Origin of the sequence: Bradyrhizobium sp. i1.15.2, from assembly GCF_040548425.1 — a bacterium.
In the GTDB taxonomy this organism is placed as follows: domain Bacteria; phylum Pseudomonadota; class Alphaproteobacteria; order Rhizobiales; family Xanthobacteraceae; genus Bradyrhizobium; species Bradyrhizobium canariense.
Genome location: NZ_JBEPRQ010000008.1, coordinates 220,933 through 275,651, shown reverse-complemented (window position 1 = coordinate 275,651; position 54,719 = coordinate 220,933). Strand labels below are relative to the sequence as shown.

The following is a 54,719-nucleotide window of genomic DNA, read 5'->3' as shown; positions in this document are numbered from 1 at the left end:
TTGGCGATGTCGTCGAGCCGCGTGGCGGCAAAGCCGCGCGCGATGAATTCCTCCATCGCGGCGTCCACGATCGCCGCACGCCGTTCCGCCGCACGCGTGGCGCGGCTCGACGCGGGCACCGCATCGTTGCCAGCGTGCGCAGAGTCCTTTGCGTTGGCGCGAACTGCGGGCGGCGTGGCGGCTTTGGTGGGCTTTCTGGCCATCTACACGATATGACTGACCGGTCAGTCATAGTCAAGACAACACGGCAGACCCAATCTGACCAACAAATTAGTCTTGACTAATTCATTAGCATGCACTAATCTAACACTCATGATTGAAGCCGCCCCAAATCCCATGACCACCGTGATGCGCGCCCTTGCCGATCCGACCCGCCGCGCCGTGTTCGAGCGCGTGTTCGAGAGCAAGGAGATCAGCGTCGCCGAGCTCACGCGGGGAAGCGGCGTGACGCAAGGCGCGATCTCGCAACATTTGAAGTCCCTCAAGCAGGCCGGCCTCGTCGCCGAGCGTGCCGAGGGCCGCAACGTCTATTACCGTGCCGCGCCGCAAGGCCTCGAACCGCTGGTCTCCTGGATGGACCATTACGGCGTGTTCTGGCGCGAGCGCTTCCAGAACCTGCGTGACCTCTTGAAGGAGATCGATCCGTGAGTGCTGCCGAATTGAAAGCCGAAATAAAGGACATCGTCATCGACGAGGTGCTCCCACACGCGCCGGAGACGATCTGGAAGGCGCTGACCAGCGCCCAACTGATCGCGCGCTGGCTGATGCCGCCGAGCGGTTTCGAGGCTGTCGAAGGCAACACCTTCACCTATCAGACCACGCCGGGCGGCGCCTGGGATGGCGTCATCCATTGCCGCGTCCTTGAAGTCATGCCGAACCGGCGCCTCGTCTACGCCTGGAAGGGCGGGAATGAGCGCAACACCGGCTACGGTGCGCCGCTCGACACTGTCGTGACGTGGTCCCTCACCCCGGTCGAGGCCGGCACGCGGATCCGCCTGGTCCATGCGGGCTTCGTCATACCCAGGAACGAATCCGCCTACACGGGCATGAGCGGCGGCTGGAAGAAGGTCGTCCGCCAGCTCGACGAGATCAGCGGCGAAGACAGGTAAGGAGTTATCGCAATGACCAAACCGTTTACCGGCGGCTGCGCCTGCGGCGCAATCCGCTATTCGATCGCCAGTGAGCCCCTGTTCAGCAATCACTGCCAATGCCGGGACTGCCAGCGCGAAAGCGGCAGCGGCCACGGCTCGTACATGACGTTCGCGCGCGCCGGCGTCACCGTGACGGGCGAAGCGAAGCATTGGGACATGGTTGGCGACAGCGGCCATTTGAAGACGCGCGGTTTCTGCGCCCAGTGCGGCTTGCCTGTTTACCTGACCTTCGCGGCCATGCCCGACATCTTCACCATCCGCGCCGCAAGCCTCGACGAACCCGCCCGCTACGAGCCGCAAGTGGTGACTTATGCCGCGCGCGGACATGCCTGGGATCGCCTCGATCCCGACCTGCCGAAGTTCGCAGGCATGCCGCTGGGGGGATAGCTGCCGCGCAAACGGTGCGCTCCCTCCCCCCGCTTGCGGGGGAGGGTTGGGGAGAGGGTGCCACCGCAACGGGACAATCCCCAAGCGGAGAGAGCCCTCACCCGCGCCTTTGGCGCGACCTCTCCCGCAAGCGGGAGAGGTGAAACAACAAGCACCCGCCTCAACTATGAAACCTCAGCCCATCGACGATCTTGTCGATCACCTTGCGCTCGGCGCGCACGGCGAGACCGACGAGGTTGAGATCGGTCCGCGCCACCGCCCTCACCGCTTCGCGGTTGGCAGCATCGTGCGTGGTCTTAAACATGTCCTCGGTATAGACCGCCGGCTTGACGCTGCGCGTCAGCGCCCGATCGAGCGCACGCGTCAATGCGGGACCGTCGGCGCCATAGATCAGGATCGGCTGACCGATCAGCGCGTGATATTTCGTACCCGACGCGTCCTCATAGGGCTCGCCGATGCATTCCGGAAAGGCCGCGGCAATGCCGCTGGTAAGGAAGGCCGCGACGTTGAGCTTCTGCCAGGCCTGAAGATCGGTGCGGATCACGACGGCGATCTTGGTATCGAACTGCATGCAACTCCTCGACTGTCATTCCGGATTCGACGCTACGCACCATCGGAATGACGGCAACAGGAATCAACCCTTCGCGTCGCAGGCCCAGGCGCGGATCACGCATTCCTTGCCGCCGTATTTGTAGCATTCGCGCGTGGCGGCATTGAGCGTGGCCGAGATCTTCGGCTTGACGGCATAGCCATAGGCGCCGCAGGGATTGGAAAGATCGACCGACATCGCGGCGCAGGCGCGCTTCATCGTCACGGTCGTGCAATCGCCCTTGCACTGCTTCTGCGCCGCCGCACGCGCATCGTGCTCGGCGCCATAATCAAAGGCCTGGCCATAGGCGCCGCACTTGCCGACCGCAAATGCTCCGGCGGCGTGCGCATCCGTGATATGGCGAGCGCCCGCGACGCAGACGGACAGCGCAAAGAAAAACATCGCGCAACGGCGCGCGACGACGTTCGAAGCCATGAAAAACCCCTCCCCCAAGGCAGGCGAAGGCGACTCTAAGCGTCGGTCGTTTCCACTTGGTGAACGCGTGGTTGAAAAGCCGCGCCGGAATAGCGGCATGAATATGCACTTTATAGTTGTGTTTTTCAATCGCGTTATTTAAGGTCGTGAAGCTCAGAGAGCCGGAGGAAGCGACCATGCGCCACATCAATGCAATGCTGTTCGGAATGCTCGCGTCGGCCTGTCTCGTCGGACCCTTGCCCGCATATGCGCAGTCGGTGAACTGGACCTGGACCAACCAGTATGGCTCGACCCTGGCCATCACCAACGTCAACACGACGACAGGTGCCATCACGGGGACCTATACCAACAATGCTGCGAACAGCTGCGACGAAGGCAAGCCGCAAGGCGTGACGGGTTGGCTGGCCTACGGTAGCACTGGCACCGCGATCAGTTTCTCGGTGAACTTCCTTGGCTGCGGATCGACCACCGTGTGGACCGGACAATTGAACAATTCATCGGGATTCCAGGGATTGTGGTATCTGTCCATCGCAGAAGCCGTCGCGTGGAACGGCATCAGCGCGGGCGCCGACACGTTTACGTTCAACACCGGCGACAAGACCCTGTTGACGAAGAGCGGTGTCGAGCTGAAGGCCGGGGTCGAGAAGCTATCGAATACGAAGAAGTAGGCGAGCCGCGGACATCGGCGCTGTGCGCCTTTGCCCACTTCTACGGCAGCGTCAGCCCCGCCGTGCCGCTTCCAATGCCTGCGGCGTGTCGATGTCGAGAAAGGCGCTCTCGCCGTCGACCGGCACTTCGGCGACCGCCTCGGTGTGCTTCGCGATCAGGTGACGCGCGCCGACATCGCCGTCGAGCGTCATCAACTCCTTGAAGAAGCGGCGCGACCACAGCACGGGATTGCCGCGGCGGCCCTCGCTGACGGGCACGACGATGAGATTGCCGCGGTCGGGTGCGAACGCGTCGATGAGACGGTCGATCAGACCGGCATCGATCAGCGGCATGTCGCCGAGGCAGACCACAGCGCCGTCGCAAGCTTCGGGAACGGCCGCGATGCCCGCCTTGACCGAGCTTGCGATGCCGCCGGCGAAATCCGGATTCTTGACGATACGCACCTTCAGACCTTGCAAGGCTTGCTCGATCAGCTCGGTCTGATGGCCGGTGACGACGATGACCTCCGATGCTTTCGAGGCCAGCGCCTGCTCGGTCGCAATCCGCACCAGCTTCTTGCCGTCGAGCTCGGCCAGTAGCTTGTTCGGCCCACCCATCCGGGTCGAACGGCCCGCTGCGAGCACGATGACCGCGACGTGGTTGTTGCCCTCGATCTCCGGTTTTGCGCGCGGCTGCGGGCGCGTGACGATCTCCATGAGGAGGCCACCGACGCCCATGCCCATCAGCTCGGACCGCGTCACCTTGATGCCGGCCAGCAGCCGCATCAGTACCCAATCGAACCCGTTCTCGACCGGCGAGCGCGCGCAGCCGGGCGCGCCCAGCACCGGCACGGTGCCGGCCCGGGCAATCAGCAGCAGATTGCCGGGATCGACCGGCATGCCGAAATGCTCGATCTCGCCGCCGATTTCGGTCACGGCCGCAGGGATCACGTCGCGGCGGTCGGCGATCGCAGATGCCCCGAACACGATCACGAGCTCGGCGCCAAGTCCCAGTAATTCCTTGATCGCAGCCGAAAGCGCCTGCTCCTCATGCGGGACCCGCCGCTCGGCGATGATGCCGGCGCCGGCCGGCGCCAGCCGCTCGGCGGTGACGCGCAACGTCTTGTCGATCACCTTGGAGGACAGGCCGGGCAGCAGCGTCGAGACCACGCCGACACGCTTGATGACGTAAGGCGCGATCTTCAGAACGTCGCGACCCGCGGCCTTTACCGCGGCATCACGCAAGTTTCCTTCGACGCCGAACGGGATGATCTTGACGGTGCCGACCATCTCGCCCTCGACCACCGGCTTGAAGGCCGAGAGCGTGGCAAAGGTAATGGCCTCGTCGATATTGTTGATGCGATCCACCGCGGCGCGATCGATCACCAGCACGCCCGGGCGCGCGGCGAACAGATTGGCGCGACCGGTGAAGGCCCGCTCGACATGAATGCCATCACCACCGACGGCGAGCGCGATGCTGGCAGCCGCGATGTCCTCGGAGACATCGCCCTCCTCCATCCGCACCACCACGATTTCCTGGATGCCGGCGCGCTCCAGCGCCTCGACCTCGGTGGGCCCGATCGTCGTGCCCTTCTTCAGCACCAGCGGTCCCTGGCGCAGGGTGTGGACGGTCACCCCGCCGATCGCATCCCTGGGGCTCGCTGGGCCGAACTTCATGCGGCTTCTTCTTTTTCCTTGGGCGGCAGCCGAAGCACCGCCGTGATCTCGGCCATGATCGACACCGCGATCTCGGACGGCGAGACCGCGCCGATCGCAAGCCCGATCGGCGCGTGGATGCGCGCGATGTCGCTCTCCTTGGCGCCCTGCGCCCGCAGCCGGTCGCCGCGCTTGGCGTGCGTCTTTCGCGAGCCGAGTGCGCCGATATAGAAGCAGTTGCGCTCGAAGGCGTGCAGCAACGCGGGGTCGTCGATCTTGGGATCGTGCGTCACCGCGACGAATGCCGTGTAGGCATCCACATTGAGCGGCGGCAGCGCCGTGTCGGGCCATTCCGCGACCAGTGGAACGTCGGGGAAGCGCTCGGGGCTCGCAAAGGCCGTGCGCGGATCGACCACGGTGACGTCGTAGCCGAGCGAGCGCGCCAGCGGTGCCAGGGCCTGGCTGATATGGACGGCGCCGACGATGACGAGCTTCGCGGTCGGGGCATAGACGTTGAGGAAGAGCTTCTTGCCGCCGGCTTCGGCGCTGGCGCTTTTGCCCATGCGAAGCTGCTTGTCGAGTTCGGCGCGCAGGGGATCCTTACTGAAGTCCTCGGCCTTCACCAGGCGCTGCTCGCCGCTTTCGGTGTCGGTCACCAGGATCACCGGGCGGCGGGCGGCGCGCTCGGCATTGAGTTCGTGCAGGATTGCGAGCTTCACGGCTAGCCGACTTTCTCGACGAAGACGCGGATGGTGCCGCCGCAGGACAGCCCGACATTCCAGGCAGTCTCGTCGGCAACGCCAAACTCCAGCATCCTGGGCTTGCCGCTCTGGATCACATCCATGGCCTCGGTGACCACGGCGCCCTCGACGCAGCCGCCGGAGACGGACCCCAGGAACGTGCCCTCGTCATTGATGACGAGGCTCGAGCCCGCCGGACGCGGTGCCGAGCCCCAGGTCTCCACCACGGTGGCGAGCGCGACGCCACGACCGGCCTTCTGCCAGTCCTCCGCCGCCTTCAGAATATCCTCGTCGCGATCGAGCATGGCTACCTCTCAGGCTGCGGAGCGGATCAGGCTGCGGTGATGCGGCGGCAGCGGCCCGGAGAGTGTGATGATCAGCTCCTGGATCGAGCTCAAATTATGTACCGGACGGAATTCGTCAACGTGCGGGAGCATCATTTTGATGCCCTGCGCCTTGGCCTCGAAGCCGCCGAACCGCAGCAGCGGGTTGAGCCAGATCAGCCGCCGGCAGGAGCGGTGCAGCCGGTCCATCTCGAAGGCCAGCTTGGAATCGGCCTCCCGCTCGAGCCCGTCGGAGATCAGCAGCACGATGGCGCCCTGGCTCAGCACGCGCCGGGCCCACAATTTGTTGAAATTGTGCAGGGACGCCGAGATCCGGGTGCCGCCGGCCCAGTCCTCGACGGAGGCCGAGCAGCTCGCCAGCGCCTCGTCGGGGTCGCGCTGGCGCAGCGCCCGGGTCACGTTGGTGAGGCGAGTGCCGAACAGGAACACCGAGACACGTTTTCGCGCGTCCCCTATGGCATGCAGGAAATGCAGGAACAGTCGGGTGTACTCGCTCATCGAGCCCGAGATGTCGAGCAGCGCCACGATCGGCGCCGGTTTCTCGATCCGCCCGAGGCGATGGATGTCGATGATGTCGCCGCCAGTGCGCAACGAGGCACGCAGCGTGCGGCGGAGATCGAGGCGCAGGCCGCGGGGATCGGGCCGGTGCCGACGCGTCAGAAGCTCGGCCTGCGGCAACCGCATTCGCTCGACGGCGCGGAGCGCTTCGATGATCTCGGCCGCGCTCATCTGCGCAAAATCCTTTTTCTGAAGGATTTCCTTGTCCGAAACCGACAGGCGCAAATCCTGCTCCTGGTGCTGTGGCGTCTCCGTCATGCGCGGCTGCGACATCGCTTCCTGCACACGGCGCGAGCCTGCCTGCGGCTTCTTCTTGGCCTGCTCCGGCAACGGCACCGAATCCAGCATGTGCTTCCACTCTTCCGAGGCGCGGAAGAATAGGTTGAAGGCCTGCTTGAAAATCAGCGCATGCTCGTGGCGCTTGACGAAGATCGCCTCAAGCGTGGTGAAGACGTCGGCGCGGTTGCCGATGTCGATCACCTCAAGCGCGCTCATGGCATCGATGACCGCACCCGGCCCGACCGGCATGCCGGCCGAACGCAGCGCGCGGGCGAAGCCCACGATGTTGTCGGCGAACTGCTCGGTCTGCTCAGGCGCCAGGTGATTGATGGCCATAGTCTGCTGTCTCTGCCGTCATTCCGGGGCACGCGAAGCGTGAACCCGGAATCCATTTATCCATAATCCCCGCCGCACAATGGATTCCGGGCTCGCAACTTCGTCGCACCCGGAATGACAAGTTAGTCGCTCGTCGCTTCCTTCAGCACCTTCTGCAAGGTGTCGCCCTGCATCCGCGTGATGTCGTCCTGGTATTTGAGCAGCGCGCCCAGCGTGTCGCCGACCACTTGCGGGGTCAGCGAGCGGGCGTCGAGCTCCGACAGTGCGGTGGCCCAGTCGATGGTCTCGGCGACGCCCGGCGATTTGTAGAAATCCTGATTGCGTAGTGCCTGGACGAAGCGCACGACCTGCTGCGACAATTTTGCGGAGATGCCCGGCACGCGCGACTTGACGATCGCGAGCTCGCGATCGGCGTCGGGATAATCGACCCAGTGATAGAGACAGCGCCGCTTCAGCGCGTCGTGGATCTCGCGGGTGCGGTTGGAGGTGATGATGACAATCGGCGGGCTCGGCGCCTTCACGGTGCCGAATTCGGGAATCGTCACCTGGAAGTCGCTGAGGATTTCGAGCAGATACGCCTCGAACGCCTCGTCGGCGCGGTCGAGCTCGTCGATCAGAAGGACCGGCGGCCCGGCGACGTCAGGCTCAAGCGCCTGGAGCAGCGGTCGCTTGATCATGTAGCGATCGGCGAAGATGTCGGACGACAATTGATCGCGATCGGTGTCGCCGGCGGCCTCGGCCATCCGGATCGCGATCATCTGCGCGGCGCTATTCCACTCGTAGACCGCCGAGGAGACGTCGAGGCCTTCGTAACACTGCAGGCGGATCAGCTTCCGCCCCAGTGCCGCCGACAGCACTTTTGCGATCTCGGTCTTGCCGACGCCGGCCTCGCCTTCCAGAAACAGCGGCCGACCCATGCGCAGCGACAGATAGGTCACCGTGGCCAGCGATCGCTCGGCGAGATAGCCGCGCGACGTCAGGAGTTCGAGCATCGAATCGACCGATGCCGGCAAGGCACCGGACGTGTTGGCCACTGAGGTCATGAAAAAGCCAGTCTCGCTACGCCCTCACCGGGACAAGTTTGGGCCGAGGCGTGAGGATCACTCACTCCTTGGCGTTGGCGGCGTCGAGGGCACGCCGCGTCAGCACGCCGATGAGGTGCGCGCGGTATTCGGCGCTGCCATGGATGTCGCTGTTGAGGCCGTCCGCCGGCACCTCGATGCCGTCAAGCGCTTTCGCGGCGAAGCGCTTTTTCAGGGCTTCCTCGAACGCGGTGACACGGAACACGCCTTCGGAGCCGGCGCCGGTGACCGCGACGCGCACGTCGGAGGGACGCCGCGCCACGAACACGCCGACCAGCGCGTAACGCGAGGCCTGGTTGCGGAACTTGATATAGGCCGCCTTCTTCGGCAGCGGGAACATCACCTTGGTGATGATCTCGTCGGCTTCGAGCGCCGTCGTGAACAGGCCTTGGAAATACTCCTCTGCCTTGAGGCGGCGCTTGTTGGTGACGATGGTGGCGCCCAGCGCCAACACGGCAGCCGGATAGTCGGCAGTCGGATCGTTGTTGGCGAGCGAGCCGCCGATCGTGCCCTTGTGGCGCACGGCGGGATCGCCGATCTGGCCGGCAAGGTTCGCGAGCGCCGGGATCGCCTCGCCGACGATAGCCGAGGTTGCGACCTCGGCATGCCTGGCGGTGGCACCGATCACGAGCGCGCGGCCCTTCATCTCGATCGTGTTGAGCCCATCGATATGGGAGAGGTCGACCAGATGCGGCGGGCTGGCGAGGCGCTGCTTCATGACGGGAATCAGCGTGTGGCCGCCGGCGATCACCTTGGCGTCTTCGTTCTTCACCAGGAGGTTGGCGGCCTGCCGAACTGTCCCGGGGCGATGGTATTTGAAGTCGTACATCTGAATGTCCTGATCGCAGAGTGCGCGCGCGGTTTACGCGAGATCGGATTTCGCCATCGCCTTGGCGCCGGCGGAGATCGAGGTGACGATGTTCTGGTAGCCGGTGCAGCGGCAGAGATTGCCTTCCAGCTCCTCGCGGATGGTGTGGTCGTCGAGCTCGTTGCCCTTGCGATGGACGATGTCGATCGCGGTCATGATCATGCCGGGCGTGCAGAAGCCGCACTGCAGTCCATGGTGTTCGCGGAAGGCCTCCTGCATCGGATGCAGCGGCGCGCCGTCGGCGGCCAACCCCTCGATCGTCTTGACCTCGTGGCCATCGGCCATCACGGCGAGCGTGGTGCAGGACTTCACGGCCTTGCCGTCCAGATGCACGACGCAGGCGCCGCACTGCGAGGTGTCGCAGCCGACATGGGTGCCGGTGAGCCGCAGATTCTCGCGCAGGAACTGCACCAGCAGGGTGCGGGGATCGACGTTGGCCGTGACAGGATTGCCGTTCACGATGAGGGAGATTTTTGCCATAAGCACTCTCTATCAGCGCCCCGACGGGTCCCGTCGAAGCGGTTCTTATAATTATTCCGACCCATCATATGGGCCATTATGCCCCGGGGCAACATCACCGGGAATGCAAGGCGCCATGACAAAACGCGATATGCCGGAAGGCGCAATGCTTGAGGCATCGGCCCTCAGCCCTGTACCGCCTTGGCGAAGTTCGCGAAAAATTCGTCGGCCAGTTTCTTGGCGGCGCCGTTGATCAGGCGCTGGCCGAGCTGCGCCAACTTGCCGCCGATCTGCGCCTCGACCTCGTAGGACAAAAGCGTACCGCCGTCCTTCTCCGCAAGCTTGACCACGGCGCCTCCCTTGGCGAACCCAGCCACCCCGCCCTCTCCTTCGCCGGAGATCTTGTAGCCGTTCGGCGGATCGAGATCGGACAGCGTGACCTTGCCCTTGAAGCGCGCCGACACCGGGCCGACCTTCATTTTCGCCGTCGCACGAAAGCCGCCATCCTCGGTCTTCTCCAGCTCCTCGCAGCCGGGGATGCAGGCCTTTAGCACCTCGGCATCGTTGAGCTTGGCCCACACGGCCTCGCGCGGCGCCGCAAGCTGGACTTCGCCGTTCATCGTCATGGCCATTGGGTGCCTCCCGGGATGGATCGCGCAACTAAACTATAAGGCAGCTCAAGTACCGCACGGAGGCGGCAAAAGAAAGGGTGGCCTCGGTCACGTGCAATGCATATTCGCAACTGCAAAAAGCTTGCGCCGCCGGTTTGGGATTGGCACAGGCGGGCCATGGTGGTTAGGTCCCGCACAATATGAGCACATCCCTCTCCCCCCTGCTCGCGCCGATGCTGTCGAGCGTGGCCATGCGTACGGTCTGCGACGACCGGTCGACCCTCCAGAACATGCTCGATTTCGAGGCAGCACTGGCCCGAGCCGAGGCGGCCACGGGTGTGATTCCCACGTCCGCGGTGGGCCCGATCGAAACCGCGTGCAAGGCCGATGTCTTTGACATGGCCGCGCTGGCCGAGGCCGCCACTCGATCCGGCAATCTCGCGATCCCCCTGGTCAAGATTCTGACCGCCAATGTCGGCAGGGCCGACGCAGAGGCCGCCCGCTACGTGCATTGGGGCGCGACCAGCCAGGACGTCATCGACACCGCGACCATGCTCACGCTTCGCGCCGGCATCGATGCATTGGACGCCGATCTCAGCCGCGCCATCAAGGGCTTTGCCGCACTGGCGCGGGCCCACCGCAACACGGCAATGGTGGCGCGAACCTGGCTCCAGCACGCCCTGCCGATGCCGTTCGGCCTGAAGGCCGCCGAATATGCCGCAAGCCTCGCCCGCGCCCGCTGCCGCCTCAGGCGGCTCTCCCGCGAGGGCCTCGCACTGCAATTCGGCGGTGCGGCCGGCACGCTTGCAGCCCTTGGCGACAAGGGGCTTGTCGTTTCCGAACGGCTCGCGCAAGAGCTGAACCTGCCGCTGCCCGAAGCCCCCTGGCACACCCACCGCGACCGCATCGCGGAAGTCGCATCAGCCTTTGCGATTCTCGCCGGCAGCTGCGGCAAGATTGCGCGCGACGTCTCGCTGCTGATGCAGACCGACGTTGCCGAGGCGTTCGAGCCGGCAGGGGAAGGCCGCGGCGGCTCCTCGACCATGCCGCACAAGCGCAACCCGGTCGCGGCCGCAAGTGCGCTCGGCTGCGCAACCATGGCGCCGCAGCTCGCCGCGACGATTTTCGCGGCCCAGGTGCAGGACCATGAGCGCAGCGCTGGCCCGTGGCACGCGGAATGGCCGACGCTGCCGCAATTGATGCTGGTCACCTCCGGTGCCCTCGCAGCCATAGTCGACATCGCGGAAGGACTCGATGTCGATGCAGCGCGCATGCGCAGCAATCTCGATGCGACCCACGGCCTGATCATGGCGGAAGCGGTCACCTTCGCCCTGGCCGAGACGATCGGCAAGAGCGATGCGCATCATCTCGTCGAAGCCGCGAGCAAGCGCGCGGTCGTCGAGAAGAAGCATCTGCGCGAGGTGCTCGCAGCCGATTCGCAGGTCACTGCGCATCTTTCGCCGGAAAAAATTGCGGCGTTGTTCGAGCCGATGGCCTATCAAGGCGCTTCCCAAGCCCTGATCGACCGTCTGCTCGACAGCCTCGAACGCGAATAAAACAGTCCTGAGCGCAAATAAACGGAGACGCCCGCATGCCCATGATCGATGCCGACGGTTGCCTGATCAACGTCTCCGTCGAGGGCCGCGACGGCGGGCCGACGCTGATGCTGTCAAACTCGCTCGGCTGCACGCTGCAGATGTGGGAGCCGCAGATGAAGGCACTGACGCAGATATTCCGCGTCATCCGCTACGACCGCCGCGGCCACGGCAAGTCCAACGTTCCGCCTGGCCCCTATACGATGGAGCGCTTCGGCCGCGACGTGCTGGCCATCCTCGACGACCTCAATATCGAGAAAGTGCACTGGTGCGGCCTGTCGATGGGCGGCATGGTCGGGCAATGGCTGGGCGCGAACGCGCCGGAGCGCTTCGGCAAGCTCATCCTCGCCAACACCTCCTGCTACTATGCCGAGCCAACCAAATGGCTCGAGCGCATCGACGCCGTGAAGAAGGGCGGCATCGCTTCCGTCGCCGATGCCGTTATCGCCGGCTGGCTCACCCAGGATTTCCGCGAGCGCGCGCCCGACATCACCGCCAGGATGAAGGCGATGCTGCTGGCCTCGCCGGTCGAAGGCTATCTCGCCTGCTGCGAGGCGCTGTCGACGCTCGACCAGCGCGCGCTGCTGCCGAAGATCAAGAGCCCGACACTGGTGATCGCCGGCCGCCACGACATGGCGACGCCGATTTCGGCGGGTGAATTGATCCGCTCAAGCATTCCCGGCGCGAGCATGACCATCATCGACGCCGCCCACATTTCCAATGTCGAGCAGCCGCACGCGTTCACCGACGCGGTGGTGGGCTTTTTGACGCAACGTTAGTCACAACCGTGATTGCGAGCGCAGCGAAGCAATCCAGAAATCCCTCCGCGGTGACAGACTGGATTGCTTCGCTACCTCGCAATGACGGAGAGGAGGATAGAGAATGGACGACCAGAAACGCCGCGATGCCGGCATGAACGTGCGCCGAAAAGTGCTGGGCAATGCCTGGGTCGACAAGTCGATCGCGGGTCGCAATGCATTCAACACCGATTTCCAGGACATGATCACCCGCTACGCCTGGGGCGAGACCTGGACGCGGCCGCATTTCGACGAGCGCACGCGGCGGGTGCTGGTGATCGGCACCATGGTTGCGCTTGGCCAATGGGACGAATTCCGCCTGCATGTGCGCGCGGCCCTCGCCGAGGGCGGCTTCACGCCCGACGACATCAAGGAAATCCTGCTGCAGCAGGCGATCTATTGCGGCGTGCCGGCGGCGAACCACGCCGTCAAGGAAGCCTCAGCGATTGTGCAGGAGCTCGGCCTGCTCAAGACCTAGCGGCGGAGTGGCCTCTACGGTCTTCTGAACGATCTTGGGCGCCGCCTCGGGCCGTTCGATCACCACCACGATGGCGGCACCGAGCAAGAGCAGGAGCTCGGTGGCGTGCAGCCGCAGCGCGGCCATCTCGCCGACCTTCGAAGCCATGATCATGCTCGCAAACGAGATCAGGCTGCCGATCGCAAGCGCAATGCCGAGCGCTTCGTCGCTACCCCCGTTCTTGCGGATGCGGGGAATGCAGAGCAGCGCAAGGTAGATCGCAAAGAACGCCACCACCGTCAGTCGCCCCAGTGCCAGCAGCCAGGCGGCGCGCACCGTGTCCATCCCCGCCATCTGGAGATGGTCGCTGAGGAAAAGCGCCACTGCGACGCTCGGCCGCTCATAGAGGCCGTGCACCGGCGCCACCATGATGTTGAAGGCGACGAGGGTCCAGGCCGGGATGAAATAGGCCGCCAGAAGTGCGCCGTTGACCGAACCGATCCGCCAGTTTCCGAACATGCCGCTTCCCGCTTCGTTTGGTCCGCGCCTTCGATGGAAGGCTTTGCCGGGAGCTAACTCGCATCAGACTGTGGTGGCAATTTAAACCCTTTGTTTACCTTAACTGGCACCCACAGGCTTGCAATTGGGGCACCGGGGGAACCGGTTCCGCCCATTGCGGGGGGAACCAGAGCGCCAAATGATCTCTGTAAAAGCCTTGATGCAGAGGCGGGGCCGGTTGCAGCCGCCAGTTCCCTCCTGTTACAAAACGAGAATGCTTAAGGGCTGCCGGGGCCCGAGAAGAAACCAGCACTCTCTCTCGAAGAGCTCCCTTTGAGCCGCGTCAGATTTGGGTACGGCAGCCTATGGATTATTTCGCCCAGCAGCTCATCAACGGCCTCGTGCTCGGCTCGATCTACGGGCTGATCGCGATCGGCTACACGATGGTCTACGGCATCGTCGGCATGATCAACTTCGCCCATGGCGATGTCTTCATGATCGGCGGCTTCATCGCGCTGATCACCTTCCTGCTCCTGGTCTCGACCGGCCTGACTGCGGTCCCGGTGATCCTCTTGATCGTGATTCTGGTCTCGATGGCGGTCACCGCCCTGTATGGCTGGACCATCGAGCGCATCGCCTACCGTCCGCTGCGCCACTCCTTCCGCCTCGCGCCGATGCTGTCGGCGATCGGCATGTCGTTCGTGCTGACCAACTATTCGCAGGTGGCGCAAGGCGCGCGGGTAAAGCCAGTGCCGCCAGTGATCACCGGCGGCTATACGCTGCACGAGAGCGCCGATGGCTTCGTCATCCAGCTCTCCAACATCCAGATCGTGGTGGTCATCACCACCATCGTGCTGCTGGCGATCTTCACCTGGCTGGTGTCGCGCACCCGGCTCGGGCGCGACATGCGCGCCTGCGAGCAGGACCAGACCATGGCGGCGCTGCTCGGCGTCAACGTCGACCGAACCATCTCCATGACTTTCGTGATCGGCGCTGCGCTCGCCGCAGTGGCCGGCCTGATGTACCTGCTCTATTACGGCTTGGTCGATTTCTTCATGGGCTTCGTCGCCGGCATCAAGGCGTTCACCGCGGCCGTACTCGGCGGCATCGGCTCGCTGCCCGGCGCCATGCTCGGGGGGCTGGCGATCGGGCTGATCGAGACGTTCTGGTCGGCCTATTTCTCGGTCGAATACAAGGACGTCGCCGCGTTCTCGATCCTGATCGTCGTGCTGATCTTCATGCCGACCGGCCTGCTCGGCCGCCCCGAAGTCGAAAAAGTCTGACGGTCGCGCGCGTGAAAACTCCCTCGATCAATACGGCCAAAACTGCATCGGGCATCCCCGCTCTCCTGAAGACCGCCTGCGTCAACGCGCTGATCGCGCTGGTGCTGTTCTCGCTGATGGTCGGCGTCCGCACCGAAGCTGGTTCCGACGGCCAGCTCACCTATTGGACGCGCTTCGGCGATGTAGCCTCCCTCGTTGCCGCGGTATTCGGCGGTTCGATCGTGCTCGAGCTGCTCAAGCAATGGATCGGTCCAACGGGCGCCGAGAAGCTGGTGCCGCCGGCGGTGCAGAGCGGAATGTCGTTCCTCGGCCGCTATCTCGCACCGGCGCTCCTGATCTTCACGCTGCTGGTGCCCGTGATCTTCTATGACCAGCGCTACATCCTCGATCTCGCCATCCTCGTGCTCACCTATGTGATGCTTGGCTGGGGGCTGAACGTCGTGGTCGGGCTGGCCGGCCTGCTCGATCTCGGCTACGTCGCCTTCTATGCGGTCGGCGCCTATTCTTACGCGCTGCTCGCGACCAATTTCGGCTGGTCATTCTGGATCTGCCTGCCTCTAGCGGGCGTCCTCGCCGCATTCTGGGGCGTGCTGCTCGGCTTCCCCGTGCTGCGCCTGCGCGGCGACTATCTCGCCATCGTGACGCTCGCCTTCGGCGAGATCATCCGCCTCGTCATCATCAATTGGCAGGATCTGACAGGCGGGCCCAACGGCGTCTCCAGCATTCCCCGCCCCTCCTTCTTCGGTATCCCCCTCGACAACAGCGACAACGGGCTCGCCGCCAGGCTCGGCATCGAATATTCGCCGACCCACCGCATCGTCTTCCTGTTCTACCTGATCCTGGCGCTCGCGCTGCTCACCAACTGGGTGACGATCCGGCTGCGCCGCCTGCCGATCGGCCGCGCCTGGGAAGCCCTGCGCGAGGACGAGGTCGCCTGCCGTGCGCTCGGCATCAACACCACGACCACCAAGCTCACGGCATTCGCGACCGGTGCGATGTTCGGCGGCTTTGCCGGCGCGTTCTTCGCGACCCGCCAGGGCTTCATCAGCCCCGAATCCTTCACCTTCCAGGAATCGGCGCTGGTGCTCGCCATCGTCGTGCTCGGCGGCATGGGCTCGCAGCTTGGCGTGGCGCTCTCCGCACTCGCCATGATCGGCGGTTTCGAGCTGTTCCGCAGCCTCGAGAGCTACCGCATGCTGGTGTTCGGCATGGCCATGGTGCTGATCATGATCTGGCGGCCGCGCGGCCTGATCGGCCATCGCGCACCGACCGTGTACCTGACCAAGGCCCACGCGATCTCATCCGACCTCGTCAAGGAGGGGCACGGATGAGCCGCGACCAGATTCTCGAGGTCGACCGGCTCACCATGCGCTTCGGCGGCATCGTCGCAGTCCAGGACCTGTCGTTTGCTGCAGAGCGGAACAAGATCACCGCGCTGATCGGACCCAACGGTGCCGGTAAGACGACGGTCTTCAACTGCATCACCGGGTTCTACAAGCCGAGCGGCGGCGCCATCCGCCTCAGCCATGACGACGGCAAGGTGATCGCGCTGGAACGGCTGAACGATTTCCGCATCGCCAAGCAGGCCAAGGTCGCCCGCACCTTCCAGAATATCCGCCTGTTTCCCGGCATGACCGCGCTGGAAAACCTGATGGTGGCGCAGCACAACGCGCTGATGCGCGCCTCCGGCTTCACCTTGCTCGGGCTCATTGGCGCGCCCGTCTACCGCGGCGCCGAGAAACGCGCGATCGATCTCGCCACCGACTGGCTCAAGCGGGTCAATTTGCTCGATCGCGCCGACGATGCCGCCGGTAATTTTGCCTATGGCGACCAGCGACGGCTCGAGATCGCACGCGCGATGTGCACCGAACCCGCGCTCTTGTGCCTGGACGAACCCGCCGCCGGGCTCAATGCGCGCGAGAGTGCCGCCCTGAGCGAACTGCTGCTGTCGATCCGCAACGAGCTCGGCACCTCGATCCTGCTGATCGAGCACGACATGTCTGTGGTGATGGAGATCTCCGACCACATCGTGGTGATGGACCACGGTGTGAAGATCTCTGAAGGCTCCCCGCGCGAGGTTCGCGACGATCCAAAGGTGATCGCCGCTTATCTCGGCACCGATGAGGAAGAGGCGGTGGCCGTGATGGAGAGCGGGTCGTGACATCGCCCACTGCCCTGCTCGCGGTCCACGGCCTTCGCGCCTCCTACGGCAAGATCGAGGCGCTGAAAGGCGTCGACCTCGATATCAATGCCGGCGAGATCGTGGCGCTGATCGGCGCCAATGGTGCCGGCAAATCGACACTAATGATGACGATCTTCGGCAAGCCGCGCGCCCGCGCCGGCCAGATCCTGTACGAAGGCCGTGACATCACCGAAGTGCCCACCCACGAGATCGCGCATTTGCGCATCGCGCAATCGCCGGAAGGCCGCCGCATCTTCCCGCGCATGAGCGTGGCGGAAAATCTCCAGATGGGGGCGGACGCCACCGAATGCACCGACGCGGAACGCGAGACGACGCTACAACGCGTGTTCACGCTGTTTCCGCGGCTGAAGGAACGCTACGGCCAGCGTGGCGGAACCCTGTCCGGCGGCGAGCAGCAGATGCTGGCCATCGGCCGCGCCTTGATGAGCCGTCCTCGCCTGCTCCTGCTCGACGAGCCCTCGCTCGGTCTGGCGCCGCTGATCGCGCGCCAGATTTTCGATGCGATCCGCACCCTGAACCGGCAGGATGGCCTGACCGTGCTGATCGTCGAGCAGAACGCCAACCATGCGCTCAAGCTCGCCCATCGCGGCTATGTCATGGTCAATGGCCTGATCACGCTGGCCGGGACCGGCGCCGAGTTGTTGCAGCGCCCCGAGATTCGCGCCGCCTACCTGGAAGGCGGCCGGCACGGTTGAGGCCGCCCAAGGCGAACCCGTGCTGCCGAATGTGGCGAGATATCTCTGCCCATGCCCGTATTTTGCCGGTGACTTCTCCTCGAATTCATTCAAGAATGGCGCCGGTTTGAACCGGGTATGCCCGGTAACTTCCACAGGCGACCACCCTCGAGGTATCTCATGAAATCACTGAAGCTCATCGGTCTGGCATTCGGCGCATCGATCGCGCTGTCGAGCGCAGCATTCGCGCAGGATGTCACCGTCGCAGTCGCAGGTCCGATGACCGGCGGCGAGTCCGCTTTCGGCCGCCAGATGAAGAACGGCGCCGAGATGGCCGTAGCCGACATCAACGCCGCCGGCGGTCTCAATGGCAAGAAGCTCGCGCTGTCCGTCGAGGACGACGCCTGCGATCCGAAGCAGGCGCGCTCGATCGCCGAGAAGATCGCCGGCGCGAAGATCCCCTTCGTGGCCGGGCATTATTGCTCGTCGTCGTCGATCCCGGCGTCGGAAGCCTATGCCGACGGCAACGTGCTCCAGATTACTCCCGCCTCCACCAATCCGAAGTTCACCGATAGCGGACTGTGGAACGTGGCGCGCGTCTGCGGCCGCGACGACCAGCAGGGCCTGGTCGCCGCCCAGTACATCGCCAAGAACTACAAGGGCAAGAACATCGCCATCCTCAACGACAAGACCACCTACGGCAAGGGTCTTGCGGACGAGACCAAGAAGGCGCTCAACAAGGCGGGCGTCACCGAGAAGATGTACGAGTCCTACAATAAGGGCGACAAGGACTTCAACGCGATCGTCTCGCGACTGAAGCGCGACAACATCGATCTCGTCTATGTCGGGGGCTACCATCAGGAGAGCGGCCTGATCTTGCGCCAGATGCGCGACCAGGGCCTCAAGACCGTGCTGATGGCCGGCGACGCGCTCGCTGACAAGGAATACGCCTCCATCACCGGCCCGGCCGGCGAAGGCACGCTGTTCACCTTCGGCCCCGATCCGCGCAACAAGCCGACCGCGAAGAAGATCGTCGAGGCCTTCAAGGCCAAGAACATCGATCCCGAGGGCTACACGCTCTACACCTACGCGGCGATGCAGGTCTGGTCGCAGGCGGCCAAGAAGGCCGGCACCACAGATGCCAAGAAGGTCATGGCGGCCATCAAGGCCGGCAAGTGGGACACCGTGATCGGGCCGATCGAGTATGACGCCAAGGGCGACATCAAGCAGCTCGACTACGTCGTCTACAAATGGGACGCCAAGGGCGGCTACGCCGCGATCAGCGGCAACGGCACCTAAGCACGGTTGCCGGGGCCTGAAGGCCTCATCAAATCATCATCGCGCCCCGGCTTGCCCCGGGGCGTTTCTTCCTGCGTCAGGAACAGACGGCTGCGGGCAGCGCGCCGTCCGCCGCGACTTGGGCCTTCCTTAGCGCTTGAAGAAGATCGTTCGGCCGAAACGGCTTTTGCAGGCAGACCACGTTGGCAAGGTGAGGCGATTGTTCCATGAAATCCAGCGCCGTCATCCCCGACACGGCAACGACCGGGAGGGTCGGTGCAAGCTCGCGCAGGGTCGCGATGACCTCGACGCCGCTGGTATCGCCGAGGAAAATGTCCACGATTGCCGCATCGAAGCGGGCGTCGGTGAAGGCTTTTACCCCGGCTGCGCCGCTATCGGCCTCAACGACGTCGTAACGGTTGACGCGCAGCACGATCGCGACCATCGCCCGGACGTCCTTCTGGTCGTCGATGATGAGAACGCGGGGCATAGGAACAACTCCCGGATCGTGAAATCAAAATGCCTGATTCAAACCTGGAACCCGTAGCAGCGGGAGAGCATTATAGCACCGTCCAGTAAAGCGCATCTTACCCGATCCCCCGTGCGCGTTCCCCCTAAAATTAAGTAAGCTGTAACCTTCGGTTGAGTCGCGGTGGGTTTTGTCATGATGCGTGCCCAGAACTAGCTACCATGGACAGAAACTGATTAAGCCAAATGAGATTGGCAAAAATGCTCAAGACCGATCTGCGAGAGCTGCACGTGTCCGCGCCGACCGATCGGAACACATTCCTTTCGACGCTGCCGGCGACCCCGAAAGACCGCACCGCAGCATTGACGATCGTGGGCGTCTCCTCGATCCTGTTCGCAATGGCCGTGCCCTTCGCAGGTATCCCGCTGCTGCCTGTGCCAGCCTTCGTCGCGAGCTATCAATCCGCTCTCGTCGTCGCGGACATCGTGACGGCGGTCCTGCTGTTGTCGCAGTTTGCGGTGCTCAGGACCCGCGCGCTGCTCGTGCTCGCGGCCGGCTATCTGTTCACCGCCGCCGCCGCCGTGGTCCACGCCCTCACCTTCCCCGGACTCTTTTCGCCGACCGGGTTGCTGGGGGCCAACCAGCAGACCACGGTCTGGCTCTACATGATCTGGCACGGCGGCTTCCCACTCTGTGTGCTGGCCTATGCCTGGCTGAAGGAGGCCGAGGGCGGCGCCAGGATCGCGGGCTCGGCAAGCAAGGCGATCTACGCCAGCGTGGTCGGCGTCGTCGCGGTCATGATCGTCTTGACCTGGGCCGTCATTGCCCAGCACGACCTGCTTCCGGTCCTGCTGCGCGATGGCCGTTACACGCAGATCATGATCGGCGTGGTGTCCTTTGTCTGGTCCTTGAGTTTCGCCGCGCTGGTCTCGCTGTGGTTCCGCCGTCCGCATTCGGTCATCGATGTCTGGCTCATGGTGGTGATGTGCGCATGGCTGTTCGACATCGCGCTGTCGGCGATCGTCAACGTCGCGCGCTTCGATCTCGGCTTCTACGCCGGTCGTGTCTACGGCCTTTGCGCGGCGACCTTCGTGCTTGCGGTGCTCCTGATCGAAAATGTCCGCCTCCAGGCGCACACGCTGGGCCTCGTCGGCAGGCTGCGCCAGCAGTCGGCATTGGATCGCGATTACTACGGCAAGCGCCTTGCCCTGTACGGCGCCGTCGTCGAATCCGCCAATGATGCCATCATCACGAAGACGCTCGACGGTGTCATCACGGGCTGGAACAAGGCCGCCGAACATCTGTTCGGCTATGCCGCCGCGGAGGCCATCGGGCAGCCCATCGACATCATCGTGCCGGAGGACCGCAAGGCCGAGGTCAGGGGTATCCTGAACCGGGTCGGCGGCAACGAAACGATCGCCCAGCACGAGACGGTCCGCATCCGCAAGGACGGCCGGCGCGTCGATGTCGTCCTCAATGTTTCTCCGCTCAAAACAGCCAGCGGAGAGATCATCGGCGCCTCCAAGATCGCCCACGACATCACGGAAGAGAAGCAGGCACGAGAAAAACTGCGCCGCGAGGTCGAGGAGCGGGAGCGGATCTTCGAGACCTCACAGGACCTGATCCTGGTCACCGACGGTTTTGGCAATTTCATCCAGGTCAGCCCGAGCGTGAAGACCATTCTCGGCTTGAATCCGGAAGACATGATCGGGCACAGCGCCACCGAGTTCATTCATCCCGATGACCTCCAGAAGACGCGCGACGAGATGCGCGCGGCGCGGCGTGGCGCGGTCAAGCGCAGCTTCGAGGCACGCTACTACCATTACGACGGTCACGAGGTCACGCTGAACTGGATGGGCACCTGGTCCGAGCCGGTCAAGCGCCATTTCTTCATCGGCCGCGACCTCACCGAGAAGCAGGCAGCCGAGGCGCAGTTCAGGCACGTCCAGAAGATGGATTCCATCGGTCAACTGACCGGCGGTGTCGCGCACGACTTCAACAATGTGCTGACCGTCATCACCGGCACCATCGGAATTTTGGCGGACGCGGTCGCTGACCGTCCCGAGCTCGCCGCCATCACCAAGCTGATCGACGACGCCGCCGAGCGCGGCGCGCAACTGACCAAGCATCTGCTCGCCTTCGCCCGCAAGCAGCCGCTCCAGCCGCGCGAAATCGACGTCAACGCATTGACGCTCGAGGCCGCAAAGCTCCTGCATCCCACGCTTGGCGAGCAGATCACCATCATGCCGCAGCTCACCGAAGATGCGTGGCCGGCACTTATCGACCCGGGTCAGCTTTCCACCGCGATCCTCAATCTCGCGCTGAACGCGCGCGATGCCATGCCCGACGGCGGCACGCTGGTGCTGGAGACCCGCAACATCTTCCTCGACGACGGCTATGCCAGCATGAATCCCGACGTGGTGGCCGGCAATTACGTCATGATCGCCGTCAGCGATACCGGCTCCGGAATCCCGCCGGAGTTGATGGACCGGGTGTTCGATCCCTTCTTCACCACGAAGGAGGTCGGCAAGGGCACCGGCCTCGGGCTCAGCATGGTGTTCGGCTTCGTCAAGCAGTCCGGCGGACACATCAAGATCTACAGCGAGGAAGGCCACGGCACGAGCGTGAAGATCTACCTGCCGCGCTCGAGCGGCGTGCAGGAGACCGAATTCGAGGCGCTCCAGAACGCACCCGTCACCGGCGGCCGCGAAAAGATCCTGATCGTCGAGGACGACGCGCTGGTACGGCAATATGTCGTGACTCAGATCAAGAGCCTCGGCTATACCGCCCTCGAAGCCGCCAACGCGGCCGAGGCCCTCGTCATCATCGACGCCGACAAGAACATCGACCTGCTGTTCACGGACGTCATCATGCCCGGCAACATGAACGGCCGCCAGCTCGCCGACGAGGCGGCTCGCCGCCGCCCCGACCTGAAGACGCTGTTCACCTCGGGCTACACCGAGAACGCTATCGTCCATCACGGGCGGCTCGATTCCGGCGTGCTGCTGCTGGCGAAGCCCTACCGCAAGTCCGAACTCGCCAAGATGCTGCGGACCGCGCTCGCGGGTTGAGCCTGCGGCATCCCTGCGATATCGCTGAAGCGAGCGCCTTTCAGCCTTCGGAGCCGCCTTGAAAAACCTTCTCACCGATATCGCCGGCGTCCGCGTCGGCCATGCCGAGGATGCGAAAATCGCCACTGGCACGACCGCAATCATCTTCGACGCCCCCGCGGTTGCGGCCATCGATGTTCGCGGCGGCGGACCCGGCACGCGCGAAGACGCGTTGCTCGACCTCGCCAGCACCGTCGATCGCGTTGACGCGATTGCGCTGTCCGGCGGCTCCGCCTTTGGAATCGACGCCGGCGGCGGCATCCAGGCCTGGCTCGCCGAACAAGGCCGCGGCCTTCGGATTCGCGAAGCGGTGATTCCGATCGTGCCGGGCGCGATCGTTTTCGACCTGCTCAACGGTGGCGACAAGGCCTGGGGACGCTTCGCGCCCTATCGCGATCTCGGCTACGCCGCAGCGTTGGCCGCCGGCGACGATTTCGCGCTGGGCAGCGTCGGCGCCGGCCTCGGTGCCACCACCGCGACCTTCAAGGGTGGACTAGGCTCGGCCTCCGCGGTCCTGGCCAATGGCATCAAGGTCGCCGCGATCGTGGTCGTCAACGCGGTCGGCAGCGCAACCATTGGCGAAGGGCCTTGGTTCTGGGCTGCGCCGTTCGAGGAGAACGGCGAGTTCGGCGGGCGCGGCCTGCCGTCCGCGTTCACGCCGGACATGCTGGCGATGCGCATCAAGGGCGGACCCGCCGCGAGCGCGCGTGAGAACACCACGATCGGCCTCGTCGTCACCGATGCCACGCTGACCAAGGCCCAAGCCAAGCGGCTTGCGATGATCGCGCATACCGGCTTCGCCCGTGCGATCTATCCGGTGCACGCCCCGACCGACGGCGACGTGCTGTTCGCCGCCGCAACGGGCGAGAAGCCGATCGAGCCGCTGGTCGGCCTTACTGAGCTCGGCACGGTCGCCGCCAACGTGGTCGCACGCGCGATCGCCCGCGGCATCTACAACGCAACGGCCCTGCCGTTCGCCGGCGCGATGCCGGCCTGGAAGGATCGGTTCGGATAGAAACGAAACGGCTGACACGGCGTTACCTTGGCGCACAAGGTGCACAGCCATGCCGTCTTCCGTGATCCGCTTTTTCCGCTATGCCCCCGATAGGCGTGAGCTGACCGTGACTTTCGTCAGCGGACGCCTCTATGTCTACGCGGACGTTCCGCCCGAGGTCGCCGCCGCGTTCAAGGATGTGCGTTCGAAGGGTACGTTCTTCAATCAAGAGATCCGCGATCGGTATGTCTACCGTGACATCACTCACGAATATGCGGGCTAGCCGTGAGCAGGGTTACACGCTCATCGACATCGATGAACCTGCAGTCGCTGAGGCGCCTTGTCCCTGCCCGCCCTGCCGCTGCATCAACTGCGCGAACAGATCGTACGCCGAATTACGAGAGCTGGAGGCGCCCGGGACCGTCGTCGACATCTTGAAGCCGTCGGCGTAGGTGACGGTGGTGGTGGTCGATCCGTCGGCGCCGGTCGTCGAGGTCGAGGTCGAGCCGCCCTTGGCCTGCGAGGAGGAATCCGAGCCGCTGCCGGACGCATCGCCCGCACCTTGCGCGTGATGGTGGCCGCGATGGCCGCTCTTCAGCGCCTTCGACATCTCATCGAGGCTGACGCTGCCGTCCGTGTTCGAATCCAGCTTCGAGAAAACGTCGTCGGCCTGCGCGAGGTTGGTGCCGCCGGCACCGAGCGCATTCTCGAATTCCGATTTGGTGATCTTGCCGTCGCCGTCCCCATCGATCTGCGAGAACAGATCCTTCAGGGCGGCGTCGCGGCGCGTCGAGGACGAGGACGTCGAACTCGACGAGGTCGAGCTGGCGGCGCTGCCGGTGCTGTCCGAGGATTGGCTCTGCGCGGCGAACAGCGCGTTCATCGTCTCCGGCGAGATCTGCGGGGTTTTGCCCGCATTGACCGATGAGGTCGCGCCGGTCGTGCTGTTGCTGCCGCTGTCGATCGCGAACGGATTGGTCGCAGGCTTTTGCGAGGACCCCGTCTTCTGCGTCGACGTGGACGATTTCGAATTTGTCAGCGACTGGATCGCGTCGAGCGCGCTCGATACGGCCCCAAGAGCGAACAACATTGCACAACTCCAACCGATGCGGCATGCCGCGGCCAATGTTCTGTTCAGGTGAAGTCAGCAAGCGCCGTGCCAGCGCAAAAAGCTCAATGAAATCCGCTTTCACCGCACTTTGCACGGCCGGGAACACCGGCAATTCATGCCGGGCGCGGCAGAAATTTCCGCCCACAGGAAGCACGCCGCCCCTGCATTGCCCGGCTGAGAGGCCCATGTTAGGCGAGTCCATCTTTCTTTCACGGCCGCCACGGGAAACCGCCATGACCCAAGCCTTCGCTCCCCGCCCCCTGGCAATCGCGCCCTCGATCCTGGCTTCGGATTTCTCCAGGCTCGGCGAGGAGGTGCGCGCCGTGGACGCCGCCGGAGCCGACTGGATCCATCTCGACGTCATGGACGGGCACTTCGTTCCCAACATCTCGTATGGCCCCGACGTCATCAAGGCGATGCGTCCGCACACCAAGAAGATCTTCGACGCGCATCTGATGATCTCGCCCTGCGACCCCTATCTCGAGGCCTTCGCGAAAGCCGGCTGCGACCACATCACCGTGCATGCCGAGGCCGGTCCTCATCTGCACCGCTCGCTTCAGGCGATCCGCGCACTCGGCAAGAAGGCCGGCGTTTCGCTCAATCCGGGCACGCCGATCAGCGCGCTCGAATACGTCCTGGACCTGGTCGACCTCGTGCTGGTGATGTCGGTCAATCCCGGCTTCGGCGGCCAGGCCTTCATCCCCTCCGCGATCGGCAAGATCCGCGACATCCGCGCAATGACAGCGGGCCGCCCGATCGACATCGAGGTCGATGGCGGCGTCGGCGCCGACGTCGCAGGTCCCCTGGCCGCGGCCGGGGCCAACGCCTTCGTCGCCGGCACGTCCGTGTTCAGGGGCGGCACGCAGGACGCCTACAAGACCAACATCGCCGCAATCCGCAACGCCGCCGCGGGTGCACGCGGCGAGGCGATCTGAGGGCCCGCTCAGCTCCGCAGACGTGCGGCTTCTACGGGTGCTGCGGCGCGCAATGCCTAAATTTGCAACCTTGATCCGTACTCCTCCGGGCTTCCCTGATTCGCGCAAATCACCGCTAGTGATTCTTGCCTGTTTTCGCGGGAGCACATCATGACGACGACCCTGGTTTGGACTGGCGTGGCGTTGTGGCTTGGTTTTTGTGCGTTTGTTGTGTTTGGTCCATCGGCCGGACCGGTGAAGGTCTCGGTACGCTCGACCCGCATCGCCCGTCGCGACTGGTATCGGGCCTGACCCCATGCAGATCGCGCTCGTGAAGCGTCAGCCGAAGCGTCGGTGCCGCATCCCGCGGCGCCCACATCCCGACCTCGATTTCTTCTTCGGTCGGCTCGAACGCACCGAAGGCGAGATGCGCGACGACACCGGGCCCGAGACGGGCCTGGATCACCCGCTCCGGTCACCGCGCCGGCAATGAATTCTTTTCTGGACCAAGCTCATGAAGCCGCATTGCCCGAACTGCCTGAAGGAAATGACCAAGGCATCCGCGTCGCGTAATCTGTTCAACTGCGAGCCCTGCCGCGAGATCATCCAGTTCTTCGGCGGCAGCGCGGATCACGGCGAGCCCGGCCCGCAATTCTCCTGGCCGATCCGTCGTAAGCGCTCCGTCCACACCGCTCACGCGGCCTGAACCTCCACGATCCAGAGCGCTGCCCTATCCGACCTCCTCGCCCGCATCCGCAGCCATTCGCGGCGGCCGGACCACGGTGACGGTGCAGGCCGCTTCCGAGGCCACCTTGGCCGAGACGCTGCCGAGCAGCGTGCGCCGGAACGAGCCCTGCCGCGCGCCGATGATGACGTGGTCGACGTGGTTGACCTCGCAAAACTCCAGGATGGCCGCCGCGGGATCGACGGCTTCCAGCACGTGAGCCGACAGCCGGCTCTCATCGAGCTTGAGCGGAGTGGCCCAGTGCCTGAGCGCCACCAACCGGTCGATATGCTTGTTGGAGCCCTGCTCATCCAGCGTCCTGTCAATCGCGATGCGGTTGAGCTTCAGCACGTTGAGACATGCGAGCCGCGCCGACGGCAGCGTGGCGAGAATGCGTTCCGTCGTCATGCGCAGAGCCTCGTTCAACTCCGGCTCGCCTTCCGCCGTATCGAGCGCGACCGCAACGATCGGGCTCGATGCGATTTGGGCTGCGACATCCGATTTCGCGCGGGGCGCCATGACACCCTGGTTGAACCGGCGGCGCCATGCGACGCTGAGCGGATCGCGCTTCATTCGCTCCGAGCGCATCGTGAGCCTGATTTGGTCCGGATGGGTCAGATCGAAGGCGAGTTGCGACGCCGTCGGATAGCGCCGCACCGGCTCGATCTCGAGGCATCGCAGCGCCACCTCCTGGAGCCAGGGCGGATAGTCGGCGCGCAAGCCGCGCGGCGGGTGCGGATCGCGCCACAGCCGGCGCCGCATCGCACGCAGCGTCTCGCCCTCGCCGAACGGCCGCTCGCCGGTCGTGAAGAAATAGAGCAGCACGCCAAGCGAGAACAGATCGCTGCGCGGATCGTCGCGCACCCCCGACAGCCGTTCCGGCGCCATATAGGGCGCGGTGCCGTAAGGAAGGCGGAATTCCTCCTGCAACAGGTCCGGCAGATGGTTGTGATGCGACAGGCCATAGTCGATCAGCACCGCCTCGCCGCTCTCGCGGAACATGATGCTGCTCGGCTTGATGTCGTGATGGATCACGTTCTGCCGGTGCAAATCCGCGAGCCCCGTCGCGATCCTGGCGACGAGCTGCCGCGCCTCGTCATACGGCAGCGGCAGGTCGGGCAACCGCTTGTAAAGCGTGGTCCCGGAGATGCGCTCGATCACGACATAGGCCTGGTGGGCGAAATCGCCGGTGCCGAAACATGAGGGCACGTGCGGCCCGGCCAGCCGCGGCAGGATCATCATCTCCATCTCGAAGGAGACGATCGCGGCAGGGTCCTCGCCCTCCGACACCCGCGGAATTTTCATCAGCAGCGGCACGTCGAGGCCGGGACGGGTGACGGTCCACAGCGTCGCCATTCCGCCGGCATGGACGCATTCGCCGATCGTGTAGCCGTCGATCGCTGCGCCTGATTTGACGAGGGGTTTCGGCATCGGCCTCTAGCGCCCCTGCGACAGCCGGTCGGCGAGCCAATGCGGCAGGCCGTTCTCACGGATCCGGTTCGCGGCCGTCTCGACGTCGTAGGGCGCGCGGCAATAGGTGATCTGGCACGAGACCGTGTCGAACAGCGCGAAAGCCGCGGATGGATCGCTATCGCGCGGCTGGCCGACCGAGCCGAGCACAGCAAGCCATTGCCGCCCGCGCAGCAGCGGTACGGAGACGTCGGTCTTGGGCACGAGTCCCGACATCTTCGCCGTCACCGACATCGAATAGATCGCCGGGCGGTGGATGTGGCCGCAGAACGTGACATGAGCTGGCGTCGCGATCAGGCTTTTGGCGGCGTCGGCGGTCGATCGGACATAGTGCCAGCTTCGGGGGCTGGAGGCTTCCGAATGCACGAACAGGCGATCGCCGTCCTCCACCAGCATCGGCAATTCCGCCAGGAACCGCCGCTGCGCGGTGTCGAGCCGGCCGCGGGTCCATTCGATCGCGATTTGCGCCTCAGCATTCATGGTCTCGGCCGAGGAATTCACCGCCTGGTCATGATTGCCGCGCACGGCGACGGCGCCCTGGGCGACCAGCTCCATCGCGGTATCCACCACCCATTCCGGATCGGCGCCATAGCCGACGAAGTCGCCAAGCAGGATGAAGCGCTCGGCGCCACGCGCCCGCGCGACTTTCAGGCACGCCTCGAACGCCTGCCGGTTGCCGTGGATATCCGAGAAGACAGCGAGAAGCACGCACCCTCCACCCTCGAACCTTATTGGGAGCCGATAAGGCCAAATTGAGGGAGGTCAAGAACATGCGCCAGCGGCGCGCGGTTTGCCAGCACTGCCCTGTTGCGATGGTGAAGAGCCTATTGCTCGTCCTTCGGCGGCATCCGGGGCGGCGGCAGCGGCGTGAACACGGCGCCCTGCGCGCCGGCGGGTGGGGCCAGGAATTCGCCGGTCGAGGAATCGCCTCCGCTCGTCTCCATGATGGTCTTGGGCGTCACATATTCCCTGACCATGTCGATGAGGCTGCCATCGCCGCCGCCGAAATCCGCGGCCCGGCCGCCTTGCGGATGTCCCAGCGCGATCTCGTTCTCCGCCGCGTGGGTCTTGTCGGCCAGCCTGTCATTGTAGGGCACACGAAAGGCGCGCGGGATGCCGCTCGGCCGATTGTCCTCGTCGAGCTGCTCGACCCAGAGATAGATCGAGCCGGGATCGCCCTCCAGCGAATGCGGCTCGACGATGCGGGCCTTCAGCAGCTTGAAGGAGGCCGGCAGCCGGTCGGCGCTGGCCCAGCCGAGCAGCCCGCGCATTTCCGTGAAGCTGACGACATAGAAGGCGCTGGTCACGACCACCGCGACGGCCTTGACCGACCAGTGCAGCCGCGCATAGACGAGCACGACCAGCAGCAGCGCGCCGATGACGGCGTAGGCTATCGATAGCGTGAGGATGACCGTCTGCAAGCTAGTCACGGCGCACTCTCACAGCGTTCTTGCTCACACCGGTGTTCGGGTCGAGATCGGCGCCGTTGCGCCAGCCGCTGCGGAACGTCTCCAGCAGCGATTTCGGCCGCTGGTCCACATTGACGACCTTGCCTTCGGCATCGAGCCGGAACCGCACCGCGGTCTTCTCGTCGCCGGTGTGATCGACCGTGAACTTGTTATCGAAGATCACCTGCGCCGTCGGATTGAGTTTTTGCACCTTCACATTGGCCGTCACGGGCTCGCCGGTGGTGGCCACGAAATGTGAGACATTGACGGTGTATTCGCCGGCGACGATGCCGCGCACCGTGACGATCTCCTCGCGGATCGGCGAAGCAATCTTCTTGCCGTTGACCATGATGAAGTCGTTGGCTCCGCCGCGGTCGTCGCGGTCGAGCGTGAGGAAGCCGGCCTCGCGGTGGCGATACCAGGCGATGTTGCCGGCGGGATCCTGCACGAACAGGTCGAGATCGTCGGGGTGGCTGTCCGGCCAGTCCAGCGTGATCATGAACTCGGCCTTGGAATCGATCTTGCCGTCCTTGGCGTCCGGCGAGACCGCGAGCAGCGCGAGGAAGAACAGGAAAGCGATCACCTGGAGCGCCTTGAACAGCATCACGCCCAAGGGATCGAACGGCTCCTCGCGCGGATAGAGACCGAAATCATCCATCATGTCGCGATTCCAGCACCCTTGATTCCAGAACCCTTGCGCTCCAGCACCGGCGTCACATAGGTCTCGGTCAGCACCACTGCATCCGAGAACACCTTCTGGGTCGCGGCATCCAGCATGTAATACTGGATGCGGACCAGGATCGAGCCGACGAGACCCGCCAGCGTCGTGTACATCGCGACCGCCATGCCGTCGCTCATCAACCCCATCGAGGATCGCATCGCGACCTTGTCAGCGGCATCCAGCCCCGCGATCGGCGCCAGCATGATGATGAAGCCGACGATGGTGCCGAGCAGGCCGAGCTTCATCAGCGTATCCGAGACGAAGGCGCCGAAGCCGTTGGAGCCGCGCAGCCGGTCGGCGAGCGTGCGCAGCAATAGCGTCTGGTCCACCGGGCGGTAATCCTGCGCCGCGGCCTTGGTCACGAGGCTCTCGATGTGGTCCCGCACCAGCCCGCGTGGCAGCGCGGCTGCGCCGCCGGCCTCGAGCGCCCTGCCGCCCTCGAGCGCCGCGAGCACCGCGCGGCAGCGCCGGGCTGCCGCGCCCTCACGGGCAATGGCCCGCGTACGCAGGAAGCAGTGACCGCAAGTGACGACATAGAGCAGCGCGATCAAGCTGGAAATGTAGGTCCGGTCCGAGGTCAGCATCAGGCGGATCAGGCCGAACCGCCACAGCAGCACGACGGCGAAGATCGAAAGCCCGGTGAAGATCATCCAGAACAGGAGCGCACTGCGCTCGGATGGGTCGGCAGCAGGCCCCGCGATCGGCCCAATTGTCATCGAACTCATGCTGCACCGCTCCTGGCCGTGAATACCGCCCATTAGATCAAAGCCGCCGCGCCCGGTCCAAAGAGCCATGCCCAATCCGGCTTGGGAAATTTGCCCGAGCTGCCATCCTGCCGATCCCCGCAATTGGCAAGGCGCGGCGGCGTTGTTAGGCTGACCTTAGCAAACTTTGGGGTGATCGCATGCGCCTTGTGCTTCAGCTTGTCGCCCGTCTGTTTCTCATCGTCGTGCTCTGCCTTGGTGCGGCGACCATCTGGGCCACGTTCGACGCCTATCGCAGCGTCGACCGGGCGACCGCGGCCTCGGCGCAGCGGGTCGCCCAGGCGCTTCAGGCCCTGTATTGGCACGAATTCTTGTTGCGTAGCAGCAGAACACGCGAGCAGCTTCTGCCGGTTCCGGAGTGGCGCACACTGGAGACGATGAAGCTGATCTCCCCTGGCGTCTGCGTCGAATTCCAACCTGCCATCGCATTCGAAAAGCCGCTCTGCGGCCAGAGTGAGGGGCTCGGCAAGGCGCCGCCGCGCTGGTTCGCGTCGATTGTGCCGACCTTCCTTGGCAGCCATGCCGAAGTGATACGGCCGGTCAGTCCCCGCGCGGCGACCGCCGGAACGGTGGTCGCGACGCCGGATGAAGCGGCCGCCATCTCGCTCGCCTGGGAGTACATCCTCAACGTGATCGACGTGGCGCTTTTGATGGCGGCGGCGATCGCGCTCCTGGCTTCGCTCGCGATTGCGCATGCGCTGGCGCCGGCGCGCACGATCGTGACCGCCTTGCAGCGCATGGCCCGCGGTCAGTATCGGACGAAACTGCCGCGCTTCCGCTCGATGGAGCTGGCGATGATCGGCAGCGCCGTCGACGAGCTCGGCGGCCGGTTGGAGGAAGCGACCGAACAGCGCGCGGCGCTGACGCGGCGCCTGATCGAGATCCGCGACGACGAACGCCGCGCGCTCGCCCGCGAGTTGCACGACGAGTTCGGACAAAATCTCTCGGCCATCCTCGCCTTCGCCAACACCATCGAGACGGCGAGCACGAAGGCAGACAAGCGCAACGACATCGTGCAGGACGCGCGGATGATCTCGCAGGCCACGCATCATCTGATGGCCTCGCTGCGCGACGCGCTGAAGCGCCTGCGCAATCCCCTGCCCGCCGAGCTTGGACTGGAGGCGAGCCTCGTGAATTTGGTGGATAGCTGGCGCTCGCAGAGCTCGGTGCGGCCGACGATTCAGCTCGATCTCAGGGGCGACCTCACCGACATCAGCGGCCCGGCCGCGACCACCGCCTATCGCGTCGCGCAGGAATGCCTGACCAACGCGCTGCGCCACGGCACGGCACGCGAGATTTCTCTGCACGTCGAGCGGCGCACGGGCGACGACGATGCATTGCTGATCCGTGTCGATGACGATGGCGGCGGCGACGCGGCACGCGTTGCGCAGTCGGTGGGCTTCGGCCTCACCGGCATCCGCGAGCGCGTCGCAGGAGCCGGCGGATCATTCTCGATCCTGCCCGCCCGAGGCGGACTCAGCATCGCCGCCACCATCCCGCTCGCCGCGTGAGGCCGGGATGAACGAGATTATGGCAACAGGCATCTCCGTGCTGTTGGTCGACGACCATCCGATCGTGCGGCAGGGCTATCGGCGCGTGCTGGAGAGCCAGGGCGATCTGCATGTCGTGGCGGAAGCCGACAACGCCGCGGATGCCTACAGCGCCTTCAAGGCGCGCGATCCCGATGTGGTCTTGCTGGATATCTCCATGCCCGGCGCGAGCGGGCTGGAAGCCATCCGCAACATCCGCGCGCGCAGCCCGCGGGCGCGGATCCTCGTTTTCACCATGCACAACGAGGCCGTGCTGGTGAAGGCAGCCTTCAGTGCCGGCGCCAGCGGCTTCGTCACCAAAAGTAGCGAGCCGTCCGCGGTCGTGTCCGCGATCCGCAGCGTGGCGCGCGGCGAACGCGCCATGAGCGACGACATCGCGCACATCCTGGCCGAGGACAGCCTGTCGGCGGGCTCTGCGCTGGATCAACTGGGAGAACGCGAGATCGAGATTCTGCGCCAATTCGCCGGCGGCGCCACGACCGAACAGATCGCAACGCATCTCAATCTCAGCGTCAAGACGGTGCAGAACTATCACTATCTGATCAAGACCAAGACCGGCGCGCGCACGGATGCGCAGCTCGTACGATTGGCGGCGAATTGCGGACTGACGAAGATCTAGAGGGTGACGGCGTGCCGTTCGCTGCGACCAGAATATCTGGTCCCGACTGGCCACCCCCAACGAAGGTCTCCAAGTCTCTCTTAGATTGTGCTACGCTCCACCACAGGCACGGCATCCAGCATCAAGCGGCCAGTGGATGTGTGTCCGGCTCCGATCTTTCGACTGGAGCCAATTTGGACGGCTCTCGAAGCCGCCCTCGTTCCCGTTGTATGTCTTGCACGACAACAGGAGACGCTTTCATGAACATCAGGGACAGTCTTCTTGCAGCACTGATCGCCTCCAGCGTTTTCGCGACCGGGCTTACGGAAAGCGCGGCAGCTGAGGCGAAAGACCAGATCACCATTCTCTATGACGCCTTCGGCACCAATGACGCGATGACAAAGGACTGGGGTTTCTCCGCCCTTGTCGAAATCGCGGGAAAACGCATCCTGTTCGATACGGGTAACGATCCCGAAATATTCGCGGCGAACGTGAAGGCCAAGGGAGTTGATCTCTCGGACCTCGACTTTGTCGTTCTTTCGCACCGCCACTCCGATCACATGGCGGGCTTGTCCTACCTCCTGAGCATCAATCCAACCGTCAAGATCTACGCGCCAAAGGAGGGATTTGGCATCTACGGCTCGTCCTTGCCGTCCAGCTTCTACCGCAAAGACGAGGCCTTGCCGCCAGAGATGCGGTACTATGCCGGCAAACCTCCCGCGACGATGAAGTTCGGCACGGCATGGGCCCACGCGAACTTCGAACTGATCGATCAGACCACCGAGATCGCTCCCGGTATCACACTTATCTCGCTGATTTCCGACGCACCGGGGACGAGAGAACTCAAGGAGCTGTCCTTGGCCGTCAACACGACCGACGGCTTGGTCCTTCTGGTCGGTTGCTCGCACCCCGGGATCGAGCGCATCGTCGAAGCGGCGACGGGTATCAATCCCAGGATTCATCTCATCGCGGGAGGATTTCATCTGGTCGTCGCACCTGACGAAGCTATCGCGAAAGTCGTTACCGCCCTGAAGGACAGATTCAAGGTCGACAGCGTAGCCCCGGGACATTGCACCGGTGAGCCGACTTTTGCCGCGCTCAAGACGGCGTTCGGCGACAACTATCTCTACGCAGGCCTCGGCACGTCGATTCCGGTTGCAACGGTTGCCGGCGTGAATGTCAGACGCGGGGAAGGTCCGACGCTTGACGACCTTGCGACCTATCGCAAACTCGCGGGGCGTGAAGACCCGTTCGGCATATTGCGGTTGCGCAGCTCGCGGTTGGCACCCGCGCTTTAGGGCGCTGGCGCGCGGCTCGCACCTTTAGATCACGTGTGGCCGGATAGAATTGGAACTGACGCCGTCGCGCCGTGGTTAGTAGCGGAGTGAGGGAGTTGCGCCATGAGTAAGGCTATCCGCGAAGCCATCCATCATCCCCCGATCATCACTGTCGGCGAGCTCATCGATGAACTCTGCCGTCTGCCAGACACAGCGACGATCCAATTCCACTGCCCCATTCTCGAACAGGAACTTGCGTTCTACCGCCTTCGAAAGCGGTCAAAGGACGTGGTCGAAATCGAAGTCAATACCTATCCGGAAAGCCCGTCGGTCGTGCCATCGGCCAACGCCGCCCTACGCGCGCGAAAAAAGACCCATCATCCGCGCTCGCTCGGCAATGGCGTTGCCCATAAGGTCTGAGATAGAACCGCGACAGGTCACGTCAGGTGTGACGGCTTCGGAACGCGTGAAGGAAGTTGGCCTACGCCTTCAGCCCGCGCAATACCAGCGTGAGCGTCAAGACGGTGCAGAACTATCACTATCTGATCAAGACGAAGACCGGCGCGCGTACGGATGCGCAGCTCGTGCGGCTCGCAGCGGCTTGCGGGCTGACGAATTTCTAGCGTCCGCCGAGTTCCGCCACCCCGCGCCGAAGTTCCTTTGGTCGCAATGAAATCCAACCCAAAGCAAATCTCCGCCATCAACTCCGAGCAGATTCGACGTCAAGCGCGGCCACAGCGCGTCTCGCAAAGAGCTCCGCTGCTTTCAGGCCCCGCGACTGAAATGAAATCGGAGTGAAGCGACATGCACCAACTGCCAAACGACACAATCGCAGTCACACTGCCGGACTTCGGGCAGTCCATGACCGTGCTCGGAGATCCCGGGTTGGCAACCGATGACTGGGGCGGAAACGATGCGCTGACGGCAGCCATATCGAGTCTCAACTCGAACGTGACGCTCGTTGGGGAAGACCTGGTGGCCATGCATGGCAATTCTCACGGAGGAAACGACAGTCTCCTGGTGAGCGTGGATGGCGGCTGGGATAGTGCCGTTGCCGTTGGCGATGCCCAATCCATGGCGGACAACAGCCAGGGCGGTAACGACACCCTCAATGTCGATGCCCACAACTCGCTCTACACCAATGTTTATCTCTATGGCGATGTCCAAGGCGACATGTCGGGCAACGCGGGAGGCGGAAATGACACACTGACGGCGTCGACCGGTTGGAGATCGTTCGGGTCGCTCAGCGGGGACGCTGGTGGTGCCATGAGCGGCAATGCGCACGGCGGAAATGATACGCTGAGCGCGACGGATTATGGGATAAATGGCGGCGGCGACGCACTCAGCGGCGATGCCATTGGCGCCATGACCGACAATGCGGTTGGCGGAAACGACATCCTGACCTTTGCGGCGAGCAGCGACGCCCAGCTCGGGGGAGGAAGCCTGTCGGGGGATTCGGGAACGTCCATGTCCGACAATGCCCAGGGCGGGAACGATATCCTCACCGCCGTCGTCGATGGCGAGCGAGCTGCTTTCAGCACGACATTGTACGGTGACGCTCCCACGATGTCGGGCAATGCTCACGGCGGGAACGACATCCTCACCGGCGGATCGAGCCCCGATCGCCTGGCGGGCGATGCGATGAGCTACGCTCCTTCCTCACCCGGCTCGATCACCGGAGGCACGGATACCCTCAACGGTGGCGCCGGCAATGATCTCCTGTGGGGCGGGCCCAACAACGACACGTTCGTCTTCAACACGGGCTCTGGCCAGGACATCATCAACGACTTCAATCAAGGCAACCAGGCTGTCGGCAGCACCACCACCGAACATGACCTGATCAACCTGCATGACTACGGCTTCGCAGACTGGGCAGCCGTCTCCAGCCTCATCGGCGACAATAGCGCCGGCGATGCCGTGATCCACCTCACCGCCAACGATACGATCACGTTGGACGGCGTGCACACGGCGGCCCTGCATCCAACGGACTTCGTCATCTGACGGCTCACAGCCAAGCAGGATGATGGGATGGTGGTCACGAGAGAATCGTCGAGGCCAAGCCCGTCATCCTGCCAAAGGCATGAGCAGGAGCGGATCAAGCGCCAAGCTGCGATACGCGTTGGCTCCGCAACCTCACGCCGCCTTCAGCCCGCGCAATACCAGCGCCAGCGTCGCATCGACACGCGCCGAAAGATCGGCGTCCTTCCACTCGTCGGCGTGGGCCGGATGGTGGAAGCGGACGGTCGCATCGAAGATGGCGCGTGCGGTGGCCTTGACGTCGCCCACCTCGAACACGCCCTGCTTCACGCCGTCGGTCAGGATCGCCGCGATCTGGTCGATCATGGTGTCCTTGTGACACTTGACGGCTGCACAGGCCTCGCGCGCCAGAGTCAGATAGGTCTCGAACATCTCGGGGTCGTCGAGCACGCGCGAACGCTTGGCGGCGAACAGGGTGCGCAGCCAGCGGTCGAGCCGCGCCGGCGCCGGGCCCTGCTCTTCGGCGAGTTGGCGTAAGGGGGCGTCGATGCGGTCCAGCCAGCGTTTGGCGACAGCCTCGCGCAGCGAGGCCTTGCTCGGGAAATGGCGGTAGACGCTGCCGTGGCTCACATCAAGCGCGCGGGCGACGTCGACCACGGTGGCCTTGGCGAGTCCGTAACGCCGCAGCACGTCCTCGGTGACTTCGAGGATCCGCTCCGGCGTCAAGATAACGGCTTCGTTCATGCCAGCACCATGTTCCCGTTGAGGGCTCAGTTACCCGGCGACGGAGCTGCTTCCGAAGCGCCCGTGCCGGTCGTTTCGGAAAGCTCTCGCCCTAATGAGGCAGTTTTGCAGCCTGCGCCGCGATTTGGCGCGCCACCAGTAAATTGAGCCAATGCCCAATCGTCCCGGTCAAATTGATGATTTCGGTCGTCATTGTCGTAAGTCTCCAATCAATTGGCGGTCCCCGTTGTTCAATTGCGGCCCTCAATCCCCCATTTGCTTGGGACGTCGGGCTCCCGGGATGCCGCCAGACGCCCAATTGGAGCGTCCGAGAACGGATATACACGTCTCGCTGACAGATTTCAATATCTGTCAGTCAATGGTTCGTGATTGACAGTTAATTTCTGCAGCTCCGGGGCGCCGGGCTGGCCCGTCGCCCGCCACGTCCGGGGCGATGAACCTCGCCCAGCCCAATCATCCCCCGCTACCTTGCCGGCGCCGTTTGTTTCGCCCTCCCCGCTCTGCTAGATCACGGCGTAAAAAACATTCTGGCCGGTGTCGCCCTTTGGGTCGCCCGCCCACCTTCCTGGAGCAGTCCAATGATCCCCCGCTATACCCGCCCGGAAATGGCCTCGATCTGGGAGCCGCAGACCCGGTTCAAGATCTGGTTCGAGATCGAGGCGCATGCGGCGGACGCCCTTGCCGAGCTCGGCACGATTCCCAAGGAGGCCGCCAAGACGGTCTGGGCCAAGGCCAAGGACGCCACTTTCGACGTCGCCCGCATCGACGAGATCGAGCGCGAGACCAAGCACGACGTCATCGCCTTCCTCACCCACCTCGCCGAGATCGTCGGCCCCGAAGCGCGCTTCGTGCATCAGGGCATGACCTCTTCCGACGTGCTCGACACCTGCCTCAACGTCCAGCTCACCCGCGCCGCCGACCTGCTGCTCGCCGACCTCGACAAGGTGCTGGCGGCGCTGAAGAAGCGCGCCCTCGAGCACAAGATGACGCCAACCATCGGCCGCAGCCACGGCATCCACGCCGAACCCGTGACCTTCGGCCTCAAGCTCGCCTATGCCTATGCGGAATTCTCGCGCGCCAGGGAGCGCCTGATCGCGGCGCGGAAGGAAGTCGCGACCTGCGCCATCTCCGGCGCGGTCGGCACTTTTGCCCAGATCGACCCGCGGGTCGAACAGCATGTTGCCAAGGCCATGGGCCTCGTACCCGAGCCGATCTCGACGCAGGTGATCCCCCGCGACCGCCACGCGATGTATTTCTCGACGCTCGGCGTGATCGCGTCCTCGGTCGAGCGTTTCGCGGTGGAGATCCGCCACATGCAACGCACCGAAGTGCTCGAAGCCGAGGAGTTCTTCTCCGAAGGGCAGAAGGGTTCGTCCGCGATGCCGCACAAGCGCAATCCGGTGCTCTCGGAAAACCTCACCGGGCTGTCGCGCATGGTGCGCGCCTATGTGACGCCGGCGCTGGAGAACGTCGTGCTCTGGCACGAGCGCGACATCTCTCACTCCTCTGCCGAGCGCATGATGGGCCCCGACGCGACCGTGACGCTCGACTTCGCGCTGGTGCGCCTCGCCGGCCTGATCGACAAGCTGCTGGTGTACCCCGCCAACATGCAGAAGAACCTCGACCGCCTCGGCGGCCTCGTGCATTCGCAGCGCGTTCTGCTGGCGCTGACGCAGAAGGGCGCAAGCCGCGAGGACGCCTACAAGCTCGTGCAGCGCAACGCCATGCCGGTCTGGCGCGGCGAAGGCGACTTCCTCCAGCTCCTGAAGAAGGACGCTGACGTGAAGAAGTATCTCACCGACGCCGAGATCGAGGAGCAGTTCGACCTCGGCTATCACTTCAAGCACGTCGACACGATCTTCAAGCGCGTGTTCGGCGAGAGCTGAGCGTCATTGGTGGCCCGGGTGAGCGCAGCGACACCCGGGACTTCTCCCACAAAGATCCCGGATTTCGCTTCGCTCATCCGGGCTACAAATCAAGGCGGACCTTCCTCATGCCCATCGTCAACCGCGTTGCCGCCCTCTCCGACGAAATGGCCGCCTGGCGCCATGACTTCCACGAGAACCCGGAACTGCAATACGACGTCCACCGCACTGCCGGCATCGTCGCCGATCGCTTGCGCGAGTTCGGTTGCGACGAGGTGGTGACGGGCATCGGGCGCACCGGCGTCGTCGGTGTGATCCGCGGCCGCAAATCCGCCTCCGGCAAGACCATTGGCCTGCGCGCCGACATGGACGCGCTGCCGATCATGGAGACGTCGGGCGTCGCCTATGCCTCCAAGGTCCCCGGCAAGATGCACGCCTGCGGTCATGACGGCCACACCGCCATGCTGCTCGGCGCCGCCAAATATCTCGCCGAGACGCGCAACTTCGACGGCACGGCCGTGGTGATCTTCCAGCCCGCGGAAGAAGGCGGCGGCGGTGGCAAGGCGATGGTCGAGGACGGGCTGATGACGCGCTGGAACATCCAGGAGGTCTATGGCATGCACAACATGCCGGGCCTGCCCGAAGGCCATTTCGCCACCACGCCCGGCGCGATGCTCGCCTCCTCCGACAACATCCAGATCACGGTCCACGGCAAGGGCGGCCACGCCGGCGCGGGTCCGCACAAGTCGATCGACAGCGTGCTGATCGGCGCGCAGATCGTCAACGCGCTGCAATCGATCGTCGCGCGCAATGTCGATCCGCTGAAATCCGCCGTCATCTCGATCACGCAATTTCACTCCGGCACGGCCTTCAACATTATTCCGGAGATCGCCGAGCTCGGCGGCACCGTGCGCACGCTCGACCCTGAGGTGCGCGATCTGGTCGAGCGCCGCATCGGCGAAGTCGCCGACAGCGTCGCCCGCGCCTATGGCGGCTCGGCCGAGACGAAGTACACGCGCATGTATCCGGTGACGATGAACCATGCGCGCGAGGCCGGCCTTGCCGCCGACGTCGCCCGCGACATCGTCGGTGCCGAGCGCGTCAACGACAAGTTCATTCCCATGATGGGCGCCGAGGATTTCTCCTTCATGCTGGAGGCGCGTCCCGGCGCGATGGTCCTGGTCGGCATGGGCGACGGCAACGAATGCCACCACCCGTCCTATGTCTTCAACGACAACATCCTCGGCCACGGCGCCTCGTTCTGGGTGCGCCTGATCGAAACAAGGATGCCGGCGGGTTAGCGCCGCATTCGCGATCCGTAGGGTAGGCAAAGCGACTTGTCCGCCGTAGCTCGAAGAGCGAAGGCGAAAGCGTGCCCACCACCCGCGACCCGCTCCGGAAATGGTGGGCACGGCGCTTCCCGTCTTTGCTACCCTCCGATTAACTTGGCAGGAATCAATTGCACGTCTCGTAGTTGCCGCCGCCGCCATTTGGGGAGCCGTTGCCCCTTCCAAAAGTAACCCCGCTCGCAAGTTTGCATCCGGGCCGCACCGGCCGACAACCGGCAGAGTTGCAGATGATCTGTCCCGACGCCTGCGGTTTTGATGGCGCAGCCTCGGTCTGCTTGCGCTCGGCATCCTGCTTCCGGGAATCCTCGCGCGTCGCGACGGGCTTCTTCTCCGGCACCTTCTCGCACTCGTTCTCGTCACCGACGTGATAGCCGGCGCGGCAGGTGATCTTCGCGCATTGATCGCCATCGGCCTTGAAGCCGAAATTGCATACCAGCGGGCAGACGCGTCCCGGCTTCGCCTTCAGCGCATCGAGCGCGTCGACGCTCGCGAACTTCGCGTCGAATTGAGTGCCGGCATATTTGTTGAACAGCGTCAGCGAGCGCTGCGTTGCGGCGTTCCAGTCGCCGTCCGGGGCGGCCGAAAGACAGCCGACGCGGCGCAGTTCACTCTGAACCGATTTCGCGAGATCGCCGGGCGGCGGGGAGCTTGGCGGCGGCGACAGCGCGGCGACCTTCTTGCTTTCGGCATCAGCCGCCTGCTTGTCCGCGGCCTGCTTCGCGGCGGCCTCGGCCGCCGCCTTGTCGAGCGCCCGCTTCTCAGCCAGCGACTTGGCCGCGGCAGCTTCCGCTGCCTTGCGATCTCGTTCGGCCGCTTCCGCCTTGGCCTGCTCGATCTGCTTGGCCTTCTCGGCCGCGATCCTCGCCTCCTCCGCGGCTTTGGCAGCAGCGGCGGCTTTCTCCAGCTCGGCCTTCTGGGCGCGTTCGGTCGCGAGCCTCGCCTTCTCCTGTTCGGCCAGACGCGCCTTCTCGGTCGCGGCCGTGCGATCCTCCTCGGCGGCAATCTTCTTCAACTGCACGCGGGCGAGGTTGGCGTAAAAGCCGTCCGGATAGGTCTGGAGGAATGCTTCCCAGGCTTCACGCAGGCCGGCCTGAAGGGCGAGCTCGTAGTCCTTGCGCACACTGTCCTGCGGATTTGCCTGCGGACCGGCTGCGGCGGCCGGCCTTGCCGGCACCAGCGGCACATCGCTGCCGCCCAGGGAGCCATAGACATACGGCTCCTGCTTGTTGCCGGTCTTCCTCAAGACATCGTCTCGGACAAACCCGAACGCCTTGCGCAGGTCGAGCCCGGGCTTCGGCAGATGATCGGTCAGCGCGACCGCGAACGGGCTGTTGCGGGAGTCGCCATCAGACGCGGTCGACCCTGCCTTGGCCGCAAACGCGATCATCGTGTTCGGACTGGTCGGCTCGACCTTGGCAAGCCCGCCACCAATCGCGCGCGAGGCCAAAGTGCGCTTCATCGTCTTGGCGAAAGGATTGTCGCGGCAGGCATCGAGGATGACGAGACGGAGTTGTTTGGCCGGCTCGACCGCGTACAGCGCGCGATCGAGTGCGATCGTCTCGTCGAGGACGTCGCCGTCAGTTTCCAGCATGGCATCGGTCGGAACGAGATAGTTGCTGCCGTCCAGCTCGATGCCGTGGCCCGCATAATAGATCACCGCCATGTCGGCATCGCGCGTCCTGGCCGCGAACTCGCGTAGCGATCGCCGCATTTCGCTGGCATTGAGGTCCAGCTTGATCTCGACCGTATCGAAACCCGCATTCCTGAGCATGCCGCCGACGAGTCCGGCGTCGTTCACCGGGTTCGCGAGCCGCGGCGCGTTCTTGTAAGCGGAATTGCCGATCACGAGCGCGACGCGCTTGTCGGCCTGAGCCGGCTCGCAAGTGCAAAGAGCCGCAAATATGAACAGGAAGAGATATCGGGCGATGTTCACGCGATTCATCCGCGGTTTTGGATCGACTGCGCGATCAGTTGCAGACCTCATAATTGCCACTTCCTACGGTGGCGTTATATCTTGAGGGCGTAGCCCCGGCCACGAGTCTGCATCCTTTCTGCACCGGACGACAGCCGGATGAACTGCAAAAAATCTGCCCACTGGCTTCGGGCTTCGAGGGCGCCGATTCCGAGGCCTTCCGGTCCGCGTCCCGCTTCCTCGAATCGTCTCGCGTCGCGACCGGCTTCTTCTCGGGCACCTTCTCGCATTCGTTGTCGTCACCGACGCGGTAGGCGGCGCGGCAGGTGATCTTGACGCATTGATCGCTGTCGGCCTTGAAGCCGAAATTGCAAACCAGGGGGCAGACCCGTCCCGGCTTCGCCTTCAGCGCATCGAGCGCGTCGACGCTTGCAAGCTTGGCGTCGAATTGGGTGCCGGCATATTTGTTGAACAGTGTCAGCGAACGCTGCGATGCGGCGCTCCAGTCGCCGTCGGCCGTGGCGGACAGGCAGCCGACACGGCGCAATTCGCTCTGCAGTGATTTTGCCAGATCAGCCGCCGACAATGTGGGTGCCGGCGCCGGCGCAAGGGCTGCAACTTTTTGCTCGACCTCAGACGTCTGCCGATCGGCAGCCGGCTTTGCTGCCTGCTCCGCCTTCTCGGCCGCGTGCCTGGCGGCAAGCTCGGCTTTGGCCTTCTCCGCCGCCTGTTTCTCGGCCTGCGCCTTTGCTGCTGCCGCCTCGGCCGCCTTGCGCTGCTGCTCCGCCGCGTCCGCCCTTGCCTGCTCGATCTGTTTCTGCCTCTCCGCCACGATCCTTGCCTCTTCGGCCGCCTTGGCCGCCGCAGCCGCCTTGTCCTGCTCGGCCTTCTGGGCGCGTTCGGCAATAAGCCTTGCCTTCTGCTGCTCGGCCGCATTCGCTTTTTGCTCGGCCGACGCGCGCGTCTCTTCAGCGGCGATCTTGTTCATCTGGCCCTTGGCCAGATTGGCATAGAAACCTTCGGGATATTGCGCCAGGAAGGCTTCCCAACCGTCGCGCGTGGCAAGCTGCAGCGCGAGCTCGTAATCCCTGCGAATAGAATCCTGCGGGTTGGCCTGCGGCCCGGTCGCGGCCGGCTTGGTCGCGACCAGCGGCACATCGTCGCCGCCGAGCGAGCCGTAAACATAGGGCTCCTGCTTGTAGCCGGTATTCTTGAGCACGTCGTCGCGCACGAAGCCGAACGCCTTGCGCAAATCGAGCCCCGGCTTCGGAAGGTGCTCGACCAAAGCGAGGGCGAACGGGCTGTTCCTGGAGTCACCATCGGACGCGGTCGAACCTGCCTTCGCGGCGAAGGCGATCATTGTGTTCGGGCTGGTCGGCTCGACCTTGGCAAGTCCGCGTCCGATCGCGCGCGAGGCAAGCGTCCGCTTCATGGTCTTGGAAAACGGATTGTCGCGGCAGGCATCCAGGATGATCAGGCGCAGCTGCTTGGCCGGCTCAACCGCGAACAGCGCGCGCTCGACCGGGATGGTTTCGTCGAGCACGTCGCCATCGGTCTCCAGCGTCGCGTCGATCGGTATGAGATAGTTGGTGCCTTCCAGCTCGATGCCATGGCCGGCGTAATAGATCACCGCCATATCGGCATCGCGGGTCCTGCCGGCGAACTCACGCAACATGCGCCGCATCTCGCTCGCACTGAGATCCAGCCTGACGTCGACGGAATCAAATCCCGCCTTCTTGAACATGCCGCCGACCAGAGTGGCATCGTTGACGGGGTTGCCGAGCTTGGGCGCGCTCTTGTAGGCGGAATTGCCGATGACAAGCGCCACCCGCCGGTCCGCATGGGCCGGTCCGCAGGCGAGGCCAATGGCCAAAATCAGCAAAGCAAAAATCCGAAACGGAATCACTTGCGTCCCCCCGGATGCAATTCCACGAGACTATTCGGAGCATCGCTCAATTGCCAATTCTTCCTATGTGATATCTGTCACATAGGGGGCTCTGTCGGGGGTATGGATAATGCGGCGAAGCGTCGCCCTGCTTTCGAGCTGACGTCAAAGCCGTCTGTTGAATCCGTCACATTTGCACCACCTCGTGGCGCATCACGAACGGTGCAAGCAGTGCGTGCACCTCGCTCGCAACCGCCTCGCGCTGATCCGCCGGCAGCCCCGCCAGCGTCACGGTGGCGATCGAACCGTGGCTGCCGTGAGCGCCGACCCTGACCTTGCAGTCGATGCCGCGCTCAGTGAGCGGTGTCAGCACCTTCGTGAACACGCGCTGGGCTGCGTCCCAGCGCAGCTGCGGCTTGAACACTTTGCCGACGCCCGTCACCGGCATCGGATCGATCGCTATGACCTGCACCGGCACGGCGGCACGCTCCGGCGTGCGCTCGCGCACCCATGTCTCCAGCTCGCCCGGTTCGACGGTCGCGCCCGGCTTCAGCTGCACATACCCCACCGGCAGTTCGCCGGCATAGGCGTCGGGCTGGCCGACCACCGCGGCAAAGCCGACGGCAGGATGGCGGAACATGATCTCCTCGATCGGCGCCGGATCGATGTTGTGGCCGCCGCGGATCACGAGATCCTTGGCGCGGCCGGTGATCCAGAGATAGCCGTCGGCATCGAGCCGGCCAAGATCGCCGGAATTGACCCAGACCTCATCGACGAAGGCACCCTTGTTGTGCTCGTTGTTGAGATAGCCGCCGAACACGCCTGGACCGGCCATGATGACGACGCCGATCTCGTCCGGCGCGCAGTCGCGGATCAGCTTGCCCTCGGCATCGAGCTGGACGATGCGGACCCGCGCGTAAGGCATGGGAAGGCCGACCGAACCGAGCCGGATCGGCCGCGACCGATAGGCCAGCGTGTGCACGCTCGAGGTCTCGGTCATGCCGTAGACCTCGACGACCGGCAGCTTGAGCTTGTCCTGGATCGCAGACCCCACCGCGACCGGGATCGCCGAGCCGCCACCAGCTGCATATTTCAGGCTGGAGATGTCGGTATTGCCAGGCGGCACCGCGAGCGTTGCGGCGAGCACCGTCGGGACGCTCGACAGCGCCTCCGGCTTGAAGCGCTCGACCAGTTGCCAGATGTTCTTGACCGCATTCGGATTGCGCCATCCGCTCGGCGACAGCACGACCAGCGAGCCGCCGGCCGACAGCGTCGTCAGCACCTGCGTCAACGAGCCCCCGACGTGAAACAGCGGCATGCCGAACAGCATGTTGGCGCCCGGCTTCGAATTCAGCAGCAGATTGAGCGCCCAGGCCTGATAGACTTGGTTGACATGCGTGTGCCGCACCAGCTTTGGCGTGCCGGTGGTGCCGCCGGTGTGGAAATAGGCGGCGATGTCGCTGCCTAAAATCTTGCGTCCGCTGACAAGGCGGTCCGAAGGCTGCTGCTTGATCAGGTCGCTGAAGGCAAAGACTCCCTTCCCCGGGTCACCGCCACCGAACACCTGTACGATCGCCTTGAGATTGAGTTGCGGCCTGATCTGCTCGACTTTCTGCCAGATGTCTGTGCCCGGCATCGGCCCGAGCGCCACCAGGACTTTTGTGTTCGCCGCTTCCAGAATCTCCGCGATCTGGTGCGGCTCCAGCAGGGGGTTGACGGGATTGGCGATGCCGGCGGCCTCCGCGCCGAACAGAGTTACGAAGGCGTCCGGCAGCAGCGGCAGCATGAAGCTGACGACGTCGCCCTTCTCCACGCCCAGCGCGTGAAACATGTTGGCGGCCTGCGTGACGCGCGCGATGAAGTCGCGGTACGTGACCACGACCGGCGTGTCGGCGGGATCGGCATTTTGCAGGAACTGGATCGCCGGCCCGTCGGGATTACGGGCCGCCCCGAGCCTGATGGCGTCGTAAGTGCTCTCGGCCGCGACGCGATCGGCGTAAGGGACCTGCTCGAAGGCCCGAACTTCGGCGTCCGTCGCCAGGTCCGGATAGTCGCTGCCGATGAGCCGATCGAGCGCGTGGATGCCCGCCATGGAATTCCGTCCTCCCTCAGATGCATGTCCCCGCGCCCTGTCTTTTGACTTTTGGGGCTGGCGGGGCCTCGACCGATTGGCCGGCCGAGCATGGGCAGAATGATGGATGATTTGGCGTTCGTCCATGATCTGACGTCCGCGACAATGGGCTCTGGCACAGGCCTTTGAACCTGCGCGCCCGATCCGGGGACCAAGAACTGGCATCGGACTCACATTGCAGCATCCTTGCCAGCGCCCTTGCCAGCGCCCTGCCGCAAGACTCGAGGTTATCATGACTACGCCCCCGCGGGATTGCGCCACCCGGCTGTTCATCGCGTTCGCCGTCACAACGGGGATATTGACTTCGGTGATCGCCCTGCCCCGCGCGGCACTCGCCGAGGACGGTCAGCTCGACAAGATGCGAGCCAAGATCTCGGCCTTCATCGGCGACAAGATGGAGAAGCTCGGCGGGTCTCGCATCGTCTACAAGGTGGACACCGATGGCCTGCGCGAGAGCGTCGTCACGGATTTGCGCGACGACGTCTACAAGACCCTGCGCGAGGGCAAGATCGCCTTCTCCAGTCTCGCGATTCGCGACGGCGGCGTCGAGTTGAAGATTGCCGACGTCAAGGGCCGCGAGCAACTCGCACGCAAGCTCGCGTCGGCAGCGGAAGGATTGCCGTCGCATGCACTCGCCGTGACCGACGCCGGCGACGGACTGGTCAGGCTCGCGCCGACCAATGCGGCATCCGCCGCGCGGTTGCACGAACTCGTCGAAGATGCCATCGCCATGATCGAGCAGCGCCTGAAGGAGGCCGGCGTCCAGCTCGCCAGCGTCCAGCCCGATGGCACCGACCGCATCCGAATCTTCCTGCCCGGTGTGATGGAGCCCGAGCGCGTCACCGCGGTCTTCGCCCGAAGGGTCAAGGTCGGCTTCCGCCTGATCGACCTCTCGATGCCGGCGGAGCAGGCGCAATCCGGCACGCCGCCGACAGGCACGGAAGTCCTGCCCGGCTTCAAGGACAAGACCCTTTATCTGGTCGCCAAGGACAACGTGCTCGACGGCGACGACATCAGCTATGCGGGCCCGGGGTTTGCGAGCGCCACGAAAGAGCCGATCGCCTCGTTCCGCTTCAACGGCCGCGGCACGCGGCGCTTTGCCCACATCACCGAGGAGAATATCGCAAAGCCCTTCGCCATCGTGCTCGATGGCAAGGTGATCTCCGCCCCCGTGATCCGCGAGCCCATCACCGGCGGCTCAGGCCAGATCTCCGGCAATTTCACCCTGGAGGAAGCAAACAGCGTCGCAATGCTGCTGCGCGCTGGTTCGCTGCCCGGGCACCTCAGCCTGGTCGAGCAGCAGGTCGTGCCGCCCGCCAAGCCCTAAGGCGGGGATCGCCCCACGCCCACGCCTGGTCCCGCCCCGCCTGTCGGACGCCGAGGTCCACCACGCCGAGGCTCGGACCCGGTGGTACCCGAATCGCGGCGCGCCACGGCCATGCGCACCGCCAAACAGGCAATTGCCGAAACGCCCGATCAGGCTAAAATTTGCCTCTTGCGGCACGGCGGCCGAAAGCTTCATTCAAGCGGTCGTCGTTCGATTTCGGCTATAGGTGTCGAGAATACGACCGTGACTGAAGGCCTTACACGGGGATAGTACCATGCCGTCCGGCAGCGCAGACATTTCGTCGATCCTCGATCGCATTCTCGAGGCGGCAACGGATAATCTCAGGATCGCGAAGATCCTGGTCCAGATGGGCCTCGATCCGAACAACGTGACCTATGACTCGATCTTCAATCGGATGCTGGAGATCTTCGTCCAGAACATCACGCTGGCCAATATGTTCGCCGCGGTCGGCGCCGGCTTCTTCGTCGCCACCCTCCTGATGCGAACGATGGTGCCGCTGCGCGTCGCCAACATGGTCGGCTGCGCGCTCTTCGCCGTGTTCGGCGCGCTCTCCGCCAACGTCTCGACCTTCCTGCTCTATCTCCTGCTGCTACCGATCAATGCCTTGCGCCTGCGGCAGATGCTCAAGCTCGTCAAGAAGGCGCGCCATGCGGCCGAAGGCGACATGTCGATCGAATGGCTCAAGCCGTTCATGACCGAACGCAAATATCGCCGCGGCGACACGCTGTTCAAACTCGGCGATCCAGCCAAGGAGATGCTCCTCACAGTCACCGGCAAGTTCCTGGTCAAGGAGATCAATATCGAGATCATGCCGGGCGCGCTGATGGGCGAGCTCGGCTTCCTCACGCCGGGCAACCGGCGCACCGGAACGATCGAGTGCATTGAAGACGGGCAGGTGCTGACGATTACCTATGACCGGTTGCTCGAGATCTACTTCCAGGATCCACAGTTCGGCTATTACTTCCTGGTACTGACCAGCCAGCGCCTGCTGCAAAACATCGATCGGTTGCAGAATCAGCTGGCGACGGAGCGGGCGGCCACCACGAACAGGATCGCGTGATCGATTGGGCGGCCGCTCAGTTCAAGAGCAACGCCATGCCCGGATCGCCCTTCTCCATCGCACGCCGATAGCCCGCCCGCGCACTGATGCGGCCGAGATATTCGACCACGTTCGGACAGCGCTGGAGGTCATAGGGCTGGAAGTAGCGCATCGTGGTGAGCGAGAAAACTGTCATGATGTCGGCGGTCGTGAAGGCGCTGCCCGCAAGGTACTCGGCCTCGCGAAGCCTTGCGTCGAGAAGATCGTAGGCCCGTTCGAGACGCCCCTTCATCGCGAGCAGGGTCGGATTGTCCTTGGCGAGATCCAGCCGGCTCAGGATCATCATCCGCCCCATGCCGGGTTGCAGGGTGCCGTTAGCGAAATGAAGCCAATACAGAAACTGCGCGAAGGCGGGATCAGTGGGACCGAGCACGAGTCGGCCATTGCCATATTTTGCAACGATGTAGTCGACGACGGCGCCGGATTCCGCGAGCACCAGCTCGCCGTCGGTGATCACAGGCGCCGTGCCAGCGGGATGCAGTGCCTTGTACTCGGCCGGAGCCAGCATGGTGACGGGATCGCGCGCATAGCGCTTCAACTCGTAGGGAATCCCCAGCTCCTCGGACAGCCAGACGATTCGCTCGGACTGCGACTTGCCGAGATGATGGACGGTGAGCATGAGGCCTCCTGGACAGATGATTTCGGCGATTGCGCCGGCATGTGCTTGTCGTGATGCTGCATCATACTCCGTCATTGCGAGCGCAGCGAAGCAATCCAGAAACTTTCCGCGGAGGGACTCTGGATTGCTTCGCTGCGCTCGCAATGACGATGTGGAGAGACCGCCCTACCCCGCCTCGTCCGTCACCATCCGCGCCACGACGCGGTCGCGGCGGATGAAATGGTGCCACAGGGCGGCGATCACGTGAAACGCGATCAAGGCGAGCAGCACATAGGCAAAGAGGATGTGGCGGTCTTCATAGACGCCCGCTGCCGCGCGGTCGGGAGCGGTGAATTGCGGCACGTGAAACAGGCCGAAGAAGTCCGAATAATCAGGTGCGTGCGCACCGGAATGCGCCCAACCGAGTATGGTGACGACGATGACGGCGAGGTAGAGCGCGCCGTGACTGACATGGGCCGCGATCTTCTGCCAGCGCGAGGTCTCGGCCGGCATGGCGGGCGTCGGGTTGATGAGGCGCCAGACCAGGCGCAGCACGGTGAGCAGCAGGATCACATAGCCGATATCGGCGTGGATCGAACGGTAGAAGAAGCGGTCGGGACGCGCCGGCATGTGGTTCATCCACCACCCGAAGCCAATCATGCCGATGATGGTCAGCGCCAGACTCCAGTGCAGCCATCGGGAAATGCTGCCCCAGCCGTTGCTGGTATTTCTGATCATGTCGGCTCTCCGGAGTTTTGCGGGCCTGTCCCTATCCGCACCAGTACGGCAGCTGATACCGGGACCATGCGGCAATCGCGAAATTGAATCCATCCAAATTGGCCCTCAGCGCCCCTGCCGCAAAACCGCCCCAAAAACCGAATGGTAACCATGTCCGGCTAGAGTGATCACGTGACCAATTCTCCGACGATTCTGGTGTTCGATTCCGGCCTTGGCGGGCTCACGGTCCTGCGTGAGGTCGTGGCCGCGCGCTCCGACGCGCATTACGTCTACGTCGCGGACGACGCCTTCTTCCCCTATGGCCACCACAGCGAGGACGCGATCATCGCCCGCGTGGTGCCGTTGATGGGGGAACTGATCGGCACGCACGATCCTGACCTCGTCGTCATCGCCTGCAACACGGCGTCTACCCTGGTCCTATCGCACTTACGCGCCGCTTATTCCTTGCCCTTCGTCGGCACGGTGCCGGCGATCAAGCCGGCCTGCGCGCAGTCGAGGAGCCGGCGCGTGTCGGTGCTCGGCACCAAAGGCACGGTGAAGCGCGAATACACCAAGGCGCTGATCCGCGATTTCGCGCAAGGCTGCGAGGTGACGCTGGTCGGCTCGCCCGAGCTGGCCGCGCTGGCTGAAGCCGAGCTCAGCGGCTCTCCCGTCAGCGACGACGCCATCCTCGCCGAGCTCGCCCCGTGTTTCGTCGGCGATGCCGGGGACGCAGGCGCACGCACTGACACCGTGGTGCTCGCCTGCACGCATTACCCGCTGCTGCTCGACCGGCTGAAACAGCTCGCGCCCTGGCCGGTCGACTGGATCGATCCGGCGCCCGCGATCGCCCGCCGCGTCTCGGATCTGCTCGGCCCGCACACCGGCGGCATCGCGCAATCCGGCGCCGAGATGATCTTCACCTCGAATCGCGTGCATGGCCTTTCGGCCGTGCTGACGCCGTTCTTCGGCGGCCGCATTCCGGCCTGACCTTGCGCCTCGGCGACGCGCTGCTAGGCTCCGTCGTCATCCCTTCGCAGGCATAACATGTCGGTCCCCGCAACTCCGCTCAACCGTCTCCGCCAGCTCTGGCGCGAGGGTCGTCCCGCCTTCGGCGCGATCGCGACGATCCCGAGCGTGCAGACCGTGCAGATCATGGCGCGCTCACTCGACTGGATCATCGTCGATCTCGAGCATGGGCCGATTGGATTGACCGAAGCACATGCGATGATCGCGGCCACCACCGGCACACCGTGCACACCGCTGGTGCGGATCGCGGCGAACGAGCCATGGCTTGCGAAGGCACCGATGGACATCGGCGCCTTCGGCATCAATTTCCCGATGATTACCAATCGCACTGAAGCCGAGAAAGCGGTGCGCAGCGTGCGCTATCCGCCACGCGGCGATCGGCTCTGGGGTCCGTTCCATGCGCCATTCCGCTGGGGCCAGTCGATGCCGGACTACATGGCCAGCGCCGACGACGAGATGATCTGCATGATCACGATCGAGCACGTCGACGCCGTCAACCGCATCGACGAGATCATGGCCACGCCCGGCATCGACGTCGCCGTAATCGGCCCCGGCGATCTCGCCACCTCCATCAACAAGCGCGGCCAGATGGACGATCCGGAATTGCTGGAGCTGGTGGCGCGGGCCGAGGCCGGCATCCTCAGAAGCGGCGTGCCGATCGGCGGCGTGGCGCGGACCGCAGACCAGGCCAACGCCTTGGTCGACCGCGGCTACCGCGCGATCGCGCTCGGCTTCGACTGGTCGCTATTCCAGCGCGGCATCATTGCGGCGTTCGAGGGGATCAAGCGCTGACGGCAAAGCCGATTGCCACCTTGCCGGGAACTGCTGCGCTGCTAGGCTCAGTCGTTCCAGGGAGGAAAAAACCATGTTCAAAAAGACTTTGCTCGCTCTCGCCTTCACCGGCCTCGCTGTTGCGGCCTTCGCCCAGCAGCCCGGCATCAAACGCACCCCGCTCCAGAAGGTCGAATTTCCGGATGGCTACAACACCATCACGGCCATCGCGGAGGTCCCGGCGGGCGGCGCGGCCGGTCGCCATACCCATCCGGGCATCGAGACCGGTTACGTGCTCGAAGGCGAACTCAATCTCCTTATCGACGGGCAGCCGGAAAAGACGCTGAAAGCTGGCGATTCCTACCAGATCCCGGCAGGCGTCGTGCATGACGCCAAAGCCCACGGCGATAAGGCTATGAAAGTGCTTGGGGTTTACATCGTCGATAAGACCAAGCCGCTGGCCTCGCCGGCACCCTGATGCGGCGAACCGACCGGCCCCACGCGGGTTGGTTCGTGCTAGAGCAGGCGGCGAGCGGGAACCCCGCTCGCTGCACAAACTTTAATCAGGGGAAACCAAAGAGCGATGCGCGGGACGCCCAAGACCATTTCGCTGCCGCGTCGCCTGATTGTCGACCTCATGCACGCCTCGATGGGCGTGCCCTTCGTGTCCCTGTCCCGTTCGCTTGATATCGGCCCTCTGCTGGAGGCCCGCACGGGCGCGATGGCGCTAGCCGGCTGGGCCGCTATGTTCGTCAAGGCTTTTGCCCTGGTCGCCAGGGACGAGCCGGTCCTGCGTACCGTCTATGCCAAATGGCCCTGGCCGTCGCTTTACGAACTGCCGAAGAGCGTGGCGTCGGTGGCCATTGCCCGGGTCGAGGGCGGCGAGGAATGCGTGATCCCGCAGCGAATCGTCGCTCCCGAGGCCATGACGCTGGCTGCGGTCGATGCCGAGATCCGGCACGCCAAGACCGCCCCGATCGACGAAATTCCCATGTTCCGCAAGATCATGCGGGCGACCCGCCTGCCGCTGCCGCTGCGGCGGCTGTCCTGGGCGATAGGACTGAATTTCGGCCGGCAGCGCGGCAACTGGTTCGGCAGCTTCGCGGTGAGCTCGGTGGCCGCCTATGGCGGTGGCGAGCTTCACCCCATCACGCCCGGACCCTTCATCGTCAGCTATGGGGTGGTCGGGCCTGACCAGACCATCCATGTCGTGATTCGTTGGGATCACCGGGTCACCGACGCCGCCCCCATCGCCCGGGTCCTGACGCGGCTGGAACAGGTGCTGAACACTGAAATCGCTGCCGAATTGCGGGCGGCCGGGTCGAAGCCGATCCGGGCGGTCGGAACGTGATTCCAGGCCATTCGCATTGACAGCGAGCCCCAAATCCCCCTAAAAGCCGCTTGCTCGCGGGCCGATTTCGGCCCGCGAAGCGTTTCGCGACCCGTGGTCCTGTCCCTTAAGCTTTGGGGATCGGACCTGTCAGTGCCGGGCTAGCCCGTCACACAGGAGGGCGCGTTTCCTCAAACCAAGTACCTGAAGAGGACGCGATGACTAAGCGCAGTGAGGCGAAGTACAAACTCGATCGCCGTATGGGCCAGAACATCTGGGGCCGCCCGAAGAGCCCCGTGAACCGCCGCGAATACGGCCCCGGCCAGCACGGCCAGCGCCGCAAGGGCAAGCTCTCCGACTTCGGCGTGCAGCTGCGCGCCAAGCAGAAGCTGAAGGGTTACTACGCCAACATCTCCGAGCGTCAGTTCCACAGCATCTATGTCGAAGCCAGCCGCCTCAAGGGTGATACCGGCGAGAACCTGATCGGCCTGCTCGAGCGCCGTCTCGACGCGGTCGTGTACCGCGCCAAGTTCGTCTCGACGATCTTCGCCGCGCGCCAGTTCATCAATCACGGCCACGTCAAGGTGAACGGCCGCAAGGTCAACATCTCGAGCTATCTGGTCAAGCTCGGCGATGTGATCGAGGTCAAGGAATCCTCCAAGCAGCTCGCTCACGTTCTCGAAGCCAGCCAGCTCTCCGAGCGTGACACCCCCGACTATCTCGAAGTCGACCACGGCAAGATGACCGCGAAATATATTCGCATCCCGCACCTCTCGGACGTGCCGTTCCCGGTGCAGATGGAGCCGCATCTGGTCGTCGAATTCTATTCGCGCTGATAGTTCGGCAAATCAATCGCTCAAAGGCCCTGGTTCTCCGGGGCCTTTTTGTTTGATAGCATGCCTTCGATGTCTCGCACGGCCGACCAGTTCGCCAACACTCTGCCTTCGGCAGCGCCGACTAAAGCGGCGCTTCGAGCATGGGAGGCCCTCTCCCGCGACGAGCAGATCTGCCGATATCAGGGGCTGCTCGCTCTGCCTGATTGCAATATCTTTACGGCCGACACGCCAGACGAAATCCTTCTCGCCGCGCGGCAGCGCGTCACTCAACGTTCTCGTGGCTAGTTCAGGTCCTTGAGAAACGCACGCAATACGTCGCAACGATTCGACTAGGTGAAATGACGAGACCAGCCATGCTCTACACCCCTTCCCCGATCGATCCCAAGGCGCCGCCGGTGCGCATCAATCTGCTCTCGGACACGCAGACAAAGCCGACACCTGCGATGCGCGAGGCGATGGCGCGGGCGGAGGTCGGCGACGAGCAGGTCGGCGACGATCCGACCGTGAACGCCCTGTGCGCGCGCGTCGCCGAGCTGCTCGGCAAGGAAGCCGCGGTGTACATGCCGTCAGGCACGATGTGCAACGTCACCGCGACGCTGGTGCATTGCCGCCCCGGCGACGAGATCCTCGCGCATGAAAGCGCGCACATCATCGCGCGCGAAGGCGGGGCCCATGCCGCGATCGGCGGCTTCCAGGTCACGCAATTGAAGGGACCCGACGGCCAGTTCACGCCGGAGACGTTCCGCAAAGCGCTGCATCCGCGCACCCGCTACCAACCGCCGCAGACCGTGGTCAGCGTCGAGCAGACCGCCAATATCGGCGGCGGCACGATCTGGAAGAAGGCCGCGCTCGACGAGATCGTCGCGATCGCGAAACAACATGGCCTCGTCACCCACATGGACGGCGCGCGCCTGCTCAACGCCACTGTCGCGAGCGGCATCTCGCCGCGCGACATGACCGCGGGCTGGGATTCGGCCTGGATCGACTTCTCGAAGGGCTTGGGCGCGCCGATCGGCGGCGTGCTGGCGGGCTCGCGCGCTTTCATTGATGC

The 54,719-nt window shown here is 64.3% G+C and carries 59 protein-coding genes and 1 pseudogene (2 of these 60 only partly in view); 35 read left to right on the top strand and 25 right to left on the bottom strand.

Features of this window, described 5'->3' with window-relative positions:
* On the bottom strand, nt 1-203 hold the beginning of the coding sequence (locus tag ABIB80_RS17915) for a TetR/AcrR family transcriptional regulator (RefSeq protein WP_007602445.1). 493 nt of this gene lie to the left of the window's left edge; 203 of the gene's 696 nt are visible here — the first part of the coding sequence; its start codon is at nt 201-203; its stop codon lies off the left edge, out of view.
* A 109-nt stretch (nt 204-312) separates the two neighbouring features.
* Between ABIB80_RS17915 and ABIB80_RS17910 the strand changes: the two genes are divergently transcribed.
* The 3 genes from ABIB80_RS17910 to ABIB80_RS17900 are packed head-to-tail and all read left to right on the top strand — an operon-like array spanning nt 313 to nt 1,538.
* Complete coding sequence (locus tag ABIB80_RS17910; RefSeq protein WP_007602444.1) at nt 313-648, top strand: ArsR/SmtB family transcription factor; 336 nt, start codon at nt 313-315, stop codon at nt 646-648.
* Nucleotides 645-1,109, top strand: coding sequence for an SRPBCC family protein (locus ABIB80_RS17905; RefSeq protein WP_007602441.1), 465 nt, complete (start codon nt 645-647; stop codon nt 1,107-1,109). Before ABIB80_RS17910 ends, ABIB80_RS17905 begins: the two co-directional genes overlap by 4 nt.
* 12 nt (nt 1,110-1,121) lie before the next feature.
* Nucleotides 1,122-1,538, top strand: coding sequence for a GFA family protein (locus tag ABIB80_RS17900; RefSeq protein WP_354128099.1), 417 nt, complete (start codon nt 1,122-1,124; stop codon nt 1,536-1,538).
* A gap of 160 nt (nt 1,539-1,698) precedes the next feature.
* On the opposite strand, the gene ABIB80_RS17895 is transcribed toward ABIB80_RS17900, so the two are convergent.
* Together ABIB80_RS17895 and ABIB80_RS17890 are read right to left on the bottom strand one after the other, a co-directional pair.
* The gene (locus ABIB80_RS17895; protein WP_007602437.1) at nt 1,699-2,109 is read right to left on the bottom strand and encodes a DUF2000 family protein; all 411 of its coding nucleotides are present in this window, start codon (nt 2,107-2,109) and stop codon (nt 1,699-1,701) included.
* Between the two features lie 63 nt (nt 2,110-2,172).
* Entirely contained in the window at nt 2,173-2,562 is a 390-nt protein-coding gene (locus tag ABIB80_RS17890) for a DUF4189 domain-containing protein (protein ID WP_007602435.1), read from the bottom strand.
* Nucleotides 2,563-2,738: 176 nt separating this feature from the next.
* Here ABIB80_RS17890 and ABIB80_RS17885 point away from each other — a divergent pair, with 176 nt between their 5' ends.
* A complete protein-coding gene (locus ABIB80_RS17885; RefSeq protein ID WP_007602433.1) occupies nt 2,739-3,230 on the top strand; it encodes an avidin/streptavidin family protein in 492 nt (163 codons plus the stop codon).
* Nucleotides 3,231-3,281: 51 nt separating this feature from the next.
* Here ABIB80_RS17885 and ABIB80_RS17880 read toward each other — a convergent pair whose 3' ends face one another.
* The 8 genes from ABIB80_RS17880 to ABIB80_RS17845 all read right to left on the bottom strand — a co-directional run bounded on the left by ABIB80_RS17880 (nt 3,282) and on the right by ABIB80_RS17845 (nt 10,163).
* On the bottom strand, nt 3,282-4,886 hold the full coding sequence (locus ABIB80_RS17880) for an NTP transferase domain-containing protein (RefSeq protein ID WP_354128098.1): 1,605 nt from the start codon (nt 4,884-4,886) through the stop codon (nt 3,282-3,284).
* Nucleotides 4,883-5,584 (bottom strand): XdhC family protein, encoded by a 702-nt coding sequence (locus tag ABIB80_RS17875; protein ID WP_354128097.1) that lies wholly within the window; start codon nt 5,582-5,584, stop codon nt 4,883-4,885. The genes ABIB80_RS17880 and ABIB80_RS17875 overlap by 4 nt, the downstream gene beginning before the upstream one ends.
* A 2-nt stretch (nt 5,585-5,586) precedes the next feature.
* A complete protein-coding gene (locus ABIB80_RS17870; protein WP_007602422.1) occupies nt 5,587-5,910 on the bottom strand; it encodes an XdhC family protein in 324 nt (107 codons plus the stop codon).
* 9 nt (nt 5,911-5,919) lie between these two features.
* Entirely contained in the window at nt 5,920-7,122 is a 1,203-nt protein-coding gene (locus ABIB80_RS17865) for a vWA domain-containing protein (protein WP_354128096.1), read from the bottom strand.
* A gap of 122 nt (nt 7,123-7,244) precedes the next feature.
* Nucleotides 7,245-8,165: an AAA family ATPase gene (locus ABIB80_RS17860; RefSeq protein WP_219684944.1), complete on the bottom strand. Its 921-nt coding sequence runs from the start codon at nt 8,163-8,165 to the stop codon at nt 7,245-7,247.
* 61 nt (nt 8,166-8,226) lie between these two features.
* Nucleotides 8,227-9,033 (bottom strand): FAD binding domain-containing protein, encoded by an 807-nt coding sequence (locus ABIB80_RS17855; RefSeq protein ID WP_007602419.1) that lies wholly within the window; start codon nt 9,031-9,033, stop codon nt 8,227-8,229.
* 33 nt (nt 9,034-9,066) lie between these two features.
* On the bottom strand, nt 9,067-9,552 hold the full coding sequence (locus ABIB80_RS17850) for a (2Fe-2S)-binding protein (protein ID WP_007602418.1): 486 nt from the start codon (nt 9,550-9,552) through the stop codon (nt 9,067-9,069).
* 164 nt (nt 9,553-9,716) lie between these two features.
* Nucleotides 9,717-10,163: an SRPBCC family protein gene (locus tag ABIB80_RS17845; RefSeq protein ID WP_007602417.1), complete on the bottom strand. Its 447-nt coding sequence runs from the start codon at nt 10,161-10,163 to the stop codon at nt 9,717-9,719.
* A gap of 179 nt (nt 10,164-10,342) precedes the next feature.
* On the opposite strand from ABIB80_RS17845, the gene ABIB80_RS17840 reads away from it, so the two are divergent.
* From ABIB80_RS17840 to ABIB80_RS17830, 3 genes are all read left to right on the top strand, one after another.
* The gene (locus ABIB80_RS17840; RefSeq protein ID WP_007602416.1) at nt 10,343-11,698 is read left to right on the top strand and encodes a 3-carboxy-cis,cis-muconate cycloisomerase; all 1,356 of its coding nucleotides are present in this window, start codon (nt 10,343-10,345) and stop codon (nt 11,696-11,698) included.
* A gap of 35 nt (nt 11,699-11,733) precedes the next feature.
* On the top strand, nt 11,734-12,516 hold the full coding sequence (gene pcaD, locus ABIB80_RS17835; RefSeq protein ID WP_007602415.1) for a 3-oxoadipate enol-lactonase: 783 nt from the start codon (nt 11,734-11,736) through the stop codon (nt 12,514-12,516).
* A 103-nt stretch (nt 12,517-12,619) separates the two neighbouring features.
* A complete protein-coding gene (locus ABIB80_RS17830; RefSeq protein WP_007602414.1) occupies nt 12,620-13,012 on the top strand; it encodes a carboxymuconolactone decarboxylase family protein in 393 nt (130 codons plus the stop codon).
* Here ABIB80_RS17830 and ABIB80_RS17825 read toward each other — a convergent pair.
* Nucleotides 12,974-13,510: a hypothetical protein gene (locus tag ABIB80_RS17825; protein WP_007602413.1), complete on the bottom strand. Its 537-nt coding sequence runs from the start codon at nt 13,508-13,510 to the stop codon at nt 12,974-12,976. The genes ABIB80_RS17830 and ABIB80_RS17825 overlap by 39 nt on opposite strands.
* Before the next feature lie 344 nt (nt 13,511-13,854).
* On the opposite strand from ABIB80_RS17825, the gene ABIB80_RS17820 reads away from it, so the two are divergent.
* From ABIB80_RS17820 to ABIB80_RS17800, 5 genes are all read left to right on the top strand, one after another.
* A complete protein-coding gene (locus ABIB80_RS17820; RefSeq protein ID WP_007602412.1) occupies nt 13,855-14,772 on the top strand; it encodes an ABC transporter permease subunit in 918 nt (305 codons plus the stop codon).
* An 11-nt stretch (nt 14,773-14,783) separates the two neighbouring features.
* On the top strand, nt 14,784-16,103 hold the full coding sequence (gene livM / locus ABIB80_RS17815) for a high-affinity branched-chain amino acid ABC transporter permease LivM (RefSeq protein WP_219684958.1): 1,320 nt from the start codon (nt 14,784-14,786) through the stop codon (nt 16,101-16,103).
* Nucleotides 16,100-16,933 carry an ABC transporter ATP-binding protein gene (locus tag ABIB80_RS17810; RefSeq protein WP_007602409.1) on the top strand — a complete coding sequence of 278 codons (834 nt, stop codon included), beginning with the start codon at nt 16,100-16,102 and terminating at the stop codon, nt 16,931-16,933. The genes livM and ABIB80_RS17810 overlap by 4 nt, the downstream gene beginning before the upstream one ends.
* Nucleotides 16,930-17,670: an ABC transporter ATP-binding protein gene (locus ABIB80_RS17805; protein ID WP_007602407.1), complete on the top strand. Its 741-nt coding sequence runs from the start codon at nt 16,930-16,932 to the stop codon at nt 17,668-17,670. Before ABIB80_RS17810 ends, ABIB80_RS17805 begins: the two co-directional genes overlap by 4 nt.
* 159 nt (nt 17,671-17,829) lie before the next feature.
* Complete coding sequence (locus ABIB80_RS17800; RefSeq protein ID WP_007602405.1) at nt 17,830-18,948, top strand: branched-chain amino acid ABC transporter substrate-binding protein; 1,119 nt, start codon at nt 17,830-17,832, stop codon at nt 18,946-18,948.
* 76 nt (nt 18,949-19,024) lie between these two features.
* Here the strand turns inward: ABIB80_RS17800 and ABIB80_RS17795 are convergent, their stop codons facing one another.
* Complete coding sequence (locus ABIB80_RS17795; protein WP_219684959.1) at nt 19,025-19,417, bottom strand: response regulator; 393 nt, start codon at nt 19,415-19,417, stop codon at nt 19,025-19,027.
* Between the two features lie 239 nt (nt 19,418-19,656).
* Between ABIB80_RS17795 and ABIB80_RS17790 the strand changes: the two genes are divergently transcribed.
* The 3 genes from ABIB80_RS17790 to ABIB80_RS17780 are packed head-to-tail and all read left to right on the top strand — an operon-like array spanning nt 19,657 to nt 23,783.
* Nucleotides 19,657-22,467 (top strand): PAS domain S-box protein, encoded by a 2,811-nt coding sequence (locus ABIB80_RS17790; protein ID WP_007602391.1) that lies wholly within the window; start codon nt 19,657-19,659, stop codon nt 22,465-22,467.
* A gap of 58 nt (nt 22,468-22,525) precedes the next feature.
* Nucleotides 22,526-23,521, top strand: coding sequence for a P1 family peptidase (locus ABIB80_RS17785; protein ID WP_354128095.1), 996 nt, complete (start codon nt 22,526-22,528; stop codon nt 23,519-23,521).
* A gap of 49 nt (nt 23,522-23,570) precedes the next feature.
* Complete coding sequence (locus ABIB80_RS17780; protein WP_354128094.1) at nt 23,571-23,783, top strand: KTSC domain-containing protein; 213 nt, start codon at nt 23,571-23,573, stop codon at nt 23,781-23,783.
* 12 nt (nt 23,784-23,795) lie between these two features.
* Here the strand turns inward: ABIB80_RS17780 and ABIB80_RS17775 are convergent, their stop codons facing one another.
* Nucleotides 23,796-24,590, bottom strand: coding sequence for an EF-hand domain-containing protein (locus ABIB80_RS17775; protein WP_354128093.1), 795 nt, complete (start codon nt 24,588-24,590; stop codon nt 23,796-23,798).
* 254 nt (nt 24,591-24,844) lie between these two features.
* On the opposite strand from ABIB80_RS17775, the gene rpe reads away from it, so the two are divergent.
* From rpe to ABIB80_RS17755, 4 genes are all read left to right on the top strand, one after another.
* Nucleotides 24,845-25,546 (top strand): ribulose-phosphate 3-epimerase, encoded by a 702-nt coding sequence (rpe, locus tag ABIB80_RS17770; RefSeq protein WP_354128092.1) that lies wholly within the window; start codon nt 24,845-24,847, stop codon nt 25,544-25,546.
* A 150-nt stretch (nt 25,547-25,696) separates the two neighbouring features.
* The gene (locus tag ABIB80_RS17765; protein WP_354128091.1) at nt 25,697-25,837 is read left to right on the top strand and encodes a hypothetical protein; all 141 of its coding nucleotides are present in this window, start codon (nt 25,697-25,699) and stop codon (nt 25,835-25,837) included.
* A gap of 4 nt (nt 25,838-25,841) precedes the next feature.
* Entirely contained in the window at nt 25,842-26,018 is a 177-nt protein-coding gene (locus ABIB80_RS17760) for a hypothetical protein (RefSeq protein ID WP_219684962.1), read from the top strand.
* A gap of 21 nt (nt 26,019-26,039) precedes the next feature.
* On the top strand, nt 26,040-26,231 hold the full coding sequence (locus ABIB80_RS17755; protein ID WP_007602380.1) for a hypothetical protein: 192 nt from the start codon (nt 26,040-26,042) through the stop codon (nt 26,229-26,231).
* 24 nt (nt 26,232-26,255) lie between these two features.
* Here the strand turns inward: ABIB80_RS17755 and ABIB80_RS17750 are convergent, their stop codons facing one another.
* From ABIB80_RS17750 to ABIB80_RS17730, 5 genes are all read right to left on the bottom strand, one after another.
* On the bottom strand, nt 26,256-27,680 hold the full coding sequence (locus tag ABIB80_RS17750) for a bifunctional serine/threonine-protein kinase/universal stress protein (RefSeq protein ID WP_219684963.1): 1,425 nt from the start codon (nt 27,678-27,680) through the stop codon (nt 26,256-26,258).
* Nucleotides 27,681-27,686: 6 nt separating this feature from the next.
* Nucleotides 27,687-28,427 (bottom strand): metallophosphoesterase family protein, encoded by a 741-nt coding sequence (locus tag ABIB80_RS17745; protein ID WP_354128090.1) that lies wholly within the window; start codon nt 28,425-28,427, stop codon nt 27,687-27,689.
* Nucleotides 28,428-28,543: 116 nt separating this feature from the next.
* Nucleotides 28,544-29,149, bottom strand: a complete 606-nt coding sequence (locus tag ABIB80_RS17740; RefSeq protein ID WP_354128089.1) for a hypothetical protein — start codon at nt 29,147-29,149, stop codon at nt 28,544-28,546.
* Entirely contained in the window at nt 29,142-29,828 is a 687-nt protein-coding gene (locus tag ABIB80_RS17735; RefSeq protein WP_354128088.1) for a DUF2135 domain-containing protein, read from the bottom strand. Before ABIB80_RS17735 ends, ABIB80_RS17740 begins: the two co-directional genes overlap by 8 nt.
* Nucleotides 29,825-30,613, bottom strand: a complete 789-nt coding sequence (locus ABIB80_RS17730; protein WP_007602359.1) for a MotA/TolQ/ExbB proton channel family protein — start codon at nt 30,611-30,613, stop codon at nt 29,825-29,827. The genes ABIB80_RS17735 and ABIB80_RS17730 overlap by 4 nt, the downstream gene beginning before the upstream one ends.
* A 179-nt stretch (nt 30,614-30,792) precedes the next feature.
* On the opposite strand from ABIB80_RS17730, the gene ABIB80_RS17725 reads away from it, so the two are divergent.
* The 6 genes and pseudogenes from ABIB80_RS17725 (at nt 30,793) to ABIB80_RS17700 (ending at nt 36,078) form a co-directional block, all read left to right on the top strand.
* On the top strand, nt 30,793-32,163 hold the full coding sequence (locus tag ABIB80_RS17725; RefSeq protein WP_354128087.1) for a sensor histidine kinase: 1,371 nt from the start codon (nt 30,793-30,795) through the stop codon (nt 32,161-32,163).
* A 7-nt stretch (nt 32,164-32,170) separates the two neighbouring features.
* Nucleotides 32,171-32,821, top strand: a complete 651-nt coding sequence (locus tag ABIB80_RS17720; RefSeq protein ID WP_007602355.1) for a response regulator — start codon at nt 32,171-32,173, stop codon at nt 32,819-32,821.
* Between the two features lie 239 nt (nt 32,822-33,060).
* Nucleotides 33,061-34,098, top strand: a complete 1,038-nt coding sequence (locus tag ABIB80_RS17715) for an MBL fold metallo-hydrolase (RefSeq protein WP_007602353.1) — start codon at nt 33,061-33,063, stop codon at nt 34,096-34,098.
* 102 nt (nt 34,099-34,200) lie between these two features.
* The gene (locus tag ABIB80_RS17710; protein WP_007602351.1) at nt 34,201-34,497 is read left to right on the top strand and encodes a hypothetical protein; all 297 of its coding nucleotides are present in this window, start codon (nt 34,201-34,203) and stop codon (nt 34,495-34,497) included.
* Between the two features lie 86 nt (nt 34,498-34,583).
* A pseudogene (locus tag ABIB80_RS17705) lies at nt 34,584-34,700 on the top strand (DNA-binding response regulator); the annotation flags it as partial.
* Nucleotides 34,701-34,881: 181 nt separating this feature from the next.
* Entirely contained in the window at nt 34,882-36,078 is a 1,197-nt protein-coding gene (locus tag ABIB80_RS17700; protein ID WP_219684968.1) for a calcium-binding protein, read from the top strand.
* Between the two features lie 132 nt (nt 36,079-36,210).
* Here the strand turns inward: ABIB80_RS17700 and ABIB80_RS17695 are convergent, their stop codons facing one another.
* Nucleotides 36,211-36,798 carry a TetR/AcrR family transcriptional regulator gene (locus ABIB80_RS17695; RefSeq protein WP_007602348.1) on the bottom strand — a complete coding sequence of 196 codons (588 nt, stop codon included), beginning with the start codon at nt 36,796-36,798 and terminating at the stop codon, nt 36,211-36,213.
* A gap of 578 nt (nt 36,799-37,376) precedes the next feature.
* Here ABIB80_RS17695 and purB point away from each other — a divergent pair.
* Together purB and ABIB80_RS17685 are read left to right on the top strand one after the other, a co-directional pair.
* Nucleotides 37,377-38,684, top strand: coding sequence for an adenylosuccinate lyase (gene purB, locus ABIB80_RS17690; RefSeq protein ID WP_007602341.1), 1,308 nt, complete (start codon nt 37,377-37,379; stop codon nt 38,682-38,684).
* A gap of 107 nt (nt 38,685-38,791) precedes the next feature.
* On the top strand, nt 38,792-39,964 hold the full coding sequence (locus ABIB80_RS17685) for a M20 aminoacylase family protein (protein ID WP_354128086.1): 1,173 nt from the start codon (nt 38,792-38,794) through the stop codon (nt 39,962-39,964).
* Nucleotides 39,965-40,118: 154 nt separating this feature from the next.
* On the opposite strand, the gene ABIB80_RS17680 is transcribed toward ABIB80_RS17685, so the two are convergent.
* The 3 genes from ABIB80_RS17680 to ABIB80_RS17670 all read right to left on the bottom strand — a co-directional run bounded on the left by ABIB80_RS17680 (nt 40,119) and on the right by ABIB80_RS17670 (nt 45,901).
* Entirely contained in the window at nt 40,119-41,954 is a 1,836-nt protein-coding gene (locus tag ABIB80_RS17680) for a caspase family protein (RefSeq protein ID WP_354128117.1), read from the bottom strand.
* 25 nt (nt 41,955-41,979) lie between these two features.
* A complete protein-coding gene (locus ABIB80_RS17675) occupies nt 41,980-43,803 on the bottom strand; it encodes a caspase family protein (protein WP_376707535.1) in 1,824 nt (607 codons plus the stop codon).
* Between the two features lie 193 nt (nt 43,804-43,996).
* A complete protein-coding gene (locus ABIB80_RS17670; protein WP_354128085.1) occupies nt 43,997-45,901 on the bottom strand; it encodes an acyl-CoA synthetase in 1,905 nt (634 codons plus the stop codon).
* Nucleotides 45,902-46,172: 271 nt separating this feature from the next.
* Here ABIB80_RS17670 and ABIB80_RS17665 point away from each other — a divergent pair, with 271 nt between their 5' ends.
* Nucleotides 46,173-47,267 carry a SecDF P1 head subdomain-containing protein gene (locus tag ABIB80_RS17665; protein WP_354128084.1) on the top strand — a complete coding sequence of 365 codons (1,095 nt, stop codon included), beginning with the start codon at nt 46,173-46,175 and terminating at the stop codon, nt 47,265-47,267.
* A 274-nt stretch (nt 47,268-47,541) separates the two neighbouring features.
* The gene (locus tag ABIB80_RS17660) at nt 47,542-48,348 is read left to right on the top strand and encodes a Crp/Fnr family transcriptional regulator (protein ID WP_219684973.1); all 807 of its coding nucleotides are present in this window, start codon (nt 47,542-47,544) and stop codon (nt 48,346-48,348) included.
* Between the two features lie 16 nt (nt 48,349-48,364).
* Here ABIB80_RS17660 and ABIB80_RS17655 read toward each other — a convergent pair whose 3' ends face one another.
* A complete protein-coding gene (locus ABIB80_RS17655; RefSeq protein ID WP_354128083.1) occupies nt 48,365-49,006 on the bottom strand; it encodes a glutathione S-transferase family protein in 642 nt (213 codons plus the stop codon).
* 165 nt (nt 49,007-49,171) lie between these two features.
* On the bottom strand, nt 49,172-49,723 hold the full coding sequence (locus ABIB80_RS17650) for a cytochrome b (RefSeq protein WP_219684975.1): 552 nt from the start codon (nt 49,721-49,723) through the stop codon (nt 49,172-49,174).
* Nucleotides 49,724-49,894: 171 nt separating this feature from the next.
* Between ABIB80_RS17650 and murI the strand changes: the two genes are divergently transcribed.
* From murI to ABIB80_RS17620, 6 genes are all read left to right on the top strand, one after another.
* Complete coding sequence (murI, locus tag ABIB80_RS17645; protein ID WP_219684976.1) at nt 49,895-50,692, top strand: glutamate racemase; 798 nt, start codon at nt 49,895-49,897, stop codon at nt 50,690-50,692.
* Nucleotides 50,693-50,749: 57 nt separating this feature from the next.
* Entirely contained in the window at nt 50,750-51,523 is a 774-nt protein-coding gene (locus ABIB80_RS17640) for an HpcH/HpaI aldolase family protein (protein WP_219684977.1), read from the top strand.
* Between the two features lie 73 nt (nt 51,524-51,596).
* Complete coding sequence (locus tag ABIB80_RS17635; protein ID WP_219684978.1) at nt 51,597-51,980, top strand: cupin domain-containing protein; 384 nt, start codon at nt 51,597-51,599, stop codon at nt 51,978-51,980.
* 105 nt (nt 51,981-52,085) lie between these two features.
* Nucleotides 52,086-52,853 carry an acyltransferase gene (locus ABIB80_RS17630; RefSeq protein ID WP_354128082.1) on the top strand — a complete coding sequence of 256 codons (768 nt, stop codon included), beginning with the start codon at nt 52,086-52,088 and terminating at the stop codon, nt 52,851-52,853.
* A 197-nt stretch (nt 52,854-53,050) separates the two neighbouring features.
* On the top strand, nt 53,051-53,668 hold the full coding sequence (rpsD, locus tag ABIB80_RS17625; RefSeq protein WP_007602315.1) for a 30S ribosomal protein S4: 618 nt from the start codon (nt 53,051-53,053) through the stop codon (nt 53,666-53,668).
* Nucleotides 53,669-54,021: 353 nt separating this feature from the next.
* Nucleotides 54,022-54,719: the 5' portion of a threonine aldolase family protein gene (locus ABIB80_RS17620; RefSeq protein ID WP_354128081.1), read on the top strand. 370 nt of this gene lie beyond the right edge of the window; 698 of the gene's 1,068 nt are visible here — the first part of the coding sequence; it begins with the start codon at nt 54,022-54,024; its stop codon lies beyond the right edge, outside the window.

What these genes read in the sequence shown, in the direction of transcription:
- ABIB80_RS17910 (WP_007602444.1), top strand. Translation starts at nt 313, where the DNA reads ATGATTGAAGCCGCCCCAAATCCCATGACCACCGTGATGCGCGCCCTT.
- ABIB80_RS17900 (WP_354128099.1), top strand. Translation starts at nt 1,122, where the DNA reads ATGACCAAACCGTTTACCGGCGGCTGCGCCTGCGGCGCAATCCGCTAT.
- ABIB80_RS17895 (WP_007602437.1), bottom strand. Translation starts at nt 2,109, where the DNA reads ATGCAGTTCGATACCAAGATCGCCGTCGTGATCCGCACCGATCTTCAG.
- ABIB80_RS17890 (WP_007602435.1), bottom strand. Translation starts at nt 2,562, where the DNA reads ATGGCTTCGAACGTCGTCGCGCGCCGTTGCGCGATGTTTTTCTTTGCG.
- ABIB80_RS17885 (WP_007602433.1), top strand. Translation starts at nt 2,739, where the DNA reads ATGCGCCACATCAATGCAATGCTGTTCGGAATGCTCGCGTCGGCCTGT.
- ABIB80_RS17880 (WP_354128098.1), bottom strand. Translation starts at nt 4,886, where the DNA reads ATGAAGTTCGGCCCAGCGAGCCCCAGGGATGCGATCGGCGGGGTGACC.
- ABIB80_RS17870 (WP_007602422.1), bottom strand. Translation starts at nt 5,910, where the DNA reads ATGCTCGATCGCGACGAGGATATTCTGAAGGCGGCGGAGGACTGGCAG.
- ABIB80_RS17865 (WP_354128096.1), bottom strand. Translation starts at nt 7,122, where the DNA reads ATGGCCATCAATCACCTGGCGCCTGAGCAGACCGAGCAGTTCGCCGAC.
- ABIB80_RS17860 (WP_219684944.1), bottom strand. Translation starts at nt 8,165, where the DNA reads ATGACCTCAGTGGCCAACACGTCCGGTGCCTTGCCGGCATCGGTCGAT.
- ABIB80_RS17855 (WP_007602419.1), bottom strand. Translation starts at nt 9,033, where the DNA reads ATGTACGACTTCAAATACCATCGCCCCGGGACAGTTCGGCAGGCCGCC.
- ABIB80_RS17850 (WP_007602418.1), bottom strand. Translation starts at nt 9,552, where the DNA reads ATGGCAAAAATCTCCCTCATCGTGAACGGCAATCCTGTCACGGCCAAC.
- ABIB80_RS17845 (WP_007602417.1), bottom strand. Translation starts at nt 10,163, where the DNA reads ATGGCCATGACGATGAACGGCGAAGTCCAGCTTGCGGCGCCGCGCGAG.
- ABIB80_RS17840 (WP_007602416.1), top strand. Translation starts at nt 10,343, where the DNA reads ATGAGCACATCCCTCTCCCCCCTGCTCGCGCCGATGCTGTCGAGCGTG.
- pcaD (WP_007602415.1), top strand. Translation starts at nt 11,734, where the DNA reads ATGCCCATGATCGATGCCGACGGTTGCCTGATCAACGTCTCCGTCGAG.
- ABIB80_RS17830 (WP_007602414.1), top strand. Translation starts at nt 12,620, where the DNA reads ATGGACGACCAGAAACGCCGCGATGCCGGCATGAACGTGCGCCGAAAA.
- ABIB80_RS17825 (WP_007602413.1), bottom strand. Translation starts at nt 13,510, where the DNA reads ATGTTCGGAAACTGGCGGATCGGTTCGGTCAACGGCGCACTTCTGGCG.
- ABIB80_RS17820 (WP_007602412.1), top strand. Translation starts at nt 13,855, where the DNA reads ATGGATTATTTCGCCCAGCAGCTCATCAACGGCCTCGTGCTCGGCTCG.
- ABIB80_RS17810 (WP_007602409.1), top strand. Translation starts at nt 16,100, where the DNA reads ATGAGCCGCGACCAGATTCTCGAGGTCGACCGGCTCACCATGCGCTTC.
- ABIB80_RS17800 (WP_007602405.1), top strand. Translation starts at nt 17,830, where the DNA reads ATGAAATCACTGAAGCTCATCGGTCTGGCATTCGGCGCATCGATCGCG.
- ABIB80_RS17795 (WP_219684959.1), bottom strand. Translation starts at nt 19,417, where the DNA reads ATGCCCCGCGTTCTCATCATCGACGACCAGAAGGACGTCCGGGCGATG.
- ABIB80_RS17790 (WP_007602391.1), top strand. Translation starts at nt 19,657, where the DNA reads ATGCTCAAGACCGATCTGCGAGAGCTGCACGTGTCCGCGCCGACCGAT.
- ABIB80_RS17780 (WP_354128094.1), top strand. Translation starts at nt 23,571, where the DNA reads ATGCCGTCTTCCGTGATCCGCTTTTTCCGCTATGCCCCCGATAGGCGT.
- ABIB80_RS17775 (WP_354128093.1), bottom strand. Translation starts at nt 24,590, where the DNA reads ATGTTGTTCGCTCTTGGGGCCGTATCGAGCGCGCTCGACGCGATCCAG.
- rpe (WP_354128092.1), top strand. Translation starts at nt 24,845, where the DNA reads ATGACCCAAGCCTTCGCTCCCCGCCCCCTGGCAATCGCGCCCTCGATC.
- ABIB80_RS17765 (WP_354128091.1), top strand. Translation starts at nt 25,697, where the DNA reads ATGACGACGACCCTGGTTTGGACTGGCGTGGCGTTGTGGCTTGGTTTT.
- ABIB80_RS17760 (WP_219684962.1), top strand. Translation starts at nt 25,842, where the DNA reads ATGCAGATCGCGCTCGTGAAGCGTCAGCCGAAGCGTCGGTGCCGCATC.
- ABIB80_RS17755 (WP_007602380.1), top strand. Translation starts at nt 26,040, where the DNA reads ATGAAGCCGCATTGCCCGAACTGCCTGAAGGAAATGACCAAGGCATCC.
- ABIB80_RS17750 (WP_219684963.1), bottom strand. Translation starts at nt 27,680, where the DNA reads ATGCCGAAACCCCTCGTCAAATCAGGCGCAGCGATCGACGGCTACACG.
- ABIB80_RS17735 (WP_354128088.1), bottom strand. Translation starts at nt 29,828, where the DNA reads ATGATGGATGATTTCGGTCTCTATCCGCGCGAGGAGCCGTTCGATCCC.
- ABIB80_RS17730 (WP_007602359.1), bottom strand. Translation starts at nt 30,613, where the DNA reads ATGAGTTCGATGACAATTGGGCCGATCGCGGGGCCTGCTGCCGACCCA.
- ABIB80_RS17725 (WP_354128087.1), top strand. Translation starts at nt 30,793, where the DNA reads ATGCGCCTTGTGCTTCAGCTTGTCGCCCGTCTGTTTCTCATCGTCGTG.
- ABIB80_RS17720 (WP_007602355.1), top strand. Translation starts at nt 32,171, where the DNA reads ATGAACGAGATTATGGCAACAGGCATCTCCGTGCTGTTGGTCGACGAC.
- ABIB80_RS17715 (WP_007602353.1), top strand. Translation starts at nt 33,061, where the DNA reads ATGAACATCAGGGACAGTCTTCTTGCAGCACTGATCGCCTCCAGCGTT.
- ABIB80_RS17710 (WP_007602351.1), top strand. Translation starts at nt 34,201, where the DNA reads ATGAGTAAGGCTATCCGCGAAGCCATCCATCATCCCCCGATCATCACT.
- ABIB80_RS17700 (WP_219684968.1), top strand. Translation starts at nt 34,882, where the DNA reads ATGCACCAACTGCCAAACGACACAATCGCAGTCACACTGCCGGACTTC.
- ABIB80_RS17695 (WP_007602348.1), bottom strand. Translation starts at nt 36,798, where the DNA reads ATGAACGAAGCCGTTATCTTGACGCCGGAGCGGATCCTCGAAGTCACC.
- purB (WP_007602341.1), top strand. Translation starts at nt 37,377, where the DNA reads ATGATCCCCCGCTATACCCGCCCGGAAATGGCCTCGATCTGGGAGCCG.
- ABIB80_RS17685 (WP_354128086.1), top strand. Translation starts at nt 38,792, where the DNA reads ATGCCCATCGTCAACCGCGTTGCCGCCCTCTCCGACGAAATGGCCGCC.
- ABIB80_RS17680 (WP_354128117.1), bottom strand. Translation starts at nt 41,954, where the DNA reads ATGAATCGCGTGAACATCGCCCGATATCTCTTCCTGTTCATATTTGCG.
- ABIB80_RS17670 (WP_354128085.1), bottom strand. Translation starts at nt 45,901, where the DNA reads ATGGCGGGCATCCACGCGCTCGATCGGCTCATCGGCAGCGACTATCCG.
- ABIB80_RS17665 (WP_354128084.1), top strand. Translation starts at nt 46,173, where the DNA reads ATGACTACGCCCCCGCGGGATTGCGCCACCCGGCTGTTCATCGCGTTC.
- ABIB80_RS17660 (WP_219684973.1), top strand. Translation starts at nt 47,542, where the DNA reads ATGCCGTCCGGCAGCGCAGACATTTCGTCGATCCTCGATCGCATTCTC.
- ABIB80_RS17655 (WP_354128083.1), bottom strand. Translation starts at nt 49,006, where the DNA reads ATGCTCACCGTCCATCATCTCGGCAAGTCGCAGTCCGAGCGAATCGTC.
- ABIB80_RS17650 (WP_219684975.1), bottom strand. Translation starts at nt 49,723, where the DNA reads ATGATCAGAAATACCAGCAACGGCTGGGGCAGCATTTCCCGATGGCTG.
- ABIB80_RS17640 (WP_219684977.1), top strand. Translation starts at nt 50,750, where the DNA reads ATGTCGGTCCCCGCAACTCCGCTCAACCGTCTCCGCCAGCTCTGGCGC.
- ABIB80_RS17635 (WP_219684978.1), top strand. Translation starts at nt 51,597, where the DNA reads ATGTTCAAAAAGACTTTGCTCGCTCTCGCCTTCACCGGCCTCGCTGTT.
- ABIB80_RS17630 (WP_354128082.1), top strand. Translation starts at nt 52,086, where the DNA reads ATGCGCGGGACGCCCAAGACCATTTCGCTGCCGCGTCGCCTGATTGTC.
- rpsD (WP_007602315.1), top strand. Translation starts at nt 53,051, where the DNA reads ATGACTAAGCGCAGTGAGGCGAAGTACAAACTCGATCGCCGTATGGGC.